We start from the raw sequence: 40485 nt of genomic DNA, 5'->3' as shown, positions 1-40485 counted from the left end.
TCTTCCTCGGCTTCTTCCTCTTGCTCGTCTTCAGCCTCCTCTTCTTCGGCTTCTTCCTCTTGCTCGTCTTCAGCCTCCTCTTCTTCGGCTTCCTCTCCCGCTTCTTCCGACTCTTCATCCGTAACTTCTTCTTCGTCATCGGCTTCAGCTTCCGCCTCGTCGTCCGATTCGTCCGCAACTTCCGCATCATCGCCCGTCGATTCCTCCTCTCCCTCTTCGGCTTCCTCCGCCATCTCCGCCTGCCCACCGTCGGTCATCACTCTCCGGTCCGTCTGCTCCGTTCGATCACCGTCGTGAAGGCGGCTCGAGGACCTCCCGACCTCCTTCGAATCGGGACACTCCTCGGAGCCAACATCTTCTAGGCCCGTTGTCATTATACGCCCAAAATAAGGAGAGTTAGCACTGTGGTAATTGCCCTTGCGTGTGCGACTGTTAGTCGTACAGACTACTCGAGAGTTGGGCGTCTCTGCAAGGGGGAGAAACGACGAATTCGACTCAGTCCGAGAGCCAACAGCTCGATGACAGGAATCTTATTCGAGCGAGGCCACGCGAAGCGCGTACTCGCCGCGTGTTTGCCCCTCGTCGTGGTACTCGACGGATTCCTCGATCGCTGCGATCGTTCCGTGATCGACGGCGGCAGCGGTCGCGATTCCCTCGAATCGGTCGACTCTGGCCGGGCCCGAATCGAGGTCGAACCGGCGGACAGCGTGGGTTTCGGGATCGCGAACGCGGAAGTTCTGTGCAGACGGTGTGACGATCGTGGTCCCGTCAGCGGCGAGGCCGTGAACGAAGCCGCGGACTTCGTCGGCCCAGCGCAGTTCGCCGTCGCCGTCGAACGTCGTGATCCGGTGCTCGTTCGGATGTCGGGTCTCAGTCTCGCGGCTCTCGAGGGCGTAGGTGTTGCCGGTGACGAACGTCACTCGACCGTCGTTCGCGTAGGCGTGGTTCGGATACGCGTAGAGCGTTTCACCGTCGATTTCCGTCTCGACCGCCAGATCGACGCGCCACCGTTCGGCCCCGCCGGGACCGAGCAGGTAGCCGCGCTTGTCACCGTGACTCGAGACCGCGATCGAGTCGCCGTCGAACGAGACGTCGCCGACGCGGCGGTCGCCCTCGGTCCCGGGATCCCACGTCCACTCCAGGTCCCCGGTGTCCGTCTCGAGAACGACGAGGCCGGTGTCGTGGTCGCCCATACAGCGGTTGTAGCCGACGGCGAGTCGGCCGCCCGCATCGTCCGCTTCGATCGCGATCGGCGAGGCGTCCGTCTCGTAGGTCCACCCGATCGAGCCGTCCGAATCGAACGCGTAGACGGTGCTGTGCCACTCTCGACGCTCGCCGTCGCGCTCGTACCGTCGCGCGGCGGCGTAGAGCCTCTGGGTGCCGTCGGCGTCGGTAGCTGACTCGAGACCGACGACATAGGGCAGATAGAAGACGGTGTCCTCGGTCGCCTCGCCGATGTCGTCGGCCGTGTCGTAGCGCCAGCGCTGTTCGCCGGTCGCGGCGTCGTAGGCGACGATCGCTCCCGTCTCGCCGCGGCCGGCGACGACGACCGTCTCGGCGTCGGCGGACTCGCTGTCGCTGTCGCTGCCGAGCGTCGTGATCCCGACCGCGTGATCCGGGTGGGTAAGCGTCCAGCGGGTCTCGAGTGACTCAGTCTCGCGGGCGGTCACGGTCCCGTCCCACTCGCCGGTGAGAACGAGATCGCCGCCGGCAGCGACACACACCGCCGATCGGGTCCACATGTGTCGGCTCCGGGCCGGTTCGATGTCGCCGAGGGACACGGATCGGAACTCGACCGCGCGTTCTCGATCGGTGTCTGCTGTTTCGGCCATTCTCAGTCCTCGACCGGGAAGGTTTCGTGGAGCATGTCGTGGGACTCGCCGAGCCCGTCGACGATGCTCTCACCCTGCGTGGTCAGCCGCTGAATCGTTCGTTCGGCGTTGCGAACCTCGAGCAGTCGACCCCGCGTGTAGTCGTACTCGGGATCGTCGCCGTCCATTTCGGCGACTTCTTCCTCGAGATCGACCAACGCGGCGTCGAGATGGCGTTCGATCGCCGCGAGGCTCTCGGCCTCGACGAGGGCTTCGATCGGCCCCTCGAGGTGGCCCTCGAGTTCCTTCTCTGCGTGGTCGCGGGTGCTCTGGTCCCCGACGCCGAGGACGTTCATCAGTCCGAGTCGTAGCGCTTCGATTTCGTGGCAGCTCATGTGTGTCGTATTCTATGGGTGGTAGTCGTGTCGTTCGTGTTTCGCTGTCAATACGGCTCTCAGAGGGTCTGATCGACCAGATCGCTCACGATCCGATCTCTGTCCAGGTGGTCGGCGACGATCCGTTCGGCGTCCTCGCTCGCGACGTCGCCGTACCAGATCCCGTCCGGATAAACGGCGACCATCGGGCCGTCGCCACAGCGCCCCAGACAGGACGACCGCGTGATGCGGGCGTCGCAGTGTTCGGAGTCGCGGGCCGCCTGTCGAAGCCGCTCGAGGACCGCGGGCGACCCCATGTCGGCGCAGGTCCGGTTCGTACAGACTGCGACGTGTTTCGCGGGCGCGTCGTGGGTGTGGGGCTCGTCGTCGACGTCCTCGCGATCCGCGTGGGCTTCCTGATGGGCCAGCGCGCGAAGCATCGCTCGAGCGCCGCCGACGTCTTCCTCGTAGCCCTCGAGGTCGACCTTGTACTTGCACGTGTCACAGGACATCTCGACGCTTCCCGACCTCGCTTCCTGCCAGCGGTCGGCGAAGACGTCGAGCAGCCGCGAGTCCGTACCCAGCGGATCGCCCGCCAGCGCGTCGACGTACGGATAGTCGTCGTCGAACTCGTCGGTCCAGTCCCGAACGCGCTGCGTGAGGACGCCGTCGCCGAGCATGTACGGCAGGACGACGACCGCGTCGGGTCGGTGTTTCGAGAGTCCGTGGAGGCTCTCCTCGAGTTTCGGTTCCGTGACGCCGACGAAGGAGGCCTCGACGCGGTCGAACTCCCGGCCCTCGTACAGCAGTCGGGCGAGTTTGTGCACGTCGCCGTTGGCGTCCGGATCGCTCGAGCCCCGACCGCAGAGGACGACGGCGACGTCGTCTTCGGTGCGGTCGACGCCCAGCTCCGCTTCGACGGCAGCGGCGCGGTCGTCGAGCAGGTCCAGGATCGCGGGATGGATGCCGAGGTGGGCTCCGTTGTTGATTTCGATATCGTGGGTCGCCCGTGCTTGCTCGATCGACAGCGGCACGTCGTTCTTGACGTGGCTCGCTGCGAACAGCGAGCAGTGGACGACCGTCACCTGCGACGTGAGGGCGGCCAGTTCCGCGAGGGCCTCGTCGATCGCCGGCTCCGCGAGTTCGAGAAACGCCGCGTCGACCGGAATGCCCAGTCGCGACTCGAGGCCGGCGGCCAGGTCCCGAACCTGTTCGTTGGATATCTCCCGGCGGGAGCCGTGTCCCACCAGCAGGACGGCCTCGTCGTCGAACGCGGTCGTGGGCGGTGAATCGTCAGGTGTGCTCATTTTCGGTATGCTCTGTTGGGGTCGGGAAACGGTTCGTCGGCTGGTTGCTTACTCGTCGTACGCGTCGGCCTGCTCGAGGCTCCGCTCGAGTTTTCGCCGTCGGCTCGGCGCGAACAGGCCGGTCTCCTCGCACTCCTCGTAGAGCCACGTGCCGAACTCGGGCGCGGCGTCGTCGTCGACGCCGAACCAGTAGCCGCCCGAGGAGGTCTCCCCGAGATCGCCGTAGGGAGTCTCGACGGGACAGTCGTCGAGCAGTTCTTGGGTCAACTCGAGCAACTCCCGATCCTCGTGGACGAACGAGATCCCGACGGTGCCGCTCGAGGACTTGAAACAGATGGTTCCACAGCCCTCCAGCAGGCCGCGAAGGAGTTCGCGGTCGTAACTCGAGAAGGCCCCAAAGCGGTAGTTGCCGCGGCCGTCGACGGGGAGGCCGAGCGCGCCGCTGCGGCCCAAGAGGCCCGTGTCGCCGTCATCGACGATCGACAGCGTGTACTCGTCCTCCGTGCGCGTGATCGACGTGTCGTGGGCGTAGTCGCGGCTGGTCGTCTCGTGCTCAAGGTCGCCGCCCGCGACCGCGGCGAGAGCCTGTGCGGACGCCTCGTCGTTGGTGACGACTTCGATCCGATCGTCGGATACGTCGCCGCTGCCGGCGACGTGGCCCCAGAAGTACGCCGACGCAGGGTGGCCGGCGAGGGGATCCGCTGGAACCTCGATCCGCTGTTCGGTCTCGCTCATTTGCCCACCTCCTCGACGATGATCGCGTCCGTCGGACAGGCCGCGGCGGCCTGTTTGGCTTCGTCGATGCGGTCGTCATCGAACGTCGCGACGACCCGCTCTGCGTTGTCGGTGACCTCGCCCTCGCAGTCGTAGACGGGATCCGCGCTCGGATCGATCGTCGCGAGACCGTCCTCGCCCTCGACGAACCGCGGGTCGCGGGTCAGACAGGCGAAGATGCCGTCACAGGCGTCTTTCTCGATGGTAACTTCGTATCGTGGCATGGGTATGGTTAGTAATCGTACTTCGTCTCGTAGCCCCGCGGCGTGACCATCCGATCGTCCCAGACGTAGGTGTCCTCGGTGCCGACGACGATGGTCGTCGTCATGTCGATGATCTCGCTCTCGCCGAGGTCCTCGAGTTCGTCGAGGTCGGTGATCATCACCTGCTCGTCCTCGCGGCCGGCGCCGTGGACGATGCCGACGGGCGTATCGGGGTCCCGATGTGTGAGGAGGATCTCGCAGCATTTCTGGAAGTTCTCCCGGCGCTTACGGCTCCAGGGATTGTAGATCGTGATCGTGAAGTTCTCGCTGGCCACCGAGTGCAGTCGGGACTCGATTTCGGGCATTGGGACGAGATGATCCGACAGTGAGACCGAGACGGTGTCGTTGACCAGCGGCGCGCCGAGGCGGGCCGCACAGGATTGGGCTGCGGGGACGCCGGGCACCACGTCGAAGTCGACCATCGACGCGGTCGCGCCCTTGGACTCGAGAATCTCGAGTGCCAGTCCCGCCAGCGCGTAGACGTTGGGGTCGCCGCTGCCCACGATGGCGACGTCGTTGCCAGCCAGCGTTCGGTCGATCGACTCCTCGGTTCGGGAGACCTCGCCGCACATCGGCGTGTCGTAGATCTCGTCGGCCTGTTCGGTAATCTCGTCGGGAATCAGTTCGATGTAGGTCGTGTAACCGACGATGTGGTCGGCATCCAGCAGCGCGTTCTTCGCGCGTTCGGTCATCCCCTCCGCGTGACCCGGCCCGAGACCGACGGCGATCAGTTGGCCGGGGTCGGCCTCGAAGTCCTCGATCGTCGCGCCGACCTCCTGTTCGGTGCTCGAGTCGTCGTCCGAGTCGGAACTCGAGGCGCCGCAACTCGATCCGGAGGACGAGGAGTCGGAATTCGAGGCGCCGCATTTGGAGCTACTCGAGTCGTCCGAGCCGTCCGGGTCGCTCGAGGACGCGCCGCACTTCGACCCGCTCGAGGTCTCGGTTTCAGTTTCGGCGGTGCTCGAGGCACCGCACTTCGATGTCGATTCGTCGTCGGCGTCTGCGTTGGTATCAGTACTCATGGCTGGTCACTCTCAGAAGTCCTCGACGTCACGCCCGCCGCGGGGTGTGACGAGATACGTTCGGTCGTCGTTGCTCCAGGTCTCGGTCTCGTGGTTGCCGATGAGCAGCGAGGTGCCCATGCCGGAGACCTTGTCGTCGTGGTCGGCGGCCTCGCCGAGCGTGGTGACGAACTCGCTCTCGCCGTTGCGGCCGGCGTCCGCGCGACCGGCGTCGTTGACGATCGCCACGAGGGCGTCGTCGGTCCGCTCCTCGCGGACGATGTCGACGGCTCGCTCGTAGTTGCGCCAGCAGTTGTAGAGGACGATCACGAAGTCCGAAATCGCGGCTGCGCGCAGTTTCTCCTCGATTTCGTCCCAGCCGCGCCACTTGTCCGAGAGCGAAATCGTACAGAAGTCGTTACACAGCGGCGCGCCGACGTTGGCCGAGCCGCCGAGCGCCGCCGTGAGACCGGGGACGATTTCGATCGGCACGTCCGTCGCGTCGTCCTCCTCGGCCATCTTGAAAATCAGGTCCGACTTGCCGTAGACCGACGGGTCGCCGCCGGAGACGTGGGCGACGTCCTTTCCTTCGCGGACGTGGTCGAACGCCGCTCGAGCGAGTTCGATCTGGCGCCCCATCGTCGAGCGGATGATCTCCTGTTCGAAGCCGTCGTCTCGGACCGCGATGCCGTCCTCGTTCGTTTCCTCTTCCGGCAACAGGGTCCCGTCGTCGCGCAGGAACTCCTGGTAGAGACTCGAGGCGATGACGACCTCCGAGGACTCGATGACCTCCTTGGCCCGCTTGGTCATGTGATCCGGTAGACCCGGACCGATGCCGACGACGTAGAGGGTGCCGTGGTCGTCGGGGGTTCCGCCCGCCGTCGCGTCCGCGGATTCGACGTCGGAACTCATCGACCGATCGCCACCGTGACCTCGTTTTCGTACCCGATCTTCTCGAGAACAAGTTCCTGCTCGGCACCGCCCGCAATCGCACTGGCTTCCGAAACGCCGGGCCAACCGATCAGCTCCTTGGACTTCGAGGGCGTCGGCCCCTCGTGATCCAGCAGCGTCTCCTTGTCGAAGGCGACCAGCCCGAGGTCGAGTTCGGAAACGGCCTCGAGTAGGCCCTCCTCGTTCTCTTTCCGGGTCGCGGTTCCGACGAACTCGACGTCCGAGAAGTCGTGGGGGGTCTGGTCAAGCGCCTCCTCCCAGGCGGCGATGAACGAATCCTTGCTCGCGCCGGAAACGCTGCCGGTGCCGAGGACGATGCCGTCGTCCTTGTTACGCTTGAGGACGGTTACGTCGTCGCCAACCAGCACCGCACGCGGGCCGTCGAGTCGAGCGACGGGCCCCAAATTGTCGTCCAGCACGGCGAGGTTCGTCTTCACTGTCGAATCGCCGTTGACGACGTGGGTGTCCATCGCCTTCGCGCGGGACTCGACGCCCTGCTTGCCGGCGGCCTCGCTCGCCGTGGTCATCGCCGGCACGGCGCCCATCGTCGCCAGATCCTGCGCGACCTGGTTCGCGCCGTGGTGGCCGCCCGTGATCGGGATGGCCCAGGTGAGCTCCTCGTCGACCACGCAGATCGCGGGATCGTCCCACTTGTCGTCTAACAGGTGGGCCGTCTTCCGCATCGCGATTCCCGACGCCATCAGGCCGATGAAGCAGTCGTACTCGCCCCAGTGCTCCTCGAAGACGTCGCCGTGGTACTCGATGATGTCGATTTGTTCGTACCGATCCGCGAGTTCGGCCTCGATCTCCTCGGCGGTGTCCATCTTCCGCCCGAAGGAGACGATCGCGATCTCCTCGGCGACTTCGCCGTCCGAGTCGGCCGTCGAACAGTGGCCGCCGTCCGAATCCGATCCCGCATCGTCGTTCGCGTTGTCTACGTTGTCCGTGCTCATGATTAGTCGTCTCCTGCCTGTGTTTCCGTCTCGTTCGCTTGCGCGTCCGCGTCGTTCGCGTCGCTCGAGCCCGAGCCGCGGTTCGCCCAGTCGCCGTAGAGGAACGAACGCTCGTAGCCCGCACCGGTCACGGCGTCGCCGATGACGACCAGCGCCGAGGCGCGGTAGCCCGCTTCCTCCACTTTATCGGCGATATCGCCGACCGAGCCGATGATCACGTCCTCGTCCGGCCACGAGGCGTGGTAGATCACCGCGACCGGCGTCTCGGGATCGTGGTCGTCCTCGAGCAGCCGATCCATCGTCTCCCGAACCGCGTGGGTGCCGAGGTAGATACAGGTCGTCACGTCGCCCATCTCGACAAACTCGGAGATGTGGTCCTCCGCTTCGGTCAGGGTCTTCCCCTGCGGTCGGGTGAACGCGACGTGGTTCGAGACCTCGTTCAACGACAACTGCGTCCGCAGCGTCGCGCTCGCCGCGAAAGCCGACGTCACCCCCGGCACGAAGTGGGTCGGGACGCCCTCGTGTTCCAGCGCGTCCATCTGCTCGAGGGCGGCCCCGTAGATCGCCGGATCGCCGCTGTGTAAGCGGACGACGTTCTCGCCGTCCTCGTAGGCGTCCCGCATGAGCGGAATCAATTCCTCGAGGTCTTTACCGACCGAATTGACCAACTCGGCGTGGGCGCAGTACTCGTCCAGGAGCTCACTGTTGACCAGCGAGCCGGCGTGAACGACGAGGTCGGCCGCCTCGAGCAGCTCCTTGCCCGCGACAGTCAACAGCCGCGGGTTGCCGGGACCGGCGCCGACGAAGGGGATCCCCTCCTGTTCGTCGCCGGCGCTGTGCTCGAAGATTCGGTCGTCCAGTTCCTCGCGACGGCGTTTCCCCTGCGCGTCGATTGCGTCTTGGGGGTCGCCGCCGTCGGTCCGCATGGGTGTGGTCGTCTCTGTGTCTGTCTTGTCCGTCTCTGTGTCCGTCATTACCAGTACCCCTCACAGTCGCCGTGTTCACAGCCCTCGGCGCGCTCGAGGTCGAGCAACCCGTCTTCGGTAGCGCCGTCGATCTCCTCCGACGGGGCGGACCGGGAACCGCTCTCGGAGCCCGTCGCGTTCCGCTGTGGATCGCGCTCGCCGCCGTCGGTAACAGACTCCTCGCTCGTCGCCAGTTCCGCGTCGCCCGAGGTGTCCGCAGACCCGGTGTCGGTCCGAAACGCGGCCGTCGCCTGCTCGACCTCGAGATCCGCTTTTTCGGCGTACGCCAGCGTGTAGTAGTCGCGCTCCTCGAGTTCCGACGGGTCGTCGGTAACGAGCATCTCACCTTGCTCCATGAACAGTCGGCGGCCGTAGGATACCTCGTAGCCCGCTTCGACGAGACCCTCGTGGGTCGCCGGCGCGTCGGTGACCTTGAACAGGATCAGCCGGTCCGGACCGGTCGGGCTCGCTCCGTTTGCAGCCTCGCGAAGCGAGAGCCCCGCGCCGGCTTCGATCTCGACGCCCATCGCGGTCGCAAAGGCCGTGACGGCGCTCACTCCGGGGACGATTTCCAACTCAACGTCGGGATGGAAGGCGTCGATTGTCCGTCGCAGATGGCCGAACGTCGAGTAGACGTTCGGATCACCCAGCGTGACGAAGGCGACGTCGCCGTCGCGTGCGTTGGGGGCGATTTCGGCGGCGGCTTCTTTCCACGCCGACCGAAGCTTCTCCTCGTCTTTCGTCATCGGGAAATCGAGGTCCCCGATCTTCGACTCGTCGACGTGGGTTAAGGCGACCGACCGAGACAGTCGGCCGGGCGAGTAGACCACGTCGGCCGTTTCGAGGATTGCCTTTCCGCGGACGGTCACGAGGCCGGCCTCGCCGGGACCGAGCCCGACGCCGTAGAGGGTCATCGCTGGCCCACCCCACGTCCGTCAGCAGCAACGCTCTCGCCGTCCCGGTCGTCAGTTCCGTCCTCGTCCGGCGTCGCACTCCCGACCAGCATGTACACCGGGTTGTCCGAGTTGAAACTCGTCGCACCGGCGAGTTCGTAGCCGTGGCTCACCTGAAACTGAACGACCTCCTCGAGAACCTCGCGTTCTCGGAAGGCTTCGGTCGCCTTCCCCGCGACCTCGAGACGCGAGACGTTCATGACGATCCGGTCGATTCCGGTCTCGACGGCGCAATCGAGGACGGCCTCGAAGTTGCGGCTCCCGCCCAGAAAGAGCGCGTCGGCGTCGTCCGGTAATCCGTCGGGCGCTTCCGCGTTCCGCAGTTCGACGTCGGCGCGCACCGACCCCGCGTTCGCGGCGAGATTCTTTTCGGTCGTCTCGAGCCGCTCCGGTTTCCGCTCGAGTGCGGTCACTCGCCCGGCTCGCTGTGCGGCCTCGATGGTGACGGCCCCCGTACAGGAGCCGACCTCCGCGAAGTGGTCGTCGCCCTCGAGTGCGAGCTTCGAGTGGACGACGGCGCGGACCTCCGACTTCGTCGGTCCGGCTTTCGCATCGTGTGGAAGCGCGATGGGTGGCATCACCCGTGCAATCTGCGGCCTCCCCTAAAACAATTTTGTTTGGAGTAAGGCAAGTATGATTGCCCAGTTCGGTTTGTAATAGCGCAACTGCATTTGCTGTTGATCGTCCTATCGATGAGTGTCAGTACTGAAACCCCTCCTCGAATCAGTAGGCGAGCAGCCGCCAGAGCCGCTCCCCCATGCTTGGTGAGCCGAGTTTGTCCGGTCGGTCCACGTCGGTTCCGATCTCGTACTCGAAGACGGTGTGGGCGTCATAGCCGCCGTCACCCAGCGCCGGATCGGAGACGTTCAGCCGGAGTTCGCCGCGGGAGAGCGTCGCCCGCTCGGTGTCGACGATTACCCGTGCCCGGGAATCGTGGACTTCGGGGTCGTTCGTCTGGTCCTCGAGGTCGATGCCGCCGAACGCGTCGGCGACGTCGACCGGATCGCTGAGCTCGAGCGTGAGTTCGGCATCGCGCTCGTCGACGACGGTCCAGTTGTCGGCGTCCGGTGACGGCTCCCCGAGTCGCGGCACCACTTCGGACGTCATCATCGCGTACCCGGGCAGTGGAGCCGGCTGACCCTGGGAAAACGTTCCGGTGGAGAAGTAGCCGTCCACGCCCTCGAACGATGTCGTCAGTTGTCGATCAGCCCTGTCGATCCGGAACTCGTAGATCGGGTCGGCGTCCGGATTCGTTTCGTTGAGCCACCGGTACTCGTGGCTCGTTCGATCAGTGTTGGCGAACGCAGTTGCGTAGATGCCGTCGGGATCGTCGGGCAGCGGATCCGGAGACGCATCCATCGGCCGAACCTCGTTCGTCCGAACTGCGCCGGCCGTCCCGACGAGGGCTGTGACGACCAGCACGACGAGGAGGAGCCGCACCACCGGGACGGACCGCTCGAGTCTGCCATCCGCAGATGGTCCGGCGAACCGATCGGCGATAAACGCGACCGATGTCGCGAGCCACGCTCCAGCCCCGACCGCGAGTGTCAGTCCACCCAGGACGAACAAAACAGCGACGCCGATACCGCCGATCTCGAGCCCCGACGATCCGATCCGGTCGGTCGTGCTGACGGCGACGAACGCGACGCCAACGACACCGACGAGGAATGCGAAGTGGCCCAGAACGGCTGTACCGACCGATCGAGGTACCGAAATTGCTGCGGTGAGCGCCGTTCGAACTGCGGCGGTGACGGCCGTCCCGTTCCCGATTTCGACGACTGCGATCGCGGGGATAGTCCACGCGACGATCGTCCCGAGTCCGATTCCGACGAACGGACTGTACGTCAAGACGTTAAACGTGAAAACCTCGCCGTACCCGCCCCAGTACAGGGCGAACCGAACCGGCGTATCGACGAGGAGAAAGCCGACGAATCCGCCGCCGACCGCAAACCCGTGGCCGACGACCGCGACCGCCGCGAGCGCCGCCCGGCGTCCGAGCAGTCCCGCAAGCGACCAGTTCTGGGGCGCGAAGCCTGCTTCGGTCCAGTCGTCGGCATCGACGACCATCTCTCGAGCCGACGAACTGACGGCCGCGAGTCCGAAGACGGTGATGACTGGCGGAGTAAGCAATACCGCAAGGAGTACCCAGAGGGTGCCGAAGTGGGGATCGAGGAGGGTTCCGAGTCCGAGTCGAACCGCTACCTCGAGCGAGGCGACGACCGTCGCGACGACGAGGAGTCGACGATCGGACCGCGCGGCCTGAAGCACCGACCGGACGGACGACATACACGTCACTCATCAGATCAACACAATAAACTGTTCGACGGCGCGACGGACGGGCCAGGGTCGGTGAGAGCGAGAGCGAGAGCGGAACTGCGCGGCTCACCACTCCATGCCGCCGTTGATCCCGATGACTTGCCCGGTCATGTACTCCGCGTAGTCGCTGGAGAGGAACCGAATCATGCCGACGATGTCGTCCGTCTGGGCGAAGCGGTTCAGCGGGATGTCCTCACGGATCTTGTCCTGGATGCGCTCCGGCACCTTCTCGAGCATATCCGTCTGCGTAAAGCCGGGTGCGACGCAGTTCGCCGTCGAGTTGTGACCGGCGAGTTCCAGCGCCAGCGTTCGGGTAAAGGCGAACAGGCCGCCCTTCGACGTCGCGTAGTTCGCTTGCCCGTAGTTGCCCTGCTGACCGACGACGCTCGAGATATTGATAACCCGGCCGTTGTCGGAGGCCTTGATGTCCTCGTAGAACGCTTTCGTACAGTTGAACGTGCCGTTCAGGTTGACGTCGATGACCGTCTGCCAGTCCTCATGGGTCATGTTCTCGAACGTCCGGTCGATAGTGATTCCGGCGTTGTTGACGAGCACGTCGATTTCGCCGAGTTCGTCGCGGACCTCTTCGGCCATCGCCTCCACCTGCGCCGGCTCGGAGATATCTGCCTGCACCGGGACGGCCGTCTCGTCGTTGGCTTCGATGGTCTCCGTGACCTCGCGGGCCTTCTCCGCTGCCGATCGATAGTTCACCGCCACGTCGGCACCGCACCGAGCGAGTTCGAACGCAATATCGCGGCCGATGCCCCGCGAGGAGCCGGTGACGAGGCAGGTTCGGTCGGACAGCGGTCGCCGCTCGAGCGGCTCGAGTCGTTGGACTGTTTCGGACATACGATCGCCGCTACCACGACGTTCTTGTTAAGTATTCGAGTTCACATCAGAATTCGTGAGAGAACTGGGCGATCCCGCGTCGAGCCGGACCGTGTGTTCGCGGAACCAACGTGACGAGAGGTTCCCGAGATTACGGGTTCTCGACCGTCACGTCAAACTTTTCGCGCCATCGGTAGCGTCGGCCGCCCCAGACGAACGAGCGCCGGGCGAGCGCGTACGACAGTAACGGAATCGCGGCCAGCGCCACCGGATACGCCGCGAGGAACGTCCACCGGCGGATGCCGAACGCGGCGTAGACGGTCGCCATCGCCGCCGTCACGAGCGCGAACGCAGGGAGCGGAAACAGGAGGCAGCCGGCGGCGAGGGCCGCCCCGACGGCGGCCTGCGCGGCGAGTCCCGTTGGATCGTGGTGCCGAACGATCTGCGTGAACCGTACCTGATTCTCGAGCGTCTCGCGAGTCGAGCCGCCGATTTCGACGTTCCGGGTCCGCTTGACGGCCGTCACGTCGGCGTACTCCATGAGCAGTCCATCGTCGCTGATCGTCCGCCGAAGCTCCTCGAGGAACGCCGCTTCGTCCGCGAGATCGCTACGGTCGAAGACGACGGCCCCGCCCCACGGGATGTCCGCGAAGTAGACCGCGAGCGTCCCGCTGATGGCGTAGGTCGGCTCGAACAGTCTGGCGAGGGGATCCTGCCCGACGAAGACCGGGAGTTCGGTGGTCGGCCCCTGACGGGCGTAGTCGGCCCGCAGCGTCTCGAGCCAGTCGGGCGGGTGGTGGAAGTCGTCGTCGGTCCAGACGATTCGGTCGTGTTCGGCCGCCTCCATTCCCACTGCGATCGCGTTCGCCTTCCCGGAGCAGCCCTCCGGTTCGCCGGCGACGACGAGCCGGACGTTTGCCGGGTGCGCGGCAACGCGGTCGACCACCGACTCGAGCTCCCGGTCGCAGATCACGAGGAGTTCGTCCGCCGGGCGCAGCTGTTCGGCGATCTCCTCACAGGTGTCTCCCCACCCCGTCGTCGGCAGGAGGACGCTCGTCGGCGCGGTCGCTTCCATGGTCGACGAACTACCTCGCCCGTAATCAAACGGTCGGATATCCAACCGGACGCGGCGACCGACGGTGACCGACGGCGATCAGTCGGCGAGGCGCTCGAGGAACCGATCAAACGCGCCGCTCTCGGCGTGGACGTGGACGTACGTCCCCAGCGAGTCGTACGCCGTCAGGCCGTCGCGGTCGCCGTCGATGCCGTCCCCGCGGACCGTCTCGAAGGCAAAGCGGGCGTCGCCGTCGACGTCGGCGCTCGAGTAGTGGAATTCGTGGCCCCGAATCGCGTCGCCGGCGTTTGCGGTGAGCGTTCCCTCTTTGGCCTCGAGTTCGACGTGATCGAGCGCCTGATAGCGGTCGTGCATCGTGACGTCCGCCGGCAAGATGTCTGCCATCTCGTGGCGGTCGCCGTCGGCGGTCGTCAGCGACCGGCTCATCGCCATCAGTCCGCCGCACTCGCCGAGGACGGGCATCCCCTCGCTGGCGAGTCGGCCGAGTTCCGAGAGGGTGTCGGTCGACTCGAGCTCCGCGGCGTGGAGTTCGGGGTAGCCGCCGGGCAGGTAGACGCCGTCGCAGTCGGGAACGGGGTCGCCCGCGACGGGAGAGAACGTCACCAGTTCGGCGCGCTCGCGGAATCGCTCGAGCGTGGCCGGATAGCAGAAGCAGAAGGCCGCGTCGTCGGCGACGGCGACGGTGGCGTCGACGGCCGCCGCTGGGTCGGTCGGTTGCGCCGGTTCGGGGGGTTCGCTCGCGATGGCCGCCAGCCGCTCGGCCTCGAGCGTTTCTGCGGCCGCCCGCAACGCCTCCCTCGGCAGCGCGGCTTCGTCGCCCATCTCGAGACCCAGATGCCGATCGTGAATCTCGAGGTCCGGATTCGGCGGGATTCGCCCGAAGAACTCGAGATCATCGGGCAACGCGTCGCGAATCCCCTGCTCGTGACGGCCGCCGTGGGCGCGCTGGGCGACGATGCCGGCGACTTCGATATCGCGTCCGATCGTCTCGGCGTAACGCTGGAACCCGAGTGCCGTCGCCGCGACGCTCTCCATGCCCGCCTTCGCGTCGACGACGAGGACCACGGGCACGTCGAGCGCTTCGGCGACCATCGCGGTACTCGAGCCGTCGCCGTCGTAGAGGCCCATAACGCCCTCGACGACGCACACATCCCCCTCGCCGCGCCGGTAGTTGCGTTTGAGCCCGTCCTCGCCGCAGAGCCACAGATCGAGGGTCCGAGAGGGCCGACCCGCGATCGCCTCGTGGTGGCTCGGATCGATAAAGTCCGGCCCCGCCTTGGCGGGTTGGACCGCGTAGCCGGCGTCCTCGAGGGCCTGAATGATCGACAGCGTCGCGACCGTCTTCCCGACGCCGGAGCTGACGCCGCCGAGGACGAATCCGTTCATCATTACCCGTTGCGTTAGTACAACCCGACTTGAATCCGTCGGTGCGGTGCGTGCGACCGCCTCGAGCGACCGAAATCGAATTGGGGCACGTCTCCGTTCGAGGTACTGAGACCAATGACCGAAGCGACGACTCCAGCCGAGACGACCGCCGCGCTGAAAGAGCGCGCCGGCGTCGTCAACGCGCTGCTCGACGGCACCCAGACGGTACTCGTACGCCATCCGACGCTCGATCCGGGAACGATCGACGAACGGTTCGTCCTGTATCCGGCCTACAGCCATCAGGAGCCCGCCAGGTATCAGTCTCGGTACGCGGACTACTACCACCGAGCGAGCGCGAAGCCCGACGCGGGGCTGCCGATCCGAGCCGTCGTCGACGTCCGCGAGGAGTACACCGTTTCGGCCTCGGAGGACGACCTCGAGTCGCTCGCGCGCCACTACGTCTACTCTCCCGACGGCCTGTGCGACAAGTACGATCCGGACGACGGCCTGCGGGTGTTGTTGCTCCGCGTGAGCGAACTCGAGTCGCCCCGACTCATCGAGGAACGCGGGAGCTATCGGGGCTGTCGCGCGTGGATCGACCTCGCGGACGACGTCGAGGTCGATACCAACGCGGCGACGCCGGTACTCGACGACGCGACGTTCGCCGAGCGGCGGGCCGCGGTTCGGGACGCTCTCGACTGACTCGGCTTCCCCGACGAGTTTAATGGCACGAACTCGTTATATCCGTCTCCCCACGATGACCGACGACACTGACCACGACACCGAGACGCACCTACAAGAAGCGCTTCGACATCTCGGCGAAGCACAAAAAGGTAATCTCAGGAAGACGAACGCAGTCGCGCTCGAGGAAGTCACGAACACGGTGTCGACGGTGCTTCGCGAGCACGAACAGGACGAGTAACTGTCAGTATTTATTACCTGGCGGAGCGTTCGCTCGCCTACGATGTCGGCTGAACCGAGACGCGATTCGATCGGGTGGGCGAACCGATGATCGAGGCGCGGTTCCGTATGCAGTTACCGACCGACATCTGGATCCACGAGGTGTCGACGTCGTTTCCGGAGGCAACGTTCAAACTGCTCACGGGCGTTCCGCTGGGCGACAGGGCACTGGAGGTCGGCGAGATCACGACCGCCGATCCCGAGGCCGCTGGCGACGCCGTCAGAGAGCATCCGGACGTCGTCGCGTACGATCGTCTGTACGTCGACGAGCAACGGATTATCGCACGGTACGAGGCGGTCGAACAACAGCTCTACGAGTTCCTCGGCGACTCGTCGCTCCCGCCGAAATTCCCCGTTCGGTTCGAAAACGGCGCCATGGAGTTCGATATGATCGCGACACGGGACCAGTTCGAACTGATGGGGGCGGGATTAGATGCCGGCGGCTACGAGTACGAACTCCTCTCGATCGTCGAGGGCCGGAATCCGGAGACGCTCCTGACCGAGCGCCAGCGCGAGTGCCTGACCGTCGCCCTTCGCGAAGGGTATTTTCACGTCCCGCGGTCGTGTACGCTGGCGGAGGTGGCCGACCAGCTCGACGTGGACAAATCGACCGCGAGCGAGACGATTCGCCGCGGATCCGCTCGCGTCCTCGAGTGGTTCCTCATCGAGGGTAGTTCGCGCTGATCCTCGCCGCGGATAACCCCACTCGGAAACCGACTGCAGGCCCGCCCGCTGCGAACGCGAACCACCGATCGGACCGCGGAAGCGGGGGCGACACCGCATCGAACCGACCGTATCCACTCGGCGACTCGCGTCGTCGTGGGGACGTGTTGTTCGTCTCGAGTCGACTCCGCTCGAGCGCACACCAACATGTTGGGCGAATCCATAGGCGATCCCCGACCGCACGTAGCGTATGGACGAATTTCGGAACGAACGCAGCGGTACGGGATCGGCGGCACAATTCGTTCGGTGGGATGGGCCGCGGCTCGCCGTCAGGGAACTCGCGCGTCGAAACGCCGTTCTCTGCGGGGTCGCCGCCCTGCAGACGGCGTTGCTCGTCGCGTTTCTCGCCGGTATTGCGCTCGATCCGCGAACGGTCGGGGGCGATCCGGTCTGGCTCAAACCCGCAACGTTCGCGGGCTCGATCGCCCTGTTCACCGCAACGTTCGGCTGGATCGGGTATCACCTGCCGGTCTCCGAGCGGTTTCTCCGGCGGGTGTCGATCGGAATCGCCGCCGCGGCGATCATCGAGATTGTGCTGATCGGCGGTCAAGCGGGCCGCGGCGTCGAGTCTCACTTCAACGACTCGACGCTCCTCGACCAATCGGTCTACGCGATCATGGGAGTAACGATCGTCGTCATGACCGCCCTCGTCGCCTGGCTCCTCGTTCGGTCGTGGCGGCGCGAGTTCGACGTCGCTCCCGCGTTCGCGTGGGGCATTCGAGCCGGAATCGCCCTGTTCGTCGTCGGCGCGTTCGAAGGGGGTGCGATGGTGGCGCTCGAGACCGCCGCCCTCGGATCCGGCCAGACCGTTCCCGTCACCGGGTGGGTGCTGAGCGGCGACTTTCGCGTCGCACACTTCGCGGGACTGCACGCGCTGCAGGCACTCCCGCTCGTCGGCTACCTGGCTGCGGTCGCGGCCGAACGCGGCTCGCTCGAGCGACCGGTACGAATCGTTCGTCTCGTAGGAGGGGTGTATGCGCTGGTGCTGCTCGCGCTGTTTCTCCACGCGCTGACTCCCGTTATTTGGTGACCGATCCGCGGATCCCGTCGACAGCGAACCGAGCCCGCCGGTCGCTTACACTGGCTGTCGAACGGCCAGCACGACCAGATCCGAAAACGGCGTGTCCGCTTTGCCGGTCCCGCCGGCGTGTTCGGCTAGCTCGGCGAGGGTAAACCGGTGGATCCGCTCGTCATCGTGGGTCAGATTTTCGCACACCAGCGCCTCGAGAGCCGGCTCCGCGCCGTTCTCGAGCAAAAACTGAGCGATATCGCCGGGCATTCGGTCGTAGGGCCGCGGGAGCACGAGCAGGTGGCGGTCGCGGACCGCGTTCGCGAGGCGGTCCATGTCGGCCGTGAGGTCGCCGCTCTTGTGTAGCGTGACGAACTCGGTGTCCTCCATCGGCGTCCGAGCGCGGCTGGCGGCCATCTGGAGGGAGGAGATGCCGGGAATGACCCGAACTGGAATTTCGGGATCCTCGTGCTCGACCGCGTCCTGCACCTTCCCGACGAACTGGTACCCCGAGTGATTCGGGTCCCCCATCGCGACCGCAGTCCCCGACTCGCCCGCGGCGACGCGCTCGCCGAACGCCTCGAGCGCGTCGGCTTCGTCTTTGTAGCCACAGGTCAGTAGATCGGCGTCGGTCAGGTCCTCGACGAACTCGACGACGGTGGTGAAGCCGACGACGACGTCGGCCGTCTCGATCGCGCGCCGACCGCGCGGCGTGAGGTACTCCTGATTGCCCGGCCCGACGCCGACGGCGTAGACCGGATCGTCCGTTTCTTCGTCGATATCCGGTTCCGCAACTCCCGCGGCGAACGTCGCCGGATCCGGTCCGGACTCGAGGTCGTACTCGCCGCTCATGGGTTCTCGCCGTCTTCGTCGTCTTCGTCGCCGGCGGCTCTCGCGGCCCGTTCCTCAGCCGTCACCTCCAGTTCGAGAGTCTCTGTTCGAACGTCTTTCGCGACGTGGATCAGCTCGTTCGTCAGCGCGGCGGCGAGGCCGCTGCCGCCGCGTCGGCCGACGTTCGTGATCGCCGGGACGTTGTACGCCTCGCTGACCTCGCGGATGCGCTTTCGGCTCTCCTCGGCCTTGACGAAGCCGACGGGGGTCGCGACGATGGCGGCGGGTCGGGTGCCGTTCTCGATACAGTCCGCGAGGGCGAAGGCTGCGGTCGGCGCGTTTCCGATCGTCGCGATCGCGCCGTCGTAGACGCCCTGCTTGTCCAACTCGAGTACCGAGGCTGCGGTGCGGGTCATCCCCGTTTCCTTCGCCAGTTCGGCGCCGTTGCCGATCGCCTTGCGCTTCTCGCAGTTGTGGCCGCGGCCGGTGATCCCGGCCTTGGACATCGTGATGTCCGTGACGATGGTGGTCTCCTCGAGCACCGCTCGAGCGCCGGCGCGGACGGGCGCGTCCTCGTCGTCACCGAGGTCGTCGCTCCCGGTGAACTCGATCAGGTGCTGGAACTCGATGTCGCCCATCGAGTGGACGGACTTCTGCCGAATCCGGTCGGCGAGCGTCTCGTCGGGCACGAACTGCCGGACGATGTCCATGCTGGTCTCTGCGATGTCCATCGCGTTCTGCGTCGTCGCTCCCAGATCGGCGTACTCCTTCTCGAACTCCTGATCACTCTCAGTCATCGGTGGTCACCTCCGCGTCGGCGTCCGCGCCGACCGCCTCGTTCGTCGTCCGCGCCTCGAGGTCACCCTCGACCTCGAGATTCAGGTCGCGTAATCGATCGACCGTCTCGTCGTCGGCGTCCCAGAGGTCGCGCTCGATCGCCTCGAGTAAGGTGTCCGTGATGGATTCCAGCGCCCACGGGTTGACGTCGCGCATCCACTCCTGGCGCTCCTCGTCGAAGGCGAACTTTGCGGCGACCTCGTTCCAGAGGGTATCCGAGACGACGCCGGTCGTCGCGTCCCAGCCGAGCGTCACGTCGACCGTCGTCGAAAGGTCGCCGGCACCCTTGTAGCCGTGCTCCTCCATGGACTCGAGCCAGTCGGGGTTGAGCACGCGGGCGCGCATCGCCTTGCGGACCTTTTCCTCGTTGGTGTAGACGTCGACGTTGTCCGGATCCGAGGAGTCGCCGACGTAAGAGGCGGGCTCCTCGCCCGAAATCTCGGACACGGCGGAGATGAAGCCGCCGTGGAAGGCGTACCAGTCCGAGGAGTCGAACTCGTCCTGTTCCATCGTGTCCTCGATCTTGACGGTGGCGTCGACGCTCGAGAGGCGGCGCTCGAAGGATGCGTGGGCGTCAGAGACGCGACCGCGCGAACCCATTGCGTAGCCGCCCCACTGGACGTAGACGTTAGCGAGGTCCGAACGGTCGTCCCAGTTGCCTTCGTCGACCGCCTTGTTCGTCCCGGCGCCGTAGCCGCCGGGCTTGGTTGTGAAGACGCGGTGTTTCGCGGCCTTCCGCGCGTCCGATTCGTCGAGGTCCTCCTCTTCCTGCAGTTCGTTGGCTTCCTCCTCGACGTGTTTTTTAACGTAGTTCATCGCGTGCGGTTCGTCGAGGTCGACCACGGCGTCGACGGCGTCGTGGACCACGCCCGCCGCGGCGGGGAAGGCGTCCCGGAACAGCCCCGAGACGCGCGTCGTCACGTCCACTCGCGGGCGATCGAGTTCCTCGAGCGGGATCGGCTCGACGTCGTCGATTCGGCCGGCGTCGGTCCACTTCGGTTCGACGCCCATCATCGCGAGCACCTGGGCGATGGTCTCGCCGCGGGTGCGGACCGTGGGAGTGCCCCAGGCGACGACGCCGATCTCCTCGGGGTACCCCCCTTCTTCAGAGTGATGTCGCTCGAGCACACCTTCTGCAACCTCCGTTCCGACCTGCCAGGCTGCCTTCGCGGGCACCTTGCGGGGATCGAGCGTGTAGAAGTTCCGCGCCGTCGGGAGCAGATCGACGCCGCCGCGGGTCGGCGCACCCGATCCGCCCGGCGGCACGTACTCGCCCGAGAGCGCGTCTACGGTGCGCGGGACCTCGTCTTCGGCCCCCTGCACGCGGGGCTGGGCTTCCTCGCAGATGTACGAAAGCGCCTTCCGAAGGTCGTCGTGGGCTCCCGACTTCGCTCGGCCGTCGCCGATCGTCTCGAGGTCGACGATCAAGAGGTTCATATTTACTTCATCGTCGGGACCGCCCTCGAGTTCGGAGACCGGCACGTCGAAATCGTGCTCGGCCAGGGTCTCGATCAGGTCGATGCTCGTCTCGTAGACCACGTCTGCGGCCTCGGCGTAGGTCATCCCCAGACCCTCGTCGTACTCGCCGGGCGCGTTCAGCATCGTCTCGTAGTCGACGCCCAGCGCGCCGGCCACGCTCTCGCGCAGGCTCGGCGCGCCGGGGTTCTCGAGGCGCGTCAGTGCGACGAGGTACTCGGTTAGGCGCTCGTCGGCCGGCGGCTCCGACATGGTGTGCAGCCCCAGCCGGATCTGAGTCGTCTTGACGTCCGTGAGGTACTCGTGGATGCGCTCGACGAGGTCGTCGATCGAGAGGTCGTCTCCGGTGACATCGCCCTCCGCAAGCGTCGACCCGGCTTCGTCGGGGCCGCGAACGTCGGTTTTCTCGTCGATCGTTCCTGCGATCCCAAGTTCGACCGCGAGATCCAGTTCCTCGACTTTCTCCCGAATGAGGTCCTCGAGGTGTTGGCCGTCGTCGGTGCGGGCGTCTTCCATGCCCGCTTCGCGATACTGGTTCGCGAGTTCCTCGAGTTCGGATAGCTCGTCGTACGTCCCGGCGTTTCGCATGACGGGCGTGAGGTAGTCGACGATAGCGGCGTAGGACCGACGCTTGGCCTGCGTCCCCTCGCCGGGGTTGTTGACGATGTAGGGGTAGACGTTCGGGATGTCGTCGATCAGTTGATCGGGCGCGCTCTCGCCGTTGAGTCCGACCGTTTTGCCCGGGAGCCACTCGAGACTGCCGTGGGTGCCCAGATGGACGACGCCGTCGGCCTCGAACTCGTTGCGCAGCCAGCCGTAGAAGGCGTAGTAGTCGTGTGGGGGCTGGAGGTCGGAGTCGTGGTAGACCTTCGAGGGATCCATGCCGAATCCGCGCGGGGGTTGGACCGTGACGAGGACGTTTCCGAACTCGACACCAGGAATGGCGAACGGACGGTCCGGAGGATCGCCCCACTCCTCGACGATGTTCTCCCGGAATCGCTCGTCGGCGTCTGCGAACCAGTCCGCGTAGGTGTCGGCGGAGACGACGTCGACCGACAGGTCCCGGACGTCCTCGGGGGCGACCCAGCGGTCCTCGAGCGTAAGCTGTGCGGTCAGTTTCTCCACGAGCGACTGCCCGCTGTCGGGCATGTCGTCCCCGAGGTCGTACCCTCGAGTCTCGAGTTCCTCGAGCAAGTTCACCGTCGACTCCGGACTATCGAGTCCGAACGCGGTGCCGATCCCGTCGTCGCTCGGCGGATAGTTGTGCAGGACGACGGCAACCTGCTTCTCCTCGTTGGGCGTATGCCGGAGTTCGGCCCAGTTGACCGCGAGCCGCGTCGCGTGATCGACGCGCTCTTCGATGGGGTAGTGGTGTTTCGGTGCGCTGCCGATGCCGGCCTCGTCGTCGGTGCGCTCCTTGCCCGAGATCGGGTGCGTGATGATGTTGCCGTCGAACTCTGGGAGCGCGACGGAGAGCGCGAGTTCGAAGCCCATTACGCCCGTGTCGCTGGACTCGTAGCGCGACCGAGAGCGCATCGTGGTGATCGTCTGCAGGACGGGAACCCCGAGCCGGTCGAGGAAGACGTCCTCCGCGGAACTGCCCTCGTCGTCGGCGCTGCGGCCGCGTTCGTCCATCGAGAGCGAGAACATAAACGAGGAGAGGACGGCGTCGACGACGGGCTGGCCATCGTCACCGATGAGCCAGTTGTCCGTCACCCACTCCGCATCCTCCTGTTCGTCCGTATCCGTGGCTGGATTACAGAAAATCGGCAACGCGTTTGCGCCCTGTTCCTCGAGGGCTCGAACCTGCGCGTCGACGTACCGAGTGTTTTCATGGGTCCAGTGGGACTCGTAGAACCAGACCGCGACGGTCGGCCTGTCCGGGTCGTGGGTCTCGAGCAGTTCCTCGTACCCGGCGCCGGGGTAGTCCGGGTGGTAGACGCCCTCCGTCGGCAGTTCGGCGGGGTCGTCGTACTCCGTATCGCGGTCCGCGTACTCGGCGACGAGGAAGCGACACAGGTTCTCGACGTTGATCGTCCCTCCCTTCTCCAGATAGTCGTAGACTCGATCGCGGTGGGCCTCGCCGACCGTCGTATCCTCGACGGCGAAGGCGTCGCCAGTCGCCTTGACCACCAGCGGCACGCCCGCGACCTCGAGCGCTCCCGTCGCGTAGTCGTAGCCCGGCATGCTGTCTTCGGCCCCGTGGAGCCAGAAGATCGCCGCCGCGGCGTCGCGCAGTTCCTCGACGAACGCCTCGATATCGGATTCGTCCTCGAGGTCGCTCTCCGAGCGAACGACCAGGTCGACCTCCGGAAGGCGCTCGGCGGCCCGGCCGATCGAGCCGAGTTCGTTCTCCGTCGCGGTGTAAATCCCGATCGTTGTCATCATGTTTTTAAACCTCTGTTGTATTAGCTCAAGTATGGTTGCAGAGTCCGGGGGCAAAAAGCTGTCGTCACTCCCCTTTCCGGCCATCGTCGGGCAGGACGATCTCAAGCGCGTGCTGCTCGCCGTCGCGGCCAACGACGCGCTCGACGGCGCCCTTATCGCCGGCGAAAAAGGCACCGCGAAATCGACCGCCGTCCGAGGTCTCGTGGATCTGCTCCCCGACCAGCGGGTCGTCGCGGACTGTCCGTACGGCTGCGCGCCCGACGATACGGGCCGGCAGTGTGCCGACTGCCGCGAACGCGACGCCGACGAATTGCCGGTCGAAACCCGTCCCGTTCCGCTCGTGACGCTTCCCCTCGGGGCGACTCGAGACCGCGTCGTCGGCACCCTCTCCGTCGAGGACGCGCTGGCGGGCGAGGCCGATTTCGATCCCGGTCTGTTGGCGCGAGCGAACCGCGGTATTCTCTACGTCGACGAGGTGAACCTGCTCGACGACCACCTGGTGGACGTTATTCTCGACGCGGCGGCGAGCGGCGTCAACACCGTCGAGCGGGACGGGATCAGCGTCTCACACCCCGCGGGGTTTACCCTTATCGGGACGATGAACCCCGAGGAGGGCGACCTCCGCCCCCAGTTGCGGGATCGCTTCGCCCTGCAGGCGACCGTCGAGGGCTGCCGGGAGGTCGACGATCGCGTCGAGATCATCGATCGGGCGCTCGAGTCCTTTGGCTCCAGTGCTGCCGACGATTCTGTCGATGCCGACGATCCGGACGACGGAACAGCGTACGCCGACGATGTCGCGGCACTCCGAAACACACTGGCGGCCGCTCGAGACCGGCTCCCGGCGGTCACCCTCCCCGCCGAGTTCAAAGCGGAGATCGCCGAACTCTGTCTCGAGGCCGGCGTCGACGGCCACCGTGGCGACGTCGCGACCGCTCGAACCGCGATGACGCTGGCCGCGCTCGACGGGCGGACGACGGTCATCGAGCCGGACCTCCACGAGGCGGCGACCTACACCTTGCCACACCGACTCCGGAGCACTCCCTTCGAGGACGAACCGGAGCTTGATGACCTGCTCGAGGATCGGTTCGACGAGGAGGCGTCGGCGGACGGGACCGACGGTGAGGGGAGCGAGGACGGCGAAAACGGAGAGGCCGATGAGACGGAAACCGACGGCCGAGACGAGGATGAGCCGGACGCCGGGCCCGACGACGAACGGGGAGAGGGCGACGACGGAAATGATTCTGGCGCCGGGGGCAGAGACAACGACTCCGACGAGCCGGGTACCGATGGCGACGGCGACGACGGGTCGGGCGATTCCGATGTCGACCGTCGACCCGAGGACGCCGACCGACCGGATAGCGGCGAGCCGTCCCCCGCCCAGGCCGACGCTGGTGACGGCGAGGGCGGCGAGTCGGACGAGACCGACGACTCGAGTCACGATACCGACGATGCTGACGACGGTGGCGAGGAAGACGAAGAGGCCCAGCCGCTGGTTCCCGGCCAACGGCGGGGCGAGACCGCCGGCGTCGGGGAGGCGCGGGCTCCCGATCTCGAGTCGCCGGAGCTCGAGGATCGAAACGCCGCCGACGGTGGTGGCTCCCGAGCGAGTACGACGCCGAGCGTCGATAACCGCGGCGCTCGAGTCCGAACGGAGCCCACCTCGGGCGACGGCCCCATCGACGCAGCGGCCTCCGTTCGCGCCGCCGCGGCCCGCGGCGACTCGCGCGTCGGCGAGCGGGACCTCAAGCGGTCGGTTCGGGCCGGCGAGACGTCGGTGACGATCGTCTTCGCGGTCGACGCCAGCGCCTCGATGCGACCCGCGATGCGGACCGCGAAGGGGGTCGTCCTCGAACTCCTGCGGGATAGCTACCAGCAGCGCGATCGGGTTGCGTTCGTCGCCTTCGCCGGCGAGGGCGCCGACGTGTTGTTGCCGCCGACCGACAGCGTCTCACTAGCCGCCCGCCACCTGAAGGAACTGCCGTCGGGCGACCGAACGCCGCTTCCCGCCGGTCTCGAGACCTCGAGAACGGTCCTGGAGCGCACGGAGACGGACGCGTCGGTCGTCGTCCTCGTGACGGACGGGCGAGCGAACGTCGCCGACGGGAGTCCGACCGAGGCCACTCGTCGGGCCGCGAGCGCACTCGGCGCGAGCGGGGCGACCGTGCTCGTCGTCGACGCCGGCGACGACTCCCGGGCCGGGCTCTCGGAACTGGTCGCGACGGAAGCCGGCGGGGAGGTCGTTGCACTCGAATCGCTATCGGCCGAAACGGTCCGTGCGGCGGCGAATCGCGCCGTCTCGGACGACGGAGGATCGTAACGGGGCTCGAGTCTTCCCCCCGATCCGTCGCGTCGTTCGATCCGTGAGCTGCAACCCGCCCTTCTATACTGCGTCGGTCCCTACCCTCGTCGATGGCAGAACTCTCGCTCGAGGACGGTACGCTCTGGTATGACGCCCGCGGCGACGGCCGGCCGCTGGTCTTCATCCACGGCGGTTGGATGAACGGGCAGGCCTGGCGGCCGCAGGTCGAGCGCTTTGCGGACGACTACCGTGTGATCACGCTCGACGTGCGCGGCCACGGGAAGACGGGGGCGACCGAGCCGAATCAGTATTCGATCGAGCTCTTCGCCGACGATCTCGAGGCGCTACTTTCGGAACTCGACCTCGAGGAGCCGATCCTCTGTGGACTCTCGCTCGGGTCGATGGTCGTCCAGGAGTACATGGATCGCCACCCCGACGCCGCGGCGGGGGCCATCCTGGGCGGGGCGGTCCGTTCGATGCCGCCGGTGGAGCTGCCGCCGGGGATGAAGCCGTTCGTCTCCCCGCTGCCGGCGCTGACGACCTCACTGTCGCTGACGGGGCCGGAGACGACGTTCCGATCGATGCTGCTGTCGATTCGGGCGACGACCGGTGAGCGGTGGCTGTCGGTGAACCCGGAGGTGCGATCGACCGCGATGGACGCGGTCGGCGAAATCTCTCGCGACGAGTTCCGGAAGGTGTTCGGCGCGCTCTACCGGTACGAACCTTCGGACCTCTCACACGTCGAGACGCCGACGCTCGTCGTTCACGGTGAGCAGGAGGCTCCACTGGTCAAACAGCAGGGACGCCAGCTCGTCGCGGAAGTATCGGACGGCGAGCACCTGGAACTGTCCGGGTCGGGCCACCTGGTCAATCAGGACCGCCCGGACGCGTTCAACACCGCGAGCGCGACGTTTGTCGAGGACAGATACGCGGCGTAGCGCGGGCTCCCGGTTCGGATCGCCGTCGGTCGCGTTCTCCGTGCGTTCGTCCGAGTCGAATCGAATCGCGGCCGGCGGCGTCGAGCGACGACGGATCGTCACGGAAATCGGAGACTCACGGCGGGGGACTCCCAACGTGTTTTGGCAATGATGAAAAGGTCAGGGCGCACAAACGACTATCACGGGCCGTCTCGAACGATCACTCGGTCCTAACCCGCTGCACTCGAGTACCCATGAGTAGTAATTGTCCGGAGTCAGACGCGTCGGCAACGCCGAGCGAGCACTGGTCGAGCATCTCGAAACACGTCGTCAACAGCTACGTCGAAGCCAACAACGCGCTGTTCGCCGCGATGGGGTTCCCCCAGTCCGGCGAGAACGATAGCGGAACGCCGGGAACGCAACAGCCGCCGGAAACCGCCTCGGAATCGGTTACCGAACTCGCGTTCGGCGACGAAGCGTGGTTAATGGAGCGGTCCGCCGAGCGTCCGGACGAACTCGACGTCGGCGACTACGTCCAGTTTACCAAACCGATCGAAGAGACCGACGTCTCCGCGTTCGCCCAGGTATCGGGTGACACCAACCGGCTTCACCTCGAGTCGGAGTTCGCCGAGGGGACCCAGTTCGGCGGCCGAATCGCCCACGGCACGCTCGTCGCCGGGACGATCAGCGCCGCGCTGGCTCGCTTCCCCGGGCTGACGGTCTATCTCTCCCAGGACCTCGAGTTCCACGCGCCCGTCGAAATCGGCGAGACCGTCACCGCCAACTGCGAGATTGTCGAGGTCCTCGGCGGGGATCGGTACCGACTCCACACGACGGTCGAGACCGTCGACGAGGAGACGGTGATCGACGGCGAAGCGATCGTCGTGATTCAGGACCTTCCGGAGGACGAGGACTGAGCGGTAGTAGGCGGCGGTACTGACGGAAGACGACGGCGGTACTGGCAGAAGCAGTACGGTCACTAGCTCGGCGGCAACAGTCGATTTCGACGTAGTGTGAACGCTCGAGCGATCGAGCTCGTTTCGGTAATTGTTGGCAAGCGAAATATCCCTCTCGAGACTCGAGAGTCCCCGTTTTCCGGAGTGTTCCACAGACCGGTCCCGCCACTGACTCCGAAGACCCAAAATACCTTGGAGCAATGATGATGCCCGACCGTGTCGTATTGTGCGTTGATGAGTAGGTCAGAATCGGAGTCGAGGATCGTAGCGGTGTGTCGCTCCTGCGAGTCGGTGTTCGTCTCCGAGCAGAAGCCGGACGGGACGATCAGACCGATCGGCGTCTCGGAAGACTGTACGTGCGGAGACGGCGACTTCCGTCGGGTGACCCCGTCGGGAGACGCCGATCCCACGGGGTACGGCGGCCCGACGGTGGCGCGATCGTCGGATTAACAGTCGCGGTAGCGCGGAGTCGAACGATGCGATCGTTCTCGAGACTTACAGAAGGGCGAGTGGCTTCTACGGCCGGAGAAAGATTGGGACGGCTCAGCGTCGGCTACGCAGCGAGGAATCGAACCGAAAGCGCGGTTTCCTCGTTGGGATCGGAGTGGGAGTCGGGGTCAGAATCGGAATCGGAGTCGAAATCGGAATCGGCGTCAGAATCACCCACGATTCGGGCCCCGTGCCCCTCGCCGACGCGCTCGTAACGCGAGTACGATTTCGATATCGGTGACCTCTTCGAGGCTGTTAGCGCTGGTTTTCTGTACAGAGTGACTTCCCCTCAATTCGGAAGTGTGAGGATGTTAAGAGAGTCGATAGCGGCTCCGAAACCCAATCGCTCATCGAAACACGCGCCGCTCACGGGTAAGATCGCTGACTGCAGAAAGGGGGGGGGATGGGGGTGGCAGGCAAGACCCGTTCAGTGCGTGTATGGCGCAGTGGATGATGTGGCGTGGGTCTTGCCGTACACCATGGTAGCGGTGGAAGATGCATAGAACTGGCCCCAAACTGTTTTGGGTGGTCCGCGTATCGCGGCCGCACGGCGAACTGAGCACGCCGTCGACTCGAGCAATTGGCCTCGAGTCAGGGTCGCGATTTCGCGGGAAACCCGTCCCTGCGCCTCGAGGCACGTTCTCGCTTCCGGCAGGTCTCGTGGCGAATCCGGCGATTCCGGTCTCGAGCCCGGACCCGTATCTGGTTCTGATCACGATCTCGATTCCATCCTCGACCGTACCCGGAAAACCGATAGTAAATTGAAACGGCTCTTCGAAGCGCCGGTATGACCATCGACTGGGACAGGATCTCCCACATCACGAAAGTCGACCCAGCGAAACCGTTACCGTCAGATCTCGATGTTCTCGAGGGGACCGATCTGGTCCTCGTCGGTGGCTCCGACGACGTCACCGAGGCCAACACGCTCGCGGCGATCCGCTCGGTCAAGGACGCGTTCCCGTCGATGCCGGTCTTCCAGGAGCCGTACAGTTCCGCACACGTGTCGAAGGAAACGATCGAAACCGCCGACTCGGTCGCGGTGCCGGCCGTCTACAACGGCGACCGGAACCACTTCGTGGGCAAGCACGTCGATCTCTTCACCGAAGTCGGGCGCAAGCCCGAGTCCCTGCTCGGGAGCGGACTGCCGGTCGTCGGGGACCTCATCGCGTCGAAAGGCGTCGACGCGATCAGCGAACTCACGACGAACGTGATCGGCGAGGGGTACGTAGTCCAGCACCTCGAATCGACCGCCGCGACGACCTCGGGCGTCGAGACGACGTACACGTCCGAGCAGGTCGCCGGCGCCGCGCTCGCGACGGAGGCGTTCTACGGCTTTCCGATCTTCTACGTCGAATACTCCGGGACTTACGGCGGGCCCGAGGACGTCGCCGCCGCCGCTCGCTACCTCGAGGAGACGACGCTGCTCTACGGCGGCGGAATCGACAGTCAGTCGAAGACCAGCGAGATCCTCGCGGCCGGCGCGGACGCGGTCGTCGTCGGCGATTGTTTCCACGATGATCCCGAGACGTTCCGGGAAACGATTCCGGAGTAGCGGCTCGGACCGTCCGTCCGACTTCTCACTGGTCGGTTCGAACGGAGGCCGTCAGTCCGTCGGCGCCGACCCGAAGGGTCACGCTCTCGAGGATCGCCCGGTACCGTCTGTAGTGGTTGCCGCCGGCGTCGAACAGCGTCTCCGAGGCGACGAGCCCCGCCCGCTCTAGCTGATCGAGTCGCCGATACACAGTCGGCTTCGAAATCTCTATCTCCACCGCCTCCGCGATTTGCTGGGCGGCCATGGGCTCTTCGTGTATCGTCTGCAGTACCCGGCGCGCGTACCGGTCGCCGAGCAACTCCAGCAGTTCTTCGGACGGCAGCGACTGCGTCTCGTTCGAAATCCCGTCCACGTTCATCGTCCCGATATCCGTTCCGGCCGTGCCAAACGGTTCGCACGGAGCATTTCGCAATTTTATAAGTGGCAGGTCCGAGACGGGACGTACGAGGGACTCCGATGGAAACCGTTCGAATCGCGATCACGCACACGGAGACGACGATCCACCCGATCCACTCGGTCGTCTGTAACTCCGACGCGCTGTCTCGAGAGCTGTTGCTGTACTTCACGATCGACGACGGGTTCGAGACGGCGATCAACTACGTCGAAGGGGACCCGGCGGCGTACGAAGAGGCGCTCCGTACGGACCTCGATATCGACGACTACGAGGTGTACCCGGACGGGAACGACGGCTGCTATTCGTACCTTCGAAACGAACTCGATACGTACAACTGGGACCTCGCGGCTGCGTTTCAGCGCGAGACGCTCGGCGTTATTCCGCCGATCGAGTGTCTGCCGGATCGGCGCATGATCGTTTCGCTCGTGGTCACGTCCGAGGACTTCCGTCGCATACGCGAGGAGGTACCGAACGAGCTGTCGGTCGACGTCATCTCCGTCGGGTCGGTGCCACAGGTCAGCCGGAGTCGACTCACGGCCACCCAACGAGAGACGATCCGGACGGCCTGGGAACTCGGCTATTACGAAATCCCGCGCGAAGCGACGCTGCAGGATCTCGCGGAGAGACTCGACGCGTCGGTTTCGACCGTGTCCGATCTGTTGCGACGCGGACAAGCCAGTCTCGTCGCCGCGGAACTGGGCGTCGCCAGACACGGCCGTTCGGAGTAGGGCAGCGGCTCATCTTCCAGTACTCTTACAGACCGGGTTCGATGCGGCCGGTGGCCGCTCGAGGACCCGAATTCGAATTCGAATCGGACTCCGAATCCGAATATCGATCGTTAAAACGTCTCTTCGATGATTTCACCGACGGCGAAGTTCGATTTGACTTCCGTGACTTCGACCTTGACGCGCTCGCCGACGTCGGCTCCGGGGACGATGATGACATAGCCGCGCTCGACGCGAGCGATGCCGTCGCCTTGTTTGCCGATATCCTCGATTTCGACGTAGCGTGTTTCGCCGACGTCGACCGGGGGCTGTGGCTCCGACGGCGCAGTCTGTGGCTGTGCCGTCGCCTCCTCGGTATCGGTCGACTCATCCCGCGAGATGAGTGCGACCCGATACACCTCACCCGGGTCGATGTCGCCGGTTTCGACTTCTTGACGTGGTACTTCGATGACGTATCGGTCCTCCTCTGCTGAGACCTCCGTACTGAACAGACACAGGAGTTTTTCAGATATTTCCACAGGTAGACCCTCGATTTCACCTCTGTCGGGCCTCCATAATAGAACTACCGACCGAGAACCGTCATTTGCCGGCTGTGCGTTGATACTCGGCGCTCGATCGAGCCGATTGGGACTCGATTTCGAGTTAATCAGCGTGCTCGAGCGTCCGCGTCGTCATAAACTGCGCGAGATCGAACTCGGTCTCGAGGTCGGCGTCCGTCACCGAGTCGTAGGGGCGGTTGATGACGATATCGCCGGCGGTTCGGTCACCGACGCCGGGGATGGCGGTGAGTTCGTCCATCGAGGCGTCGTTGAGATCGAGCGGGTAGGGGACGCCGGTCACCGAGCGGTAGCCGTGGTCGACGACGGCGATATCGATCGTCCGTCCGAGCTCGCGTTCGCCCGGAATGCCGACGAGCAGCGGATAGGTTCCCAGTTGGCGGCCGAACGTCTTCCCGTCCTGGTGGTACTCGAGGTGAACGTCGGGGAGGACCGTCCCCGGCGGCGCGACGCGCTCGAGCATCGGCTGGTCGATTTCGTCGCGGACCTGGGTCTTGTAGCGCTTGAACAGCTGTTTGTGGTCGTTGGCGATTTCGGCACCGGTGTCGGACATGTCGGTGCCGTCGAAGGCCATCACTTGCCGGATGTTGATCCGCCGGAGCATGTAGCCCTCGTCGTAGACGCGCTCGAGGAACTCGAGGTTGCGCTCGTAGGTTTCCTCGCGCTCGCCCTTGAGACCGTGGAGGAGGTTGATGCCGGGCAGGAGTTTGGGAAGGCGGTTCGGTGCGTCGTCGCCGAAGGTCGGTGCCGATTCTTTGTCCCCGCCGGGTCGCCAGCCCGCTTCCTCGTTGACGATTCGGACCGCTTCGAAACACTCCTCGGCGGTGACGTTCAGGTTGTTCTCCTCCTGGACGACCGGATCGGCGGATTCGAGGCCGAACGCGGCCGTATCGCCCGCGGTGTTGTGCTCGGCGATGATCCGGATCCCCTCCCGGCTCCGTTCGGGCCAGTTCACGATCGTGATGGGGTTCATATTGTCGAGATGGAGCGTCTCGAGGTCCGGAGCGACCTCGCGGATGCCGCTGTAGAGCTGTCGCAGGGCGTCGGGGTTGGGGGCCTCGCCGTCGCCGCCGTAAGCGAGGATGTCGGCCTGGCGACCGATCCGGAAGTGCGTGACGCCGTAGTCCGACAGCGCGTCGACCTCGCCGACGACCGTCGGCGGCGGCCGGAACTCGGGGTTGCCGTACAGCGGCTCCGTACAGAACGAACAGCGGTACGCACAGCCACGGGAGGTCTCGAGTTCGCAGATGAGGTGGTCGGGATGGTTGGGGTGTTGCTCGACGATGAAGGCGCCCTCCTGAGCCCATCGGGACACCTCGTCGATGTCGCGCATTCGGTTACTAAAGCCCTCGAGACCGCTCTCGACGAGGTCGAAGACGGCGGCCTCGACGTCGCCTTTGGCGACGAAATCGAAGTCTAGATCCTGGCGCTCGGTTTCGGTCGCGCCGGCGTTTTCCTCACCGACGCCGAACTTGACGGGGCCGCCCATCAGGCTCGTGCCGGTCGCGGTCCAGGCCATCTTCCGGACTTCGTCGGGCTCGGCCGGCGTGCCGCCGACGTACTTGCCGGGGACGGTCATCCCCCCGAGGTAGATCAGCAGATCGGCCTCGTCGACGTCCCGCCACTGGTCGGGGTCGTCGCGCAGGCCGTCGATCGTGTGGTAGGTAATTCGCTCGCGGGGCACGCCCGCGTCAACGAGCGCGCCGGCCGTGTACCGCGGGTACGTCGAAATGTACGGCGGCACCCCGAAGTGGGCGGGCTCGTCGACGTAACCGTCGACGATCGTCACCGAGAGCGTCTCGGGGTCAGTCATGGCTTCGGGTAGCGCCTCGAGGGGTAAAACGGTGACTACACCGAACGAACCGTTTACCGGGGCGTGGGTCGGCGTCTCTGCTACCGGCCTCACTCCCGTGGAAAATCAGCGTGCCGTAACCCCGACGTTGATAGTCGTCGTGGCCCAACGAACGGGTATGCCACCGACCGAGGAACTCATCTGTACCGCCGAGGACTGCTTTCTCGACCTGTTCGAGAACCACTACACGTACGACAAGCCCGAAGATCTCGGGGTGACCGACCTCTCGTGTCCCGTTTGCGGCGGGAGTGACTGCCTCGAGCGGGTCGAATTGTAATTGATTGCGGGAGGCGTACTTATGTGAACGCCCAACTCGTCAGACGTTTATTTTGTTCCATCCAAAGGGATAAGAACGAGGGTATTGTAACCCGTGACAGGCCATGTCTCCACTGCTCCTCCCGGTCCCCAACGCGGTCCGCCCGACCGCAGCCAGCGCGAGACGCATCGACGCCAGAGGTGAGCCCGCGTGAGCTTCGGCGATCTCCGCAAATCGGTCGGTAACGCCCTCTATCGGCAGGTCGGCCGCGCAAACAGTACGCTTCAGAACCATCGGTCGCTCCCCGTCGACGTCCTGGAGAACGACACCTCCTACCAGGTCGTCTTCGACGCGCCGGGCACCGAACCCGACGACGTGCAGGTCCGCTACCTCGAAGGCAACGTCAAGATCCGGATCGATCGGTTCCGACAGTTCCGCGACGGCTACGAGATGCGGTTCCCCGGTCGCGGGATGGAACTCGACGGCGAGGCCGAACTGCCGGACGACGCCGTCGTCGATCCCGACGCGGGAACGGCGACGCTGACCGAAAACGGGACGCTTCGCATCGATATCCCGAAGGACTCCTCGTTCGACGCCGACGCCGACTCGAGCGCGGACGCGAAATCAGAATCGGAATCGGACACGGAAGCGGAGTCGACGGCCGAAGCCGACGGTATCGCCATCGACGACTGACCGCTCGCCCTGTTGCTCTGTAGTCGTTCGCGTCTCACTCGGAGAGCCCGTCGCTCGTTGTTGCGAGTACGAACCCGACGATCGCCGCGCCGACGCTCGGCGTCGTCACGACGTCGTCTCTCGAGCCGCATCAATCCCGTTGGGCCGCGCGTTCGAGGGTCGAAGTGGATGGGATAGAATCGACCGTCAGTGGTGTTCGGAGTCGGAATCAGCACCAGCGTCGATCGACATCCCGGCGACGATCTCGAAGGTCTCGTCGCCGTCGAACCGCGTCGGATCGAACGCGTCGATCCCGTCGCCGCCGAGGACCTGTTCTGCGAGGCGCTGGCCGATCGCCGGCGAACGCATGAAGCCGTGGCCCTGGAACCCGGTCGCGACGTACACGCCGTCCCGTAGCTCGCCGACCAGCGGGTCTCGGTCCGGCGTCGCCGTACAGAGCCCCGCCCAGGCGCGCTCGAGTTCGAGATCGACACCGGGAAGCCGGTGACCGACCCGCTCGAGCAGGTCCTCGGCGAAGTCGGGATCGGCGTCGCGGTCGTAGTCGTCGGGGTCGGCCTCGACGCGTTCCGTGCCGTCGCCCGCGAGGACGCCCGCCGGATGCGGCCGCAGGTAGAACTCGTCGGTCGCGTCGTAACACATCGGATCCTCGAGGTCGCCGCTCGCGACGAGCGCCTGGACCCGGTAAGGTTTCATCGCGATCGAGATGCCGGCGTCCGCGAGCAGCCGTTTGGTGTGTGCGCCGGCGGTGACGACCACGGCGTCGACCTCGCGTTCGGTGCCGTCCTCGAGGACGGCCCGCGGGGGATCGTGACGAATCTCGACGGGCGTGTCGGGCGCGAGGGTCGCGCCGGTTCCGGACGCGGCAGCGGCGAGACAGGCCGTGTACTGCGTGGGGTCGGTGTACCCCGCGCCGCCGGCGATCCCGGCCACGGCGACGTCGTCGGTTCGCAGCGACGGGAACCGGTCGGCGAGCGCGTCGGCGTCGGCCTCGAGGGCGACGACCCCATGTTCTTGCATTCGTGTGACGTGGCCGCGGATGGCGTCGGCTCGCTCGTCGTCGCCCTCGCGCGCGAGCCAGACGTAGGGACACTCGACGAACGGAAAGGTTTCGTCGCCCGACATCGCGCGGAAGCGCTCGATGGCATCGACGCCGATCTCGGCGTCGAGGGAGTCAGCGTAGGCGTCGTAACAGAGCCCGGCGGCGCGGCCGCTCGAGCCGCTCGCGATCTGGCCTTTGTCGTACAGCGTGACGTCCGCCCCCTCGCGCGCGAGGTCGTAGGCCGTCGTCGCGCCGACGGCACCCGCGCCGACGACGGCGATCTCGAGGCCCGCGCCCGCGTCGGTGAAGGCGTCCGCGCCGACGGCGAGTTCGGCTTTGGCTTCGGGTTCGTTCTCGTCTCCGCTCATTTGTGCTCACGCGCCCAGCAGTCCTCGAGCGGTCGCTCAGCGAGCCAGTCGAGCAGCGCGTGCAGGTGGTCTCGAGCGGCGTCGAACACCTGCGCGCCCTTTTCCGGATCGGCCTGAGTCGGCCGGCCGACCGCGCCGCTTTCGGAGAAATCGATCGTGTCGAAGCCGAGCGCAGCGCCGTGGACGGTCTCGCCCCACGCCTCGCTCGCGCCCGCCTCGGCGGCCTCGAGCGCGTCGGGATCGACGAGGTCCTCGCGAAGGTGCCAGAGCAGACTCGACTCCATCGCGTCGGCGTGGCCGCCCTCCTCGTCGAACAGGTCGTCGGCGAGGTCCTCGACGCTGTCCCACCAGTTCCACGGCGGCGCGAACGCGGTTCGGTCCTCGCGAAGGGTGCGGGCGGCCCGGCGCAGGGCGCTCGAGTTCCCGCCGTGGCCGTTGACGACGACGGCTTTGCGGACGCCGTGTTCCGCGAGGCTCGAGATCGTCTCCCCGACGTAGCGTTCGAACGTCTCCTCGGTCACGTACAGCGTGCCGTCGAACTGACGATGGTGTTCGCTGACGCCGACGGGAACCGTCGGCAGGACGACCGCATCGTCCCGGTCGCTGGCCGTCCGAGCGAACGCCTCGGCCGCCATGTGGTCCATGCCGAGGGCCAGCGCCGGCCCGTGCTGTTCGGTACTTCCCGTCGGAATCACCGCGACCTCGGCGTCCTCGAGTGCGTCGGCGGCGGTGGTCGTCGTGTGTTCGGCGAGCGGTGGCATACGGCCGATGGTGGGTTGGCCCGCCACTTACCTGTGTGTGATTCGGCACGTGGATTCGGTTTCGACTGTCCCGTCGGCGGAGAAATCAGGGGCTCGGCCGTTCGGTCTAGGCGGCTACTCGAGAAACGGCTCGAGACCCCGCGCCGGGTAGCCGACGACCGTCGTCGCGCCGGCCTCGCGGAGCGCGTCGGTCTGTTCGCGGACGTTCTCGGCGGGGCCGACGAGCGCGTAATCGCCCGCCGCCTCGAGCAGCACCGCTCGAGCGCGCCCGGTGGCGCTCGAATCGGTCGCCGCGCCCTCGGGCAGCGCCTTCGCGACCGGCCGCCGTCGCGCGGCGTAGGCCCCGACGGCGTCGAGGACGGTATCCTCGTCGTCGGTCAGGACTGTCGGCGCGTAGACGGCGACGTCGCCGTCGAACCCGGCCGCGCGCAGCGCCCGCAGTTCCCGGTCGGTCGTCCGCGAGAGCAGGTCGTACTGGGTCGCCCCGGTCGCCATCGCGATCCGTTCGACGTTCTCGGTGCCGACCCAGGCCTCGGGGTCGGACTCGAGGGCCGCGCCGAGTCGGGGGGCGACGGCCCGGTCGCGTTCGTCGTCGGTGAGGTAGGCGGGATGGCCCGCGACGAGCACGCGGCCGACCGCGTCCGGGAGGGACGCGGCCAGGGAATCGTCACCCAGCGGGTCGAACCCGTCCGCTCGGACGGGCGTCGTGACCAACACGTTCGCCTCGCTCGACAGCGCCGCGAGGGTCTCGGCGGGCGGCAGATGGTCGCGGCCCTCGTAGTCGATGGCGATCGTTTCGGCCGGCAGCGCCGTGGCGGCCGAGACGTCACACTCGGCGGGCTTGATCGCGACTCCATCCAATCCGGCACGGGCGACGGTACTCGTTGTTAGCATCGGAAGACTCACCTCGCGCGCGGGTAGTCGCATCCACCCTTCGCGCGACTCTAGCCGTCCTGTGAGACCTGCGCGCAAAAACCTGGCGTTCGGTGAGGATTTTGCGTTCGCCGGGGGGAGCAAGGGGTTTCGAGCGCGGACAGTCCCCGATTTCGGATCGTCATGGCGGCTGAAGATCGGGATCGCGAGTCCACAATCTACTCGTAGGAGGGGCTCCAGACTCAGCCTGTGAGCGTGGTTCCATGAGTTCGGTAAAGGGAGACTTCGGGCGAGGGCTCATCGTCATCGGACCCGTCCTCGTGACGCTGTTTCTCCTGTACATGCTCTACTCGTTTATCGCGAACGTGACGCCGGGAATCCTGCTCAACGCCGAAACCCTCGAGTCCGTCGTTCCCTGGCTCGGCGAAACCGCCCGCGAGCAACTGGCCGGCCTCCTTCGGGTGCTCTCGTTCATCGCCTTCCTGGCGGTCTGGATGTACGTCATCGGTCAGTTCACGGAGACGTCCGTCGGCGAACTCCTCGAGGGAATCGTCGACTACGCGGCGAATCGGGTCCCCGTTATTCGAGTGGTCTACAACGCGTCGAAAACGGCCTCCGAGACCACCTTCGGCTCGGGTGAGGCCCTCCAGACGCCGGTCAGACTCGAGACGTGGGACGGGTTTCGGATGACGGCGTTCAAGACGGGACAGACGACCCGGGACGGTCGGATCATGCTGTTTCTACCGACGTCGCCGAACATCACGACCGGATTCGTCCTGGAGGTCTCTCCCGACGAGGTGACCGAACTGGACGAAACCGTCGAAGAGGCCCTTACGCGGGTCGTCAGCGCCGGGTTCGGCGATGCAGACCACGCGGATACGAACCCGGACGGGGAGTCGCTGAACGTCATCGGTGAGTTCCAGCCCGATCAGAAGCGCCGACAGTAGGGCGAGTTGGCCTACAGCTGTGACCGATCGATCCGCTCGGGCGCTTCGAACGCCGTCGTCAACTCGAGCAACTGGACGAGAATGCGGCCGGTCGCGCCCCAGACGGTGGCGTCGCCGACGTGGAAGTAGTGGATGACGACGTCGCCGTAGTAGGGGTGGTCGCGGCGTTCGTACTCGTAGTTCGCCGGATCGAGCAGCTCCGACAGCGGCAGGACGACGATTTCGGCGACCTCGTGACCGTCCCGTTCGTACTCGCGGTCGGGGACGCGGGCGACGAACGGCGTCACGGCGTACTCCGTGATCGTCCGGATGTCGTCTAACTGACCGACGACTTCGGACTCGTGGGTCTCGAGGCCGATCTCCTCGTAGGCCTCTCGCAGCGCGGTATCCAGGATCGTCTCGTCGATCGGCTCGGCGCCGCCGCCGGGGAAGCTCATCTGGCCGGGATGCTCGCCGAGGTGGTCGGCCCGCCGGGTAAACAGCAGGTGTTCCTCGCCGTCGCGCTCGATGATCGGCGCGAGAACCGCCGCATCGTGTTCCTGGTCGTTGATTTCGAGCGGCTCGTGGTTCGCGACCGGCTCGAGGTTCATCGTCGTCCGTGTCATGCGATTACAGTCGTTCGCTCCCGGTTTCGGTTCGGTTCTTGCTCGCGTTCTCGTTCCCGGTCTCGCTCTTGTTCCTCCTCTCGCTTCCGTTCGCGTTCGCCCCTCCGTAGTCAGTCGGCCGCCCCTTCCGCGGCCCGGCGTTCGGGAAGATCATCACTCGAGGGCCGCCTCCAGTCGGTCTCGTTCGGCCGCGAGGTCGACGGGTGCCCACGCCTCGAGATCGTAGCTAACGTCAAGGAGGTGCCGAATCCGGTCGTCGTTGGCATCGCCGGCGTCGACGGCGTCCTCGATCGCCTCGACGAACCGTTCGCGGGCCGTCTCGCCGAGGGCCTCGCGGTCGAGTCGGCGCCGTTCGACGTCGAGGATGTGCGGAACGTCCTCCGCGTGTTCGGGCACCGACGGAAACGCCGTCGGGCCGGCGACCAGCAGCGACTGCCGCTCGCCATCCCGCGTTCGCACGTGACGAACGAGCGCGAACGACTCGAGGGCGTCGTCGATCGCCGCCTCGAGCGCCGTCTCGTCGACGGACTGGCCGTCGGCGCGGAACGCGGCTTCCGAGAGCGCCCGCTCGAGTTCCGGCCGCGTCAACCCGCCGAAGAGATCGACCACGCCTGCCAGTTCGTCGGCGGTCGCGTTCATACCCGCCACAACGAACGGTGGGCAGATTAGTCTTGTGCGCTGGTATCGATGCGGTCGGGCCGGCGTCGACCGTCACCGCCCGTCGACTGCCATGGCTGAGCCGCCGCGAGCACGTCGCTCGGCTCGAACGGCGCCTCGATCCACCGCGGGAGTCGTCGGTCGGCTCCGGGCGGCGCGATCGACTCGGCGTAGCGTGCGAGCTGGTCGCGTTCGCCCGCCGAGTCGTACGCGAGGCCGTTGAACGCCGCGTCGGCGGCGTACTGATCGATCAGCCGGTCGCCGGCCGCGAGGTATCGGTCCTGCAGCGTCTCGTAGTCGGGGTCGACGCCGTGTTCCTCGACGACCCGCAGCAGTTCCGCGGCGACCTCGCGGCTCATCCCCTCGAGGCCGGTCTCGCCCGTGACTGCGCGGTGGTCGTGTTCGTGGCGGCCGAGATCGACCTGTGCGGAGCCCTCGAACCCAGCGTACTCGAAGGCGTCGCCGAGGGTGCCGACCTCGAGGCCCCACGCCCGAGGGGCCCGGAGGTGACGAGCGAGGTCGGCGGTGGCGGCGAACTCGCCCGCGAGAGCGTACCGGAACGCGCCGAGATAGTCGAGGACGGCCGCGTCGTTGTCGGTCGCGAGCGTCCGGATAAGGGGGGCGTAGAACAGTCGGAACAGCCGGCCGTAGAGCTGGCCGTCCTCGACGCGGGCGTAGTACCCCTTCGAGAACTCGAACTGTGCGGTCAGCGGGGCGAGAAGCCGGTTGACGTGGTCGGCCTCGTAGCTCCGGGCGTCGGCGTCGTGGACGACGACGTACTCGCCGACCTCGGCGGCGGGCCCGAGCGCGAGCCAGACGTCTCGCCCCTTGCCAAAGCCGTCCGCCAGGCCGGCGCCGGCCAGGAGGTCCTCGACCGCGGGCGCGTTACACCAGCAGACTTGCGTCGGGAGGGCGAACGACTCGAGCCACTCGCGGACGGGGCCGATCTGGTCGGCGTCGGCGCGAACGGGGACGATAACGGCGGCCGGCGCGGGCTCGAGGCGCTCGAGTTCCGAGAGCACGCGGGCGGCGGCGGGGCTCTCGTGTTCGCGGCCGGTCATCGGAACGACGACGGCCGTCTCGGCGACCGCGTCGACGGCCGCGTCGGCGAGACGGGGCTCGGTCGACGGCCCGCCGAACTCGTGGAGCGTCGCGATCCGCTCCTGTACGTACTCCATCGGTGGAGTGTTCGGGCGAACCGGTAAAACGGCCACGACTCCGGCCAGATAGGTTCGGGTGGGGTGAGTCGGAGTGTGCGGCGATAGCTGAACGGATACGCTAACGCGACTGTCGGGGCAGCGTACCTGTTCGTCGTTCGTGAAATAGGGTTGTTACCCGCCGCCCTCGGCGACTCGCGCAGTCAGCGAAGGCGACAGATTACTCGT

The 40485-nt window shown here is 66.1% G+C and carries 41 protein-coding genes and 1 pseudogene; 13 read left to right on the top strand and 29 right to left on the bottom strand.

From position 1 onward, the window contains the following. The 16 genes and pseudogenes from GS429_RS22065 to GS429_RS02885 all read right to left on the bottom strand — a co-directional run. A pseudogene (locus tag GS429_RS22065) lies at nucleotides 1-374 on the bottom strand (DNA primase); the annotation flags it as partial. A gap of 156 nt (nucleotides 375-530) precedes the next feature. Next, complete coding sequence (locus GS429_RS02955) at nucleotides 531-1832, bottom strand: outer membrane protein assembly factor BamB family protein (RefSeq protein ID WP_160062551.1); 1302 nt, start codon at nucleotides 1830-1832, stop codon at nucleotides 531-533. Nucleotides 1833-1834: 2 nt separating this feature from the next. Next, complete coding sequence (locus tag GS429_RS02950; protein ID WP_160062549.1) at nucleotides 1835-2206, bottom strand: DUF3209 family protein; 372 nt, start codon at nucleotides 2204-2206, stop codon at nucleotides 1835-1837. A gap of 59 nt (nucleotides 2207-2265) precedes the next feature. Beyond that, a complete protein-coding gene (locus GS429_RS02945; RefSeq protein ID WP_160062547.1) occupies nucleotides 2266-3492 on the bottom strand; it encodes a CbiX/SirB N-terminal domain-containing protein in 1227 nt (408 codons plus the stop codon). Between the two features lie 48 nt (nucleotides 3493-3540). Then, nucleotides 3541-4227 carry a cobalamin biosynthesis protein gene (locus GS429_RS02940; RefSeq protein ID WP_160062545.1) on the bottom strand — a complete coding sequence of 229 codons (687 nt, stop codon included), beginning with the start codon at nucleotides 4225-4227 and terminating at the stop codon, nucleotides 3541-3543. After that, nucleotides 4224-4490 (bottom strand): ferredoxin, encoded by a 267-nt coding sequence (locus GS429_RS02935; RefSeq protein WP_160062543.1) that lies wholly within the window; start codon nucleotides 4488-4490, stop codon nucleotides 4224-4226. Before GS429_RS02935 ends, GS429_RS02940 begins: the two co-directional genes overlap by 4 nt. 8 nt (nucleotides 4491-4498) lie before the next feature. Next, nucleotides 4499-5551 (bottom strand): precorrin-3B C(17)-methyltransferase, encoded by a 1053-nt coding sequence (cobJ, locus tag GS429_RS02930; RefSeq protein WP_160062541.1) that lies wholly within the window; start codon nucleotides 5549-5551, stop codon nucleotides 4499-4501. A gap of 12 nt (nucleotides 5552-5563) precedes the next feature. Continuing rightward, nucleotides 5564-6442, bottom strand: coding sequence for a precorrin-3B C(17)-methyltransferase (locus tag GS429_RS02925; protein ID WP_160062539.1), 879 nt, complete (start codon nucleotides 6440-6442; stop codon nucleotides 5564-5566). Next, a complete protein-coding gene (cbiG, locus tag GS429_RS02920) occupies nucleotides 6439-7434 on the bottom strand; it encodes a cobalt-precorrin 5A hydrolase (RefSeq protein ID WP_160062537.1) in 996 nt (331 codons plus the stop codon). Before cbiG ends, GS429_RS02925 begins: the two co-directional genes overlap by 4 nt. A 2-nt stretch (nucleotides 7435-7436) precedes the next feature. Beyond that, nucleotides 7437-8360 carry a cobalt-precorrin-4/precorrin-4 C(11)-methyltransferase gene (locus GS429_RS02915; protein ID WP_160062653.1) on the bottom strand — a complete coding sequence of 308 codons (924 nt, stop codon included), beginning with the start codon at nucleotides 8358-8360 and terminating at the stop codon, nucleotides 7437-7439. Between the two features lie 47 nt (nucleotides 8361-8407). Next, nucleotides 8408-9313 (bottom strand): cobalt-factor II C(20)-methyltransferase, encoded by a 906-nt coding sequence (locus GS429_RS02910; RefSeq protein WP_160062535.1) that lies wholly within the window; start codon nucleotides 9311-9313, stop codon nucleotides 8408-8410. Beyond that, nucleotides 9310-9930 (bottom strand): precorrin-6Y C5,15-methyltransferase (decarboxylating) subunit CbiT, encoded by a 621-nt coding sequence (gene cbiT / locus GS429_RS02905; protein WP_160062533.1) that lies wholly within the window; start codon nucleotides 9928-9930, stop codon nucleotides 9310-9312. Before cbiT ends, GS429_RS02910 begins: the two co-directional genes overlap by 4 nt. 145 nt (nucleotides 9931-10075) lie before the next feature. Then, entirely contained in the window at nucleotides 10076-11638 is a 1563-nt protein-coding gene (locus GS429_RS02900) for a hypothetical protein (RefSeq protein ID WP_160062531.1), read from the bottom strand. Nucleotides 11639-11734: 96 nt separating this feature from the next. Further along, a complete protein-coding gene (locus tag GS429_RS02895) occupies nucleotides 11735-12517 on the bottom strand; it encodes a 3-oxoacyl-ACP reductase family protein (protein WP_160062529.1) in 783 nt (260 codons plus the stop codon). 130 nt (nucleotides 12518-12647) lie between these two features. After that, complete coding sequence (locus tag GS429_RS02890; protein ID WP_160062527.1) at nucleotides 12648-13571, bottom strand: glycosyltransferase family 2 protein; 924 nt, start codon at nucleotides 13569-13571, stop codon at nucleotides 12648-12650. 78 nt (nucleotides 13572-13649) lie between these two features. Next, complete coding sequence (locus GS429_RS02885) at nucleotides 13650-14957, bottom strand: cobyrinic acid a,c-diamide synthase (RefSeq protein ID WP_160062651.1); 1308 nt, start codon at nucleotides 14955-14957, stop codon at nucleotides 13650-13652. A gap of 114 nt (nucleotides 14958-15071) precedes the next feature. On the opposite strand from GS429_RS02885, the gene GS429_RS02880 reads away from it, so the two are divergent. The 4 genes from GS429_RS02880 to GS429_RS02870 all read left to right on the top strand — a co-directional run bounded on the left by GS429_RS02880 (nucleotide 15072) and on the right by GS429_RS02870 (nucleotide 17649). Next, on the top strand, nucleotides 15072-15638 hold the full coding sequence (locus GS429_RS02880; RefSeq protein ID WP_160062525.1) for a DUF1802 family protein: 567 nt from the start codon (nucleotides 15072-15074) through the stop codon (nucleotides 15636-15638). Nucleotides 15639-15693: 55 nt separating this feature from the next. Continuing rightward, entirely contained in the window at nucleotides 15694-15858 is a 165-nt protein-coding gene (locus GS429_RS21705) for a hypothetical protein (protein ID WP_201293947.1), read from the top strand. A 107-nt stretch (nucleotides 15859-15965) separates the two neighbouring features. Then, entirely contained in the window at nucleotides 15966-16580 is a 615-nt protein-coding gene (locus tag GS429_RS02875; protein ID WP_235920717.1) for a helix-turn-helix domain-containing protein, read from the top strand. Between the two features lie 229 nt (nucleotides 16581-16809). After that, the gene (locus GS429_RS02870) at nucleotides 16810-17649 is read left to right on the top strand and encodes a hypothetical protein (protein ID WP_160062521.1); all 840 of its coding nucleotides are present in this window, start codon (nucleotides 16810-16812) and stop codon (nucleotides 17647-17649) included. A gap of 45 nt (nucleotides 17650-17694) precedes the next feature. On the opposite strand, the gene GS429_RS02865 is transcribed toward GS429_RS02870, so the two are convergent. The 3 genes from GS429_RS02865 to cobN are packed head-to-tail and all read right to left on the bottom strand — an operon-like array spanning nucleotide 17695 to nucleotide 23157. Then, on the bottom strand, nucleotides 17695-18480 hold the full coding sequence (locus GS429_RS02865) for a cobalt-precorrin-7 (C(5))-methyltransferase (RefSeq protein ID WP_160062519.1): 786 nt from the start codon (nucleotides 18478-18480) through the stop codon (nucleotides 17695-17697). Then, nucleotides 18477-19256, bottom strand: coding sequence for a precorrin-8X methylmutase (locus GS429_RS02860; RefSeq protein ID WP_160062517.1), 780 nt, complete (start codon nucleotides 19254-19256; stop codon nucleotides 18477-18479). The genes GS429_RS02865 and GS429_RS02860 overlap by 4 nt, the downstream gene beginning before the upstream one ends. Next, complete coding sequence (gene cobN / locus GS429_RS02855) at nucleotides 19249-23157, bottom strand: cobaltochelatase subunit CobN (protein WP_160062649.1); 3909 nt, start codon at nucleotides 23155-23157, stop codon at nucleotides 19249-19251. Before cobN ends, GS429_RS02860 begins: the two co-directional genes overlap by 8 nt. Before the next feature lie 34 nt (nucleotides 23158-23191). Here cobN and GS429_RS02850 point away from each other — a divergent pair, with 34 nt between their 5' ends. The 5 genes from GS429_RS02850 to GS429_RS02830 all read left to right on the top strand — a co-directional run bounded on the left by GS429_RS02850 (nucleotide 23192) and on the right by GS429_RS02830 (nucleotide 29373). Continuing rightward, complete coding sequence (locus GS429_RS02850) at nucleotides 23192-25477, top strand: VWA domain-containing protein (protein ID WP_160062515.1); 2286 nt, start codon at nucleotides 23192-23194, stop codon at nucleotides 25475-25477. Between the two features lie 92 nt (nucleotides 25478-25569). Continuing rightward, the gene (locus GS429_RS02845; RefSeq protein WP_160062513.1) at nucleotides 25570-26397 is read left to right on the top strand and encodes an alpha/beta fold hydrolase; all 828 of its coding nucleotides are present in this window, start codon (nucleotides 25570-25572) and stop codon (nucleotides 26395-26397) included. A 233-nt stretch (nucleotides 26398-26630) separates the two neighbouring features. Then, nucleotides 26631-27293, top strand: a complete 663-nt coding sequence (locus GS429_RS02840) for a MaoC family dehydratase (protein WP_160062511.1) — start codon at nucleotides 26631-26633, stop codon at nucleotides 27291-27293. A gap of 273 nt (nucleotides 27294-27566) precedes the next feature. Further along, entirely contained in the window at nucleotides 27567-27782 is a 216-nt protein-coding gene (locus tag GS429_RS02835; protein WP_160062509.1) for a hypothetical protein, read from the top strand. 826 nt (nucleotides 27783-28608) lie between these two features. Then, a complete protein-coding gene (locus GS429_RS02830) occupies nucleotides 28609-29373 on the top strand; it encodes a geranylgeranylglyceryl/heptaprenylglyceryl phosphate synthase (protein ID WP_160062507.1) in 765 nt (254 codons plus the stop codon). Nucleotides 29374-29398: 25 nt separating this feature from the next. Here GS429_RS02830 and GS429_RS02825 read toward each other — a convergent pair whose 3' ends face one another. Continuing rightward, nucleotides 29399-29731: an ArsR/SmtB family transcription factor gene (locus GS429_RS02825; protein WP_160062505.1), complete on the bottom strand. Its 333-nt coding sequence runs from the start codon at nucleotides 29729-29731 to the stop codon at nucleotides 29399-29401. A 98-nt stretch (nucleotides 29732-29829) separates the two neighbouring features. Here GS429_RS02825 and GS429_RS02820 point away from each other — a divergent pair, with 98 nt between their 5' ends. Further along, nucleotides 29830-30495 (top strand): helix-turn-helix domain-containing protein, encoded by a 666-nt coding sequence (locus GS429_RS02820; RefSeq protein WP_160062503.1) that lies wholly within the window; start codon nucleotides 29830-29832, stop codon nucleotides 30493-30495. Nucleotides 30496-30605: 110 nt separating this feature from the next. Here GS429_RS02820 and GS429_RS02815 read toward each other — a convergent pair whose 3' ends face one another. Further along, nucleotides 30606-31010 carry a TRAM domain-containing protein gene (locus GS429_RS02815; RefSeq protein WP_328821211.1) on the bottom strand — a complete coding sequence of 135 codons (405 nt, stop codon included), beginning with the start codon at nucleotides 31008-31010 and terminating at the stop codon, nucleotides 30606-30608. 124 nt (nucleotides 31011-31134) lie between these two features. After that, on the bottom strand, nucleotides 31135-32862 hold the full coding sequence (locus GS429_RS02810; RefSeq protein ID WP_160062501.1) for a radical SAM protein: 1728 nt from the start codon (nucleotides 32860-32862) through the stop codon (nucleotides 31135-31137). A gap of 157 nt (nucleotides 32863-33019) precedes the next feature. Between GS429_RS02810 and GS429_RS21700 the strand changes: the two genes are divergently transcribed. Next, nucleotides 33020-33178 (top strand): DUF7559 family protein, encoded by a 159-nt coding sequence (locus GS429_RS21700; protein WP_201293946.1) that lies wholly within the window; start codon nucleotides 33020-33022, stop codon nucleotides 33176-33178. Nucleotides 33179-33367: 189 nt separating this feature from the next. Next, nucleotides 33368-33850 carry an Hsp20/alpha crystallin family protein gene (locus GS429_RS02805; protein WP_328821210.1) on the top strand — a complete coding sequence of 161 codons (483 nt, stop codon included), beginning with the start codon at nucleotides 33368-33370 and terminating at the stop codon, nucleotides 33848-33850. Nucleotides 33851-34036: 186 nt separating this feature from the next. Here the strand turns inward: GS429_RS02805 and GS429_RS02800 are convergent, their stop codons facing one another. The 3 genes from GS429_RS02800 to GS429_RS02790 form a co-directional block, all read right to left on the bottom strand. Further along, complete coding sequence (locus GS429_RS02800; RefSeq protein ID WP_160062499.1) at nucleotides 34037-35257, bottom strand: NAD(P)/FAD-dependent oxidoreductase; 1221 nt, start codon at nucleotides 35255-35257, stop codon at nucleotides 34037-34039. Then, nucleotides 35254-36018 (bottom strand): creatininase family protein, encoded by a 765-nt coding sequence (locus GS429_RS02795; RefSeq protein ID WP_160062497.1) that lies wholly within the window; start codon nucleotides 36016-36018, stop codon nucleotides 35254-35256. The genes GS429_RS02800 and GS429_RS02795 overlap by 4 nt, the downstream gene beginning before the upstream one ends. A 114-nt stretch (nucleotides 36019-36132) precedes the next feature. After that, on the bottom strand, nucleotides 36133-36912 hold the full coding sequence (locus tag GS429_RS02790; RefSeq protein ID WP_160062495.1) for a DUF7388 family protein: 780 nt from the start codon (nucleotides 36910-36912) through the stop codon (nucleotides 36133-36135). Between the two features lie 242 nt (nucleotides 36913-37154). Here GS429_RS02790 and GS429_RS02785 point away from each other — a divergent pair, with 242 nt between their 5' ends. Further along, the gene (locus GS429_RS02785) at nucleotides 37155-37838 is read left to right on the top strand and encodes a DUF502 domain-containing protein (RefSeq protein ID WP_160062493.1); all 684 of its coding nucleotides are present in this window, start codon (nucleotides 37155-37157) and stop codon (nucleotides 37836-37838) included. Nucleotides 37839-37849: 11 nt separating this feature from the next. On the opposite strand, the gene GS429_RS02780 is transcribed toward GS429_RS02785, so the two are convergent. From GS429_RS02780 to GS429_RS02765, 4 genes are read right to left on the bottom strand one after another with little or no spacing between them, the layout of a single operon-like run. Next, nucleotides 37850-38443, bottom strand: coding sequence for an NUDIX hydrolase (locus GS429_RS02780; protein WP_160062491.1), 594 nt, complete (start codon nucleotides 38441-38443; stop codon nucleotides 37850-37852). Nucleotides 38444-38447: 4 nt separating this feature from the next. Continuing rightward, on the bottom strand, nucleotides 38448-38597 hold the full coding sequence (locus GS429_RS02775; protein WP_160062489.1) for a hypothetical protein: 150 nt from the start codon (nucleotides 38595-38597) through the stop codon (nucleotides 38448-38450). After that, nucleotides 38597-39082 carry a DUF7109 family protein gene (locus tag GS429_RS02770; RefSeq protein ID WP_160062487.1) on the bottom strand — a complete coding sequence of 162 codons (486 nt, stop codon included), beginning with the start codon at nucleotides 39080-39082 and terminating at the stop codon, nucleotides 38597-38599. Before GS429_RS02770 ends, GS429_RS02775 begins: the two co-directional genes overlap by 1 nt. A gap of 26 nt (nucleotides 39083-39108) precedes the next feature. Continuing rightward, complete coding sequence (locus GS429_RS02765) at nucleotides 39109-40278, bottom strand: glycosyltransferase family protein (protein WP_160062485.1); 1170 nt, start codon at nucleotides 40276-40278, stop codon at nucleotides 39109-39111. Between the last annotated feature and the right edge of the window lie 207 nt (nucleotides 40279-40485).

Source organism: Natronorubrum halalkaliphilum (assembly GCF_009834785.1).
Classification (GTDB): domain Archaea; phylum Halobacteriota; class Halobacteria; order Halobacteriales; family Natrialbaceae; genus Natronorubrum; species Natronorubrum halalkaliphilum.
Note: the sequence above shows the minus strand (reverse complement) of the source record. Positions and strands in the feature narration are given on the sequence as shown.

Bases quoted from the DNA above. Each gene is read 5' to 3' on its own strand.
- GS429_RS02795 (WP_160062497.1), bottom strand. From the start codon at position 36,018: ATGCCACCGCTCGCCGAACACACGACGACCACCGCCGCCGACGCACTC.
- GS429_RS02825 (WP_160062505.1), bottom strand. From the start codon at position 29,731: ATGAACGTGGACGGGATTTCGAACGAGACGCAGTCGCTGCCGTCCGAA.
- cbiG (WP_160062537.1), bottom strand. From the start codon at position 7,434: ATGAGCACGGACAACGTAGACAACGCGAACGACGATGCGGGATCGGAT.
- GS429_RS02865 (WP_160062519.1), bottom strand. From the start codon at position 18,480: ATGAGCGGCGAGTACGACCTCGAGTCCGGACCGGATCCGGCGACGTTC.
- GS429_RS02840 (WP_160062511.1), top strand. From the start codon at position 26,631: ATGAGTAGTAATTGTCCGGAGTCAGACGCGTCGGCAACGCCGAGCGAG.
- GS429_RS02910 (WP_160062535.1), bottom strand. From the start codon at position 9,313: ATGACCCTCTACGGCGTCGGGCTCGGTCCCGGCGAGGCCGGCCTCGTG.
- GS429_RS02925 (WP_160062539.1), bottom strand. From the start codon at position 6,442: ATGAGTTCCGACGTCGAATCCGCGGACGCGACGGCGGGCGGAACCCCC.
- GS429_RS02820 (WP_160062503.1), top strand. From the start codon at position 29,830: ATGGAAACCGTTCGAATCGCGATCACGCACACGGAGACGACGATCCAC.
- GS429_RS02780 (WP_160062491.1), bottom strand. From the start codon at position 38,443: ATGACACGGACGACGATGAACCTCGAGCCGGTCGCGAACCACGAGCCG.
- GS429_RS02830 (WP_160062507.1), top strand. From the start codon at position 28,609: ATGACCATCGACTGGGACAGGATCTCCCACATCACGAAAGTCGACCCA.
- GS429_RS02880 (WP_160062525.1), top strand. From the start codon at position 15,072: ATGACCGAAGCGACGACTCCAGCCGAGACGACCGCCGCGCTGAAAGAG.
- GS429_RS02800 (WP_160062499.1), bottom strand. From the start codon at position 35,257: ATGAGCGGAGACGAGAACGAACCCGAAGCCAAAGCCGAACTCGCCGTC.
- GS429_RS02935 (WP_160062543.1), bottom strand. From the start codon at position 4,490: ATGCCACGATACGAAGTTACCATCGAGAAAGACGCCTGTGACGGCATC.
- GS429_RS02765 (WP_160062485.1), bottom strand. From the start codon at position 40,278: ATGGAGTACGTACAGGAGCGGATCGCGACGCTCCACGAGTTCGGCGGG.
- GS429_RS02945 (WP_160062547.1), bottom strand. From the start codon at position 3,492: ATGAGCACACCTGACGATTCACCGCCCACGACCGCGTTCGACGACGAG.
- GS429_RS02950 (WP_160062549.1), bottom strand. From the start codon at position 2,206: ATGAGCTGCCACGAAATCGAAGCGCTACGACTCGGACTGATGAACGTC.
- GS429_RS02940 (WP_160062545.1), bottom strand. From the start codon at position 4,227: ATGAGCGAGACCGAACAGCGGATCGAGGTTCCAGCGGATCCCCTCGCC.
- GS429_RS02775 (WP_160062489.1), bottom strand. From the start codon at position 38,597: ATGATCTTCCCGAACGCCGGGCCGCGGAAGGGGCGGCCGACTGACTAC.
- GS429_RS02845 (WP_160062513.1), top strand. From the start codon at position 25,570: ATGGCAGAACTCTCGCTCGAGGACGGTACGCTCTGGTATGACGCCCGC.
- cobJ (WP_160062541.1), bottom strand. From the start codon at position 5,551: ATGAGTACTGATACCAACGCAGACGCCGACGACGAATCGACATCGAAG.
- GS429_RS02835 (WP_160062509.1), top strand. From the start codon at position 27,567: ATGAGTAGGTCAGAATCGGAGTCGAGGATCGTAGCGGTGTGTCGCTCC.
- GS429_RS02885 (WP_160062651.1), bottom strand. From the start codon at position 14,957: ATGAACGGATTCGTCCTCGGCGGCGTCAGCTCCGGCGTCGGGAAGACG.
- GS429_RS02890 (WP_160062527.1), bottom strand. From the start codon at position 13,571: ATGGAAGCGACCGCGCCGACGAGCGTCCTCCTGCCGACGACGGGGTGG.
- GS429_RS02915 (WP_160062653.1), bottom strand. From the start codon at position 8,360: ATGCGGACCGACGGCGGCGACCCCCAAGACGCAATCGACGCGCAGGGG.
- GS429_RS02860 (WP_160062517.1), bottom strand. From the start codon at position 19,256: ATGACTGAGAGTGATCAGGAGTTCGAGAAGGAGTACGCCGATCTGGGA.
- GS429_RS02900 (WP_160062531.1), bottom strand. From the start codon at position 11,638: ATGTCGTCCGTCCGGTCGGTGCTTCAGGCCGCGCGGTCCGATCGTCGA.
- GS429_RS02895 (WP_160062529.1), bottom strand. From the start codon at position 12,517: ATGTCCGAAACAGTCCAACGACTCGAGCCGCTCGAGCGGCGACCGCTG.
- cbiT (WP_160062533.1), bottom strand. From the start codon at position 9,930: ATGCCACCCATCGCGCTTCCACACGATGCGAAAGCCGGACCGACGAAG.
- cobN (WP_160062649.1), bottom strand. From the start codon at position 23,157: ATGACAACGATCGGGATTTACACCGCGACGGAGAACGAACTCGGCTCG.
- GS429_RS02810 (WP_160062501.1), bottom strand. From the start codon at position 32,862: ATGACTGACCCCGAGACGCTCTCGGTGACGATCGTCGACGGTTACGTC.
- GS429_RS02790 (WP_160062495.1), bottom strand. From the start codon at position 36,912: ATGCTAACAACGAGTACCGTCGCCCGTGCCGGATTGGATGGAGTCGCG.
- GS429_RS02955 (WP_160062551.1), bottom strand. From the start codon at position 1,832: ATGGCCGAAACAGCAGACACCGATCGAGAACGCGCGGTCGAGTTCCGA.
- GS429_RS21705 (WP_201293947.1), top strand. From the start codon at position 15,694: ATGACCGACGACACTGACCACGACACCGAGACGCACCTACAAGAAGCG.
- GS429_RS02770 (WP_160062487.1), bottom strand. From the start codon at position 39,082: ATGAACGCGACCGCCGACGAACTGGCAGGCGTGGTCGATCTCTTCGGC.
- GS429_RS02850 (WP_160062515.1), top strand. From the start codon at position 23,192: ATGGTTGCAGAGTCCGGGGGCAAAAAGCTGTCGTCACTCCCCTTTCCG.
- GS429_RS21700 (WP_201293946.1), top strand. From the start codon at position 33,020: ATGCCACCGACCGAGGAACTCATCTGTACCGCCGAGGACTGCTTTCTC.
- GS429_RS02870 (WP_160062521.1), top strand. From the start codon at position 16,810: ATGGACGAATTTCGGAACGAACGCAGCGGTACGGGATCGGCGGCACAA.
- GS429_RS02785 (WP_160062493.1), top strand. From the start codon at position 37,155: ATGAGTTCGGTAAAGGGAGACTTCGGGCGAGGGCTCATCGTCATCGGA.
- GS429_RS02875 (WP_235920717.1), top strand. From the start codon at position 15,966: ATGCAGTTACCGACCGACATCTGGATCCACGAGGTGTCGACGTCGTTT.